General features: G+C 39.5%; 60 protein-coding genes, 1 tRNA gene and 1 other RNA gene (1 of these 62 running past the window's edge). 8 read left to right on the forward strand and 54 right to left on the reverse strand.

All coding sequences use genetic code 11. From position 1 onward, the window contains the following. Positions 1 to 30: 30 nt before the first annotated feature. The 7 genes from LT143_RS09045 to LT143_RS09075 form a co-directional block, all read right to left on the reverse strand. Positions 31 to 297, reverse strand: a complete 267-nt coding sequence (locus tag LT143_RS09045) for a phosphocarrier protein HPr (protein WP_246942516.1) — start codon at positions 295 to 297, stop codon at positions 31 to 33. A 38-nt stretch (positions 298 to 335) separates the two neighbouring features. After that, the gene (locus LT143_RS09050; protein WP_246942518.1) at positions 336 to 2,198 is read right to left on the reverse strand and encodes a PTS fructose transporter subunit IIABC; all 1,863 of its coding nucleotides are present in this window, start codon (positions 2,196 to 2,198) and stop codon (positions 336 to 338) included. A gap of 13 nt (positions 2,199 to 2,211) precedes the next feature. Beyond that, the gene (gene pfkB / locus LT143_RS09055) at positions 2,212 to 3,123 is read right to left on the reverse strand and encodes a 1-phosphofructokinase (protein WP_246942520.1); all 912 of its coding nucleotides are present in this window, start codon (positions 3,121 to 3,123) and stop codon (positions 2,212 to 2,214) included. 234 nt (positions 3,124 to 3,357) lie between these two features. Further along, positions 3,358 to 3,687: a DUF2680 domain-containing protein gene (locus LT143_RS09060; RefSeq protein ID WP_246942523.1), complete on the reverse strand. Its 330-nt coding sequence runs from the start codon at positions 3,685 to 3,687 to the stop codon at positions 3,358 to 3,360. 57 nt (positions 3,688 to 3,744) lie between these two features. Then, positions 3,745 to 4,380 carry a protein kinase family protein gene (locus LT143_RS09065; protein WP_246942524.1) on the reverse strand — a complete coding sequence of 212 codons (636 nt, stop codon included), beginning with the start codon at positions 4,378 to 4,380 and terminating at the stop codon, positions 3,745 to 3,747. A 302-nt stretch (positions 4,381 to 4,682) separates the two neighbouring features. Then, positions 4,683 to 5,849 (reverse strand): M20 family metallopeptidase, encoded by a 1,167-nt coding sequence (locus LT143_RS09070; protein ID WP_246942526.1) that lies wholly within the window; start codon positions 5,847 to 5,849, stop codon positions 4,683 to 4,685. Between the two features lie 101 nt (positions 5,850 to 5,950). Beyond that, a complete protein-coding gene (locus LT143_RS09075) occupies positions 5,951 to 6,229 on the reverse strand; it encodes a hypothetical protein (RefSeq protein WP_246942528.1) in 279 nt (92 codons plus the stop codon). A gap of 370 nt (positions 6,230 to 6,599) precedes the next feature. Between LT143_RS09075 and LT143_RS09080 the strand changes: the two genes are divergently transcribed. After that, positions 6,600 to 7,130: a YceI family protein gene (locus LT143_RS09080; RefSeq protein WP_246942530.1), complete on the forward strand. Its 531-nt coding sequence runs from the start codon at positions 6,600 to 6,602 to the stop codon at positions 7,128 to 7,130. Positions 7,131 to 7,188: 58 nt separating this feature from the next. Here the strand turns inward: LT143_RS09080 and LT143_RS09085 are convergent, their stop codons facing one another. Both LT143_RS09085 and LT143_RS09090 read right to left on the reverse strand, forming a co-directional pair. Then, positions 7,189 to 7,446 carry a YciI family protein gene (locus LT143_RS09085; RefSeq protein WP_246942532.1) on the reverse strand — a complete coding sequence of 86 codons (258 nt, stop codon included), beginning with the start codon at positions 7,444 to 7,446 and terminating at the stop codon, positions 7,189 to 7,191. A gap of 247 nt (positions 7,447 to 7,693) precedes the next feature. Then, on the reverse strand, positions 7,694 to 7,894 hold the full coding sequence (locus LT143_RS09090) for a cold-shock protein (protein ID WP_246942534.1): 201 nt from the start codon (positions 7,892 to 7,894) through the stop codon (positions 7,694 to 7,696). Between the two features lie 221 nt (positions 7,895 to 8,115). On the opposite strand from LT143_RS09090, the gene LT143_RS09095 reads away from it, so the two are divergent. Beyond that, a complete protein-coding gene (locus LT143_RS09095) occupies positions 8,116 to 8,634 on the forward strand; it encodes a DUF3231 family protein (RefSeq protein ID WP_246942536.1) in 519 nt (172 codons plus the stop codon). Between the two features lie 127 nt (positions 8,635 to 8,761). Here the strand turns inward: LT143_RS09095 and LT143_RS09100 are convergent, their stop codons facing one another. The 5 genes from LT143_RS09100 to LT143_RS09120 form a co-directional block, all read right to left on the reverse strand. Then, the gene (locus tag LT143_RS09100) at positions 8,762 to 8,965 is read right to left on the reverse strand and encodes a hypothetical protein (protein WP_246942538.1); all 204 of its coding nucleotides are present in this window, start codon (positions 8,963 to 8,965) and stop codon (positions 8,762 to 8,764) included. Positions 8,966 to 9,030: 65 nt separating this feature from the next. Continuing rightward, a complete protein-coding gene (locus tag LT143_RS09105) occupies positions 9,031 to 11,154 on the reverse strand; it encodes a heavy metal translocating P-type ATPase (protein WP_246942540.1) in 2,124 nt (707 codons plus the stop codon). Then, the gene (locus LT143_RS09110) at positions 11,147 to 11,524 is read right to left on the reverse strand and encodes an ArsR/SmtB family transcription factor (RefSeq protein ID WP_418909821.1); all 378 of its coding nucleotides are present in this window, start codon (positions 11,522 to 11,524) and stop codon (positions 11,147 to 11,149) included. Before LT143_RS09110 ends, LT143_RS09105 begins: the two co-directional genes overlap by 8 nt. A gap of 330 nt (positions 11,525 to 11,854) precedes the next feature. Continuing rightward, entirely contained in the window at positions 11,855 to 12,412 is a 558-nt protein-coding gene (locus LT143_RS09115) for a TVP38/TMEM64 family protein (RefSeq protein ID WP_246942544.1), read from the reverse strand. Between the two features lie 170 nt (positions 12,413 to 12,582). Next, positions 12,583 to 13,473 carry a haloalkane dehalogenase gene (locus LT143_RS09120; protein WP_246942546.1) on the reverse strand — a complete coding sequence of 297 codons (891 nt, stop codon included), beginning with the start codon at positions 13,471 to 13,473 and terminating at the stop codon, positions 12,583 to 12,585. 207 nt (positions 13,474 to 13,680) lie between these two features. Between LT143_RS09120 and LT143_RS09125 the strand changes: the two genes are divergently transcribed. Further along, positions 13,681 to 14,373 carry a DUF421 domain-containing protein gene (locus tag LT143_RS09125; protein ID WP_246942549.1) on the forward strand — a complete coding sequence of 231 codons (693 nt, stop codon included), beginning with the start codon at positions 13,681 to 13,683 and terminating at the stop codon, positions 14,371 to 14,373. 486 nt (positions 14,374 to 14,859) lie between these two features. Here the strand turns inward: LT143_RS09125 and ssrA are convergent. The 13 genes from ssrA to rpoN all read right to left on the reverse strand — a co-directional run bounded on the left by ssrA (position 14,860) and on the right by rpoN (position 28,794). Next, positions 14,860 to 15,198, reverse strand: a transfer-messenger RNA (tmRNA) gene (gene ssrA / locus LT143_RS09130). A 175-nt stretch (positions 15,199 to 15,373) separates the two neighbouring features. Beyond that, positions 15,374 to 15,841, reverse strand: a complete 468-nt coding sequence (gene smpB / locus LT143_RS09135; RefSeq protein WP_246942551.1) for an SsrA-binding protein SmpB — start codon at positions 15,839 to 15,841, stop codon at positions 15,374 to 15,376. Positions 15,842 to 15,973: 132 nt separating this feature from the next. Further along, on the reverse strand, positions 15,974 to 18,316 hold the full coding sequence (gene rnr, locus LT143_RS09140) for a ribonuclease R (RefSeq protein WP_246942554.1): 2,343 nt from the start codon (positions 18,314 to 18,316) through the stop codon (positions 15,974 to 15,976). A gap of 26 nt (positions 18,317 to 18,342) precedes the next feature. Continuing rightward, positions 18,343 to 19,083 (reverse strand): alpha/beta hydrolase, encoded by a 741-nt coding sequence (locus LT143_RS09145; protein WP_246942556.1) that lies wholly within the window; start codon positions 19,081 to 19,083, stop codon positions 18,343 to 18,345. 176 nt (positions 19,084 to 19,259) lie between these two features. Next, on the reverse strand, positions 19,260 to 19,493 hold the full coding sequence (gene secG, locus LT143_RS09150; protein ID WP_246942559.1) for a preprotein translocase subunit SecG: 234 nt from the start codon (positions 19,491 to 19,493) through the stop codon (positions 19,260 to 19,262). Positions 19,494 to 19,782: 289 nt separating this feature from the next. Continuing rightward, the gene (gene eno / locus LT143_RS09155; protein WP_246942561.1) at positions 19,783 to 21,075 is read right to left on the reverse strand and encodes a phosphopyruvate hydratase; all 1,293 of its coding nucleotides are present in this window, start codon (positions 21,073 to 21,075) and stop codon (positions 19,783 to 19,785) included. 21 nt (positions 21,076 to 21,096) lie between these two features. Then, entirely contained in the window at positions 21,097 to 22,629 is a 1,533-nt protein-coding gene (gene gpmI / locus LT143_RS09160) for a 2,3-bisphosphoglycerate-independent phosphoglycerate mutase (RefSeq protein ID WP_246942564.1), read from the reverse strand. Continuing rightward, positions 22,622 to 23,383 carry a triose-phosphate isomerase gene (gene tpiA, locus LT143_RS09165; protein WP_246942566.1) on the reverse strand — a complete coding sequence of 254 codons (762 nt, stop codon included), beginning with the start codon at positions 23,381 to 23,383 and terminating at the stop codon, positions 22,622 to 22,624. The genes gpmI and tpiA overlap by 8 nt, the downstream gene beginning before the upstream one ends. A gap of 46 nt (positions 23,384 to 23,429) precedes the next feature. Beyond that, positions 23,430 to 24,614, reverse strand: a complete 1,185-nt coding sequence (locus LT143_RS09170; RefSeq protein ID WP_246942568.1) for a phosphoglycerate kinase — start codon at positions 24,612 to 24,614, stop codon at positions 23,430 to 23,432. A gap of 362 nt (positions 24,615 to 24,976) precedes the next feature. Then, positions 24,977 to 25,984 carry a type I glyceraldehyde-3-phosphate dehydrogenase gene (gap, locus tag LT143_RS09175; RefSeq protein ID WP_246942570.1) on the reverse strand — a complete coding sequence of 336 codons (1,008 nt, stop codon included), beginning with the start codon at positions 25,982 to 25,984 and terminating at the stop codon, positions 24,977 to 24,979. Positions 25,985 to 26,029: 45 nt separating this feature from the next. Continuing rightward, positions 26,030 to 27,049: a sugar-binding transcriptional regulator gene (locus LT143_RS09180; protein WP_246942572.1), complete on the reverse strand. Its 1,020-nt coding sequence runs from the start codon at positions 27,047 to 27,049 to the stop codon at positions 26,030 to 26,032. A gap of 172 nt (positions 27,050 to 27,221) precedes the next feature. Further along, positions 27,222 to 27,476, reverse strand: a complete 255-nt coding sequence (locus tag LT143_RS09185) for a glutaredoxin family protein (RefSeq protein ID WP_246942575.1) — start codon at positions 27,474 to 27,476, stop codon at positions 27,222 to 27,224. A gap of 10 nt (positions 27,477 to 27,486) precedes the next feature. Then, the gene (gene rpoN, locus LT143_RS09190; protein WP_246942577.1) at positions 27,487 to 28,794 is read right to left on the reverse strand and encodes an RNA polymerase factor sigma-54; all 1,308 of its coding nucleotides are present in this window, start codon (positions 28,792 to 28,794) and stop codon (positions 27,487 to 27,489) included. 158 nt (positions 28,795 to 28,952) lie between these two features. Here rpoN and yvfG point away from each other — a divergent pair, with 158 nt between their 5' ends. Both yvfG and LT143_RS09200 read left to right on the forward strand, forming a co-directional pair. Then, complete coding sequence (yvfG, locus tag LT143_RS09195; RefSeq protein ID WP_246942579.1) at positions 28,953 to 29,171, forward strand: protein YvfG; 219 nt, start codon at positions 28,953 to 28,955, stop codon at positions 29,169 to 29,171. Positions 29,172 to 29,224: 53 nt separating this feature from the next. Continuing rightward, a complete protein-coding gene (locus LT143_RS09200; RefSeq protein ID WP_246942582.1) occupies positions 29,225 to 29,560 on the forward strand; it encodes a DUF3817 domain-containing protein in 336 nt (111 codons plus the stop codon). Positions 29,561 to 29,609: 49 nt separating this feature from the next. Here the strand turns inward: LT143_RS09200 and LT143_RS09205 are convergent. Continuing rightward, positions 29,610 to 29,685 (reverse strand) — tRNA-Arg (locus LT143_RS09205). 268 nt (positions 29,686 to 29,953) lie between these two features. Between LT143_RS09205 and clpP the strand changes: the two genes are divergently transcribed. Next, on the forward strand, positions 29,954 to 30,541 hold the full coding sequence (gene clpP / locus LT143_RS09210; RefSeq protein ID WP_246942584.1) for an ATP-dependent Clp endopeptidase proteolytic subunit ClpP: 588 nt from the start codon (positions 29,954 to 29,956) through the stop codon (positions 30,539 to 30,541). 97 nt (positions 30,542 to 30,638) lie between these two features. Here the strand turns inward: clpP and LT143_RS09215 are convergent, their stop codons facing one another. The 6 genes from LT143_RS09215 to trxB form a co-directional block, all read right to left on the reverse strand. Then, positions 30,639 to 30,896 (reverse strand): HPr family phosphocarrier protein, encoded by a 258-nt coding sequence (locus tag LT143_RS09215; RefSeq protein ID WP_246942586.1) that lies wholly within the window; start codon positions 30,894 to 30,896, stop codon positions 30,639 to 30,641. Positions 30,897 to 30,957: 61 nt separating this feature from the next. Further along, the gene (gene whiA / locus LT143_RS09220) at positions 30,958 to 31,905 is read right to left on the reverse strand and encodes a DNA-binding protein WhiA (RefSeq protein ID WP_246942589.1); all 948 of its coding nucleotides are present in this window, start codon (positions 31,903 to 31,905) and stop codon (positions 30,958 to 30,960) included. Between the two features lie 93 nt (positions 31,906 to 31,998). Next, the gene (locus LT143_RS09225) at positions 31,999 to 32,973 is read right to left on the reverse strand and encodes a gluconeogenesis factor YvcK family protein (protein ID WP_246942590.1); all 975 of its coding nucleotides are present in this window, start codon (positions 32,971 to 32,973) and stop codon (positions 31,999 to 32,001) included. Between the two features lies 1 nt (position 32,974). Next, complete coding sequence (rapZ, locus tag LT143_RS09230; protein ID WP_246942865.1) at positions 32,975 to 33,835, reverse strand: RNase adapter RapZ; 861 nt, start codon at positions 33,833 to 33,835, stop codon at positions 32,975 to 32,977. 90 nt (positions 33,836 to 33,925) lie between these two features. Beyond that, positions 33,926 to 34,384 (reverse strand): NUDIX hydrolase, encoded by a 459-nt coding sequence (locus LT143_RS09235; protein WP_246942592.1) that lies wholly within the window; start codon positions 34,382 to 34,384, stop codon positions 33,926 to 33,928. A gap of 772 nt (positions 34,385 to 35,156) precedes the next feature. Further along, on the reverse strand, positions 35,157 to 36,137 hold the full coding sequence (gene trxB, locus LT143_RS09240) for a thioredoxin-disulfide reductase (protein WP_272495752.1): 981 nt from the start codon (positions 36,135 to 36,137) through the stop codon (positions 35,157 to 35,159). A gap of 247 nt (positions 36,138 to 36,384) precedes the next feature. Between trxB and LT143_RS09245 the strand changes: the two genes are divergently transcribed. Beyond that, entirely contained in the window at positions 36,385 to 36,753 is a 369-nt protein-coding gene (locus LT143_RS09245) for a protein phosphatase 2C domain-containing protein (RefSeq protein ID WP_246942597.1), read from the forward strand. A gap of 55 nt (positions 36,754 to 36,808) precedes the next feature. On the opposite strand, the gene LT143_RS09250 is transcribed toward LT143_RS09245, so the two are convergent. The 18 genes from LT143_RS09250 to LT143_RS09335 all read right to left on the reverse strand — a co-directional run bounded on the left by LT143_RS09250 (position 36,809) and on the right by LT143_RS09335 (position 51,325). Continuing rightward, a complete protein-coding gene (locus LT143_RS09250; RefSeq protein ID WP_246942599.1) occupies positions 36,809 to 38,149 on the reverse strand; it encodes a tetratricopeptide repeat protein in 1,341 nt (446 codons plus the stop codon). A gap of 150 nt (positions 38,150 to 38,299) precedes the next feature. After that, positions 38,300 to 38,932 carry a bifunctional phosphoribosyl-AMP cyclohydrolase/phosphoribosyl-ATP diphosphatase HisIE gene (gene hisIE, locus LT143_RS09255; protein WP_246942601.1) on the reverse strand — a complete coding sequence of 211 codons (633 nt, stop codon included), beginning with the start codon at positions 38,930 to 38,932 and terminating at the stop codon, positions 38,300 to 38,302. Continuing rightward, on the reverse strand, positions 38,929 to 39,687 hold the full coding sequence (gene hisF, locus LT143_RS09260; RefSeq protein WP_246942604.1) for an imidazole glycerol phosphate synthase subunit HisF: 759 nt from the start codon (positions 39,685 to 39,687) through the stop codon (positions 38,929 to 38,931). The genes hisIE and hisF overlap by 4 nt, the downstream gene beginning before the upstream one ends. Beyond that, positions 39,677 to 40,420 carry a 1-(5-phosphoribosyl)-5-[(5-phosphoribosylamino)methylideneamino]imidazole-4-carboxamide isomerase gene (gene hisA, locus LT143_RS09265; protein ID WP_246942606.1) on the reverse strand — a complete coding sequence of 248 codons (744 nt, stop codon included), beginning with the start codon at positions 40,418 to 40,420 and terminating at the stop codon, positions 39,677 to 39,679. The genes hisF and hisA overlap by 11 nt, the downstream gene beginning before the upstream one ends. Before the next feature lies 1 nt (position 40,421). Continuing rightward, positions 40,422 to 41,051, reverse strand: coding sequence for an imidazole glycerol phosphate synthase subunit HisH (hisH, locus tag LT143_RS09270; protein ID WP_246942609.1), 630 nt, complete (start codon positions 41,049 to 41,051; stop codon positions 40,422 to 40,424). Further along, positions 41,052 to 41,645, reverse strand: a complete 594-nt coding sequence (gene hisB / locus LT143_RS09275; RefSeq protein ID WP_246942610.1) for an imidazoleglycerol-phosphate dehydratase HisB — start codon at positions 41,643 to 41,645, stop codon at positions 41,052 to 41,054. It abuts the gene before it with no gap. A 2-nt stretch (positions 41,646 to 41,647) separates the two neighbouring features. Further along, the gene (gene hisD / locus LT143_RS09280) at positions 41,648 to 42,916 is read right to left on the reverse strand and encodes a histidinol dehydrogenase (RefSeq protein ID WP_246942612.1); all 1,269 of its coding nucleotides are present in this window, start codon (positions 42,914 to 42,916) and stop codon (positions 41,648 to 41,650) included. Between the two features lie 9 nt (positions 42,917 to 42,925). Beyond that, on the reverse strand, positions 42,926 to 43,552 hold the full coding sequence (gene hisG / locus LT143_RS09285; protein ID WP_246942615.1) for an ATP phosphoribosyltransferase: 627 nt from the start codon (positions 43,550 to 43,552) through the stop codon (positions 42,926 to 42,928). Continuing rightward, positions 43,552 to 44,718, reverse strand: coding sequence for an ATP phosphoribosyltransferase regulatory subunit (locus LT143_RS09290; protein ID WP_246942866.1), 1,167 nt, complete (start codon positions 44,716 to 44,718; stop codon positions 43,552 to 43,554). The genes hisG and LT143_RS09290 overlap by 1 nt, the downstream gene beginning before the upstream one ends. 423 nt (positions 44,719 to 45,141) lie before the next feature. Then, complete coding sequence (locus LT143_RS09295; RefSeq protein WP_246942617.1) at positions 45,142 to 45,657, reverse strand: acyltransferase; 516 nt, start codon at positions 45,655 to 45,657, stop codon at positions 45,142 to 45,144. Position 45,658: 1 nt separating this feature from the next. Next, positions 45,659 to 46,300, reverse strand: a complete 642-nt coding sequence (ppaX, locus tag LT143_RS09300; protein ID WP_246942619.1) for a pyrophosphatase PpaX — start codon at positions 46,298 to 46,300, stop codon at positions 45,659 to 45,661. Next, positions 46,290 to 47,234: a nucleoside recognition domain-containing protein gene (locus tag LT143_RS09305; RefSeq protein WP_246942622.1), complete on the reverse strand. Its 945-nt coding sequence runs from the start codon at positions 47,232 to 47,234 to the stop codon at positions 46,290 to 46,292. Before LT143_RS09305 ends, ppaX begins: the two co-directional genes overlap by 11 nt. A 23-nt stretch (positions 47,235 to 47,257) precedes the next feature. Then, positions 47,258 to 48,070 carry a prolipoprotein diacylglyceryl transferase gene (lgt, locus tag LT143_RS09310; RefSeq protein WP_246942625.1) on the reverse strand — a complete coding sequence of 271 codons (813 nt, stop codon included), beginning with the start codon at positions 48,068 to 48,070 and terminating at the stop codon, positions 47,258 to 47,260. A gap of 107 nt (positions 48,071 to 48,177) precedes the next feature. Next, complete coding sequence (gene hprK, locus LT143_RS09315) at positions 48,178 to 49,113, reverse strand: HPr(Ser) kinase/phosphatase (RefSeq protein ID WP_246942627.1); 936 nt, start codon at positions 49,111 to 49,113, stop codon at positions 48,178 to 48,180. 190 nt (positions 49,114 to 49,303) lie between these two features. Next, complete coding sequence (locus tag LT143_RS09320) at positions 49,304 to 49,666, reverse strand: phage holin family protein (RefSeq protein ID WP_246942629.1); 363 nt, start codon at positions 49,664 to 49,666, stop codon at positions 49,304 to 49,306. After that, on the reverse strand, positions 49,666 to 49,863 hold the full coding sequence (locus LT143_RS09325; RefSeq protein ID WP_246942631.1) for a PspC domain-containing protein: 198 nt from the start codon (positions 49,861 to 49,863) through the stop codon (positions 49,666 to 49,668). Before LT143_RS09325 ends, LT143_RS09320 begins: the two co-directional genes overlap by 1 nt. Position 49,864: 1 nt before the next feature. Further along, entirely contained in the window at positions 49,865 to 50,986 is a 1,122-nt protein-coding gene (locus tag LT143_RS09330; RefSeq protein WP_246942633.1) for a DUF4097 family beta strand repeat-containing protein, read from the reverse strand. A gap of 21 nt (positions 50,987 to 51,007) precedes the next feature. Beyond that, on the reverse strand, positions 51,008 to 51,325 hold the full coding sequence (locus LT143_RS09335) for a magnetosome magnetite crystal formation protein family (RefSeq protein ID WP_246942634.1): 318 nt from the start codon (positions 51,323 to 51,325) through the stop codon (positions 51,008 to 51,010). A 241-nt stretch (positions 51,326 to 51,566) separates the two neighbouring features. On the opposite strand from LT143_RS09335, the gene LT143_RS09340 reads away from it, so the two are divergent. Then, positions 51,567 to 52,802, forward strand: coding sequence for a flagellin N-terminal helical domain-containing protein (locus tag LT143_RS09340; protein WP_246942636.1), 1,236 nt, complete (start codon positions 51,567 to 51,569; stop codon positions 52,800 to 52,802). 49 nt (positions 52,803 to 52,851) lie between these two features. On the opposite strand, the gene uvrA is transcribed toward LT143_RS09340, so the two are convergent. After that, positions 52,852 to 55,728 carry an excinuclease ABC subunit UvrA gene (uvrA, locus tag LT143_RS09345; RefSeq protein ID WP_246942637.1) on the reverse strand — a complete coding sequence of 959 codons (2,877 nt, stop codon included), beginning with the start codon at positions 55,726 to 55,728 and terminating at the stop codon, positions 52,852 to 52,854. Positions 55,729 to 55,731: 3 nt separating this feature from the next. Next, a protein-coding gene (uvrB, locus tag LT143_RS09350) for an excinuclease ABC subunit UvrB (RefSeq protein ID WP_246942640.1) crosses the window boundary here: on the reverse strand, positions 55,732 to 57,671 show its 3' portion. The gene runs 43 nt beyond the window's last position; 1,940 of the gene's 1,983 nt are visible here — the last part of the coding sequence; its start codon lies off the right edge, out of view — the gene reads right to left on this strand; the stop codon is at positions 55,732 to 55,734.

Consider the following 57,671-nt stretch of genomic DNA (forward strand, 5'->3'; position numbering starts at 1 on the left):
AAACGTACCCCATCCGGGATACGTTTTTCATTACTCGCCTAAGCCTTCTTTTATAATAGTCTCAGATAGTGCTTCAATAGCTGCATCTGCGTCGCTACCTTCTGCTGTAATGGTAATCTGACTGCCACTTGGAATACCTAAAGACATAACGCCCATAATAGACTTCAGGTTAACTGATCTGCCTTTATATTCTAAGTTAATATCACTGTCAAATTTACCTGCTGCTTGAACTAAAACTGTTGCAGGTCGTGCATGAAGACCTGAGTCACTCGTAATAGTAAATACTTTTTGTGCCATGATTCATTTCTCCTTTTTATCAACAATATGTCGAAAAACTATTCTTGTACTTCCTTCTTCCATAATCCTACCATTACTGCTGTAATAATTGCACCAATTAAGATCGCAAGCAAATATAATAATGGGTTTCCATCTACGACCGGAATGACGAAGAGTCCTCCGTGTGGTGCTCTTAAGCCAATTCCAAAGAACATCGTTAGCGCACCTGCTACTGCAGAACCAACTACAATCGACGGGATAACACGCCCTGGGTCAGCTGCTGCAAATGGAATCGCACCTTCTGTGATGAAGGATGCTCCCATAATATAGTTTGTCTTACCTGCTTCACGTTCAGACTTGGTAAACTTTCGCTTAAAAAATGTCGTTGCTAAAGCAAGCCCTAATGGCGGTACCATACCACCTGCCATAATGGCAGCATGTGGCGTGAAATTACCAGCGTCAATCATTGCTATACCGAATGTAAATGCTGCTTTATTAATAGGTCCACCCATGTCAACAGCCATCATACCACCAAGAAGTAATCCAAGTAAAATCGTTGCGCTCCCTAACCCTTCAAGCCATGATGTTAAGGCATTATTAAGTTGTACAACAGGGTCAATTACAACAAACATCATCAATACACCGGTAATTAGAATACCAAATAAAGGGAATAACAGAACTGGCTTAATTCCTTCTAATGATTGAGGAAGTCCTGAGAATAGTTTCTTTAGTAATACTACAATATATCCTGCTAAAAATCCTGCAATTAGTCCACCTAGGAATCCCGCTCCACCGGTTGCTGCCATGAATCCACCAACCATACCTGGTGCAAACCCTGGACGATCCGCAATACTCATCGCAATAAATCCGGCTAATACCGGAATCATTAGTCCGAATGCATTTCCTCCACCAATGGTCATTAGTGCTTCGGCAATTGGGTGGTAGGAAGGATGTTTAGGATCAAACGCTTCAATTCCGAATAGGAAAGATAACGCGATTAGGATCCCTCCCCCAACCACAAATGGTAGCATATTGGATACACCGTTCATTAAATGCTTATAAAATCCTGTGCGTTCAGAACGGCCACCAGCTGAATCTTCACGTTCCCCGCCACCTTGAAAAATAGGTGCTGAGCCATTTACAGCACGATCAATAAGTTCTCTAGGCTGTCTAATCGCTTGTGCTACAGGAACCTCAATAACGGGCTTTCCTTTAAACGGTCCCATGTCCACTTTTGTATCGGCAGCCACGATAATAGAATCTGCTTTTTCAATTTCTTCTCGTGTCAATTGATTTTTCACACCACTAGAACCATTCGTTTGGACTTTAATATTAATGCCCATTTCCTTCGCTTTAGCTTTCAGTGAATCTGCTGCCATATACGTATGAGCAATACCTGTTGGACATGCCGTTACGGCTAACACTAATTTTGAACCTGATGAAGTAGGTTGTTCATCCACAATTTCAGCTTGTTCTTTTTCATCTATGGCTTGGATAACTTCATCCTTTGTTTTAGCTATTTCAATCTTCTGTCTAAACACAGGATCCATTAGGTAAGAGGATAAGCGTGATAAAGTTTCAAGATGTTCGTTGTTTGCTCCTTCACTTGCAGCAATCATAAAGAATAAATGACTTGGCTGCCCATCTAATGCCTCATAATTAACACCTGACGTTGAACGGCCAAACGCAATCGCCGGTATTTTGACTGATTTTGTTTTGGCATGAGGAATGGCGATACCTTCTCCAATCCCAGTTGTACTCTGAGACTCTCTTGCTAGGATTGCTTCAATAAACTCACGACGATCATTTAATCTACCTGCTGTAGATAAAACATCAGCTAACTCGTGGATAACATCTTGTTTGGATATTGATTTTAGGTCTAATATAATGGTGTCTCTTTTTAATAAGTCAGTAATTCTCATTGCCTTTCCTCCTCTATACTATTTCTACTTTTACTTGAGGTAGAATACCTTGGACAGCCTCTTTCGTACAAAGATCTGTTGAAAAGGCGGTTGCCGTCCCAGAAGCTACTCCATATCGGAACGCTTCAATAAGATCCCCATTAATTTTATAAGATGCTAAAAACCCTGCCACTGTTGAGTCCCCCGCTCCAACAGAGTTTTTAACAACACCAATTGGAACCGATGCAGTTGCAGTGAAATCCTTATTCACCAATACTGCTCCCTCGCCACCCATCGAAATCATAATGTTCTCGGGACCATCTTCAAGTAGTTTTCTACCACACTTAATGGCTTCCTCTCTTGTTGTCACCTCTTGCCCGACTAGTTCGGCTAGTTCGTGTTGATTGGGCTTAATTAAGAAAGGTCTATACTTTAAGACCTCATGAAGTGGTGGACCTGATACATCAATGACAAAGGGAATGCCTTTTTTTTCACAAACTGCTGCAAGTGAAGTGTAATATTCTAATGAAATAGAAGGTGGATAGCTCCCTGCAAGGACAAAAACATCATCCGTTTTTAGCTTACTAATGCTCTCATATAACGCCTGTTTTTGTACCTCGTTAATTTTTGGACCACTTCCATTAATCTCGGTTTCCACTTGTTCTTTTAATTTTATGTTGATTCTAGTTGGTTCCTCATGCTCAATGAATTGATGAGTAACTCCCTCTTGATCTAAGAATTCCTTAATATAACTACCTGTAAAACCACCAATGAATCCTAACGCCTTATTTTCCACCCCTAGCCTTGTTAACACACGTGACACATTAATTCCTTTTCCACCTGGATAGAAGGAAGAAACTGATGTACGGTTAAGTCCCCCAAGTGAAAAACGGTCAAGTCTCACAAGATAATCTATGGAAGGGTTAAGGGTACACGTATAAATCATGCTGCAACAACCTCAATTCATGTTTTTATGTTTAGGTTCTACGGACCTTAATTTTTTTCACATTTGAATAATAGCTGTCTTATAAACTACTTCATTACAGTTTTTATCATAACGTAAGCCCTTTCAAATTTCAATCAATAACTTTCAATAACAATCAATATTATTCAAACTCAATCAAAAACACTCAAACAAAAAGAGCTACTCAGTAAACTTTGAGCAGCCCTTCAATAAGTGTTATTCTTTATGGTTGTGACGGTGGTGATGCTTGTCCCAATTTGGAACATAGCCATTTGCTTCTAGCTCTTTGAATCGGGATTCCATTTTTTCAATGATTTTTGTCCCTTTTTCTTCGGTAAGCACACCAAACTCTATGTATTTCTTTATTATTTCTTTCTTCTGTTCTAGCATGTCTTCATGTAAAGCTTGCATTTCTTTCTTTTGGTCTTCAGATAGTTCGATCTTAGGCTTATTATTCACTTCAGATTCTGTTTCGGCATTTACAGATCCTAAATTGAAACCACAAGTCACAAGGAATATAGTTGAAATTAGTAATAGTTTTTTCACCAATTTTTCCCTCCTTCAATTCATATACATTCTTATTCTTCTGATGAAAGGAGTGGATTATGCATATTTTTGGGAATTTGTAAGCCATTTTTGAATAGTAGGTCTTTTGTATACTAGAGATATCAAATTTAAGATGAGAGCTGGAATCCTCTTAGGAAAGACGTTTCTTCGGTAAAACGTATGATACGCCCACTTAATATCATCCCATTGGCTGCAGTTTTTTGTTTGTAGAAAACGCGCAACATCAATTAATTTAATGTCCCCTGAATTCGTAATGAGGATATTTTTCAAATGTACATCAGATGGGTTTAACCCACATGTTCGTGCCTGCTCTAATGCCTCATCAATAACCTTTATATGTTCTTCTGAAATTCTCAATCCATATTGTAGGCAATTAAATATAGTGATTCCTTCTATATAATCAATGACAATGTAGTTCTCTCCCGATCCATGAAGGGTAGGAAAATAGCTATTTCCTGCAAGCAGTCTATAGATGGAAGCTTCTTCAATTGCTGTTCTCTCCTGTCCTGGAAGAAACACCTTTAGAGCTAAATCAGTGGAATTAATTCGAAATACGACCGCACTTCTTCCTTCACCTATTAAGGTTAAACTTGTATCGTATTTATGTAAGGTTGGAACTCCCTTTGATACTGAAAACATAGTCCCAGCAGCTAGCTCTTCGAATGTTTTCATCGTTTCCCTCCTGATTTTTGTCTTTCACCTTTACCATATTATATGTCAGGAATAAAGAAAAAGGCACAAATGTGACTTTGCGACTGACAATATATTGTTTGCTATGGCTCTTTTCTAAAACTTTGTGCTTTTCAAGCTAATATTTCTAAAAACCTCCTTTTTGGTACGTAACCACTGGACACTGTACCACCGAGTAAAAATCCGGCTTTTGGAATTTTACGAAAGCAACAAAATCTTTACGAAAACAGCCTTTGCTAAAAAAACAAGAGAAGAATAGGTCAACCCATTCTTCTCTTTACCATTTATCTATTTTGTCTAAATTCAGCTTTTATTTTTTCTAATACTTCTGGCTTTGTTAAAATATCTAAACCTGTTAGTGCCATAGTCTTCGCACCTAGGATCATACCTTCTTTCCCCATGTCGCTCATTGCCGCTTGCTGAAATGCAGGTGTATGAGCAGGCGTGCGTTCCGTCGCAATTTGGACATAAGGATGGATAGCTGGGACGAATTGACTTACGTTACCCATATCAAGCGAACCAGAATCTCCTGTTTGTTCCATAATCTCTGCTGGGTTTACACCTAGAGATACAAGGTTTTCAGTAAAAACATCTGACAGTTGCTTATTTGTAATCATATCATCGTAAGAAAGCTCATAGTTGGAAATTTCCACACGAGCACCCGTTGCAAGAGCAGCTGCTTGCGCACAAGCTTTTACCTTCTCTGTCACCTCATTCACGTAACCACGACTAGATGCACGGACATAAAATTGAGCAACCGCATAATCAGGAACGATATTGGCTGCTTGACCACCTTCAGGGATGATGCCATGTATTCTTACATCAGATTTTACATGTTGTCTTAATGCATTGATTCCATTAAACGTCTGTATAACAGCATCTAAAGCATTAATCCCTTCATATGGAGCTGCAGCCGCATGAGCAGCACGACCATGGAATTCGAACTGAATCGCATCCATTGCTAATGAAGTTCCACTTTTTTGATAATGGTCACTAGGATGTACCATCATTGCGACATCTAGATGATTAAAGATTCCAGCCTCTGCCATTGTAACTTTTCCACCACGTGTTTCTTCTGCCGGAGTTCCGTATACATAAACTTTACCTCCAGTTTCAGCAAGAATGGAGCTTAGTCCGATTCCTGCCGCCACTCCCATCGTCCCAATTAAGTTATGCCCACAAGCATGACCAAGTCCAGGAAGTGCATCATATTCGGACATAAATCCAATCGAAGGCCCCGGCTTCCCGCTGTCAAAAACCGCTGTAAAAGCAGTTGGCAGGTCACATGTTCCTACTGAAACAGAAAATCCATGCTTTTCTAGCTTTTCAGTAAGAATCTTACACGCCTTAAACTCTTCGTGCCCCAATTCAGGATTATTCCCAATAAATTCACTAATCTCATAAAAATCTTGTTGTAGTTCATCAATAGCAGCCAACACTTTTTCTCTCAACCAAGTCTCCCCCTTACATACATCCAATAGCTTTATTAAAAGCATAAACGATTTTATTTTGGATGTCTTTATTTTTATATAGATGGTGTTCTTTCTCACTTCTACATGGAAGTCATGTTTACATAATGCTGCATAAAGCAATCAGGGATGCTTTCCACATAGTAAGGAAATACTCCTTGATTCGTATGTAAATATAAAAAGCCATATTCATCTGACATTTCTCTGTACGAAACATCATATACATCTCTTAGTTTAAAGGTTTTAGAGGCTGTGACAATCTTGTCCTCATATAGCTCCATGAACTCTGTTCTTTTTATCTGCTTTTGCTCTAGCCTTATGATTTGTCGTTCGATTTTTATATAAGGCTGGGAATAGATCATTTTCAAACCTCCCCTTTATTTTTCTCTATATCAATATATCCCAAATGAATTAATTTATCGAAATTAAAGGCTCTTTTCTAAAACTTTGTTACTTTTTAGATTACTTTATCTGAAGTTGAACATATTCTTAGCGCTAAAATGAGGTATATATTGTTAGAAAAGAGCGGCTTTCTAGATGAAAAGTAGTAGACATCATACTAGTAAGTAAAAATTCGGCTTTTGGGATTTTTACGAAAGCAACAATTTATTCTATAAGAGCCAAATTAAATGATTGACGTACGTTATTTTCTGTCTTATAATTTATCTCATATTCACATATCTCAAATTAGAGATATATTAATTAAAAATATTAAAAAGCGAGGGATTTTTTATGGCATTAACTAAATGGGCAGTAGATCCTGCACACAGTGGAGTAGATTTTTCAGTAAGACATATGGTGATTTCTTCAGTAAAGGGTTCTTTCGACAGCTATACAGCCGAAATCGAAGCAGATCTAGCAGACTTAACAACAGCATCCATTTCATTCTCTGTTGACTTAGCGAGTGTTAATACACGTAATGCTGATCGTGACAACCACTTACGCTCTGCAGACTTCTTTGATGTAGAACAATTCCCAACACTGACTTTCACATCTACTTCTATCGAAAAGACAGACGAAGATGAATATAATGTAACAGGCGATGTAACTCTTCACGGTGTAACTCGTCAAGAAACGTTTAAAGTGGTGTATGAAGGTTCTGGAAAAGATCCTTGGGGTAATGAAAAGGTAGGTTTCAGTGCAACTGGTAAGATCAACCGCGGTGACTATGGTTTAACATGGAATGCAGCACTTGAAACTGGTGGCGTACTAGTAGGTGACCAAATTAAAGTATCGTTAGAAATTCAAGCTTCAAAAGCTTAATACGTTCTAAATAAAAACTCTTCAAGCACATCGCCTGAAGAGTTTTTTTAATTTGTTTTTACGATTTATTCCACTCATGCAGTTCTAATCTTCGGACTCCTTCAGCTACATAAGGGTCCTTTTCTGCTAATTCTCTTGCTTCTACTAATGAGTCAGCTTCATAGATAACCATCCCACCAGCACCATCAAGAAAAGGACCTCTTGCAAATATTTTTCCTGCTTGCTCTTGGCTCTCTAAGTAAGCTAAATGTTGACTACGAAACTTATCGTTTAGTTCAGGCTTTTCCATATATAAAATGGCTGCAAAATAAGACATGTCCTTCACTCCTTTTTATCATATTTTAATATAGGGAGAGAGGAGATGGTAGTTTTACTTTTGTGCATAAAGCGTGATTTTGGTGCAGAAAGTTTTAAAAATGTGCAAAAAACGATATATATGTGCACAAATTTCCAAAATTGTGCACATGTCGAGTAATCCTGTGCATATAGCAGCAATCATCCTTCACCGGTTCAAGACCAAAAAAACAGACTCACAATGAGCCTGTTTTCCGTGTATGGGTTTATTATATTTTATGAACGTTTGTCGCTTGAGGTCCGCGTTGACCATTTTCAATTTCAAACTCAACTTCTTGGCCCTCATCTAACGACTTATACCCTTCACCTTGGATCGCTGAGAAGTGAACAAATACGTCCTCCCCACCGTCTCTTTCAATAAATCCAAAACCTTTTTCACTGTTAAACCATTTTACTTTGCCGCGTTCCATTTTTGTTGCCTCCTAAGTATCTTAAAAAATACAGATTATAATGTTGCATCTTTATTATGTCCGAAAAATTGGTTTCTAAACAAAAAAAGAAAATTAACCTTGGAAAATATTAATCCACCCTGGCTGAATTTGGTCAAGATAAAGAATGGCACGTTGGCAGATTATATAGGAGGGACATGGAACAAAGTGTCCTTAGGCTATTAAATAAGGGGGAATCGGCAATGGGAATCTTGAGTGGTAATCCTAAAAATGAACCTATGCATTATGGTGAAGTTTTTCATGTGTGGAGTTACTTATCTGGAACAAACCAGATGTTAGCTTGTTACCAAACCTATTTAAACCATAATGGTGATGATGACCTTGATGATATTCTTCGTGATATGATCCGCTCTATGAAAGAAGAAATTAATCAGCTTGAAGAGATACTAAAGCCTAATGGAATAGCCTTACCTCCTGCACCACCGGAAAAACCAATTGCAAATATTGAAGATATCCCAGCAGGAGCAAGATTCTCAGACCAAGAAATCGCAGCTAGTGTTTCAATGGAACTTGCACAGGGAATAGTGATGTGCAGTCAAATTATGGGACAATGTATTCGAGAGGACATTGCTGCCATGTTTGGTAAGTTCCATACCACCAAGGCTGCTTATGCTGCCCGCTTATTACGTATTAACAAAGAAAAAGGCTGGTTAATTCCTCCGCCACTACACTTAAAAACACCAGAGCTTGCAACAGTTTAGCAACAAAAAACAGCTATCTACTACAGATAGCTGTTTTATTCTTTAGATGATAATTATACAACAAAAAATTACTAATTTATTGTATTACCATAAACAAAAGGCACATCCAGTGCCTTCAATTTACTCGTCAACCGCCTTCGATACAAGTTGCTTCCGAACTACCTATTACTTTATTTATTTCAGTTATTATTGAAATAAGTTGGTCCTTTGGAAGATGTTCTTTTAGTGCTTTTTTAGACCCAATGGGGATGTTGTATTTTATAAACAATTCTTTAGTTTCCTCCCAACTACTTGCAATACCTGATACTGGCATGTCTTCTGTAATAACCATCTTATACACCTCTCTTTCTATACATTTTAACCACTTTTTGTTACTGCTTCGTTAGTTGAAATACCTTACTCATCCTTTACCCGCAATAAACGCAGTCCGTTTAACGTTACAAGCAGAGTCGCGCCCATGTCTGCAAAGATGGCAATCCATAGGGTTAACCACCCTGGTATGACTAAGAGAAGGGCAACTAGTTTAATTCCTAGTGAGAAGGTGATATTTTGTTTAATGATCGTTAAAGCTTTTCGACTTAGCTTAATCGTAAATGGCAATTTTCGAAGATCGTCTGCCATTAATGCTACATCGGCTGTCTCTAATGCTGTATCCGTTCCAGCACCACCCATGGCAATTCCGACTGTGGAAGCCGCCAAAGCCGGTGCATCGTTGACGCCATCTCCTACCATCGCCACTTTCTTATAATCATCTCGAAGTTGTTTAATAAAAGACAATTTGTCTTGTGGTAATAACTCTGATTTAATTTCAGTTACACCCACCTGTGAGCCAATTGCTTTTGCCGTCTCATGATTATCTCCAGTTAACATGATGGTTTTCTTTATTCCCATTTGATGAAGAGCGTGAACCACGTTCTTGCTTGTTTCTCTTACTTCATCAGCAATACCTATAATTGCAAAGACCTTCTTTTCTGTCGCTGCTACAACAACGGTCTTGCCAGACTGTTGAAGGTTCTCAATTAGTTCTTTTTCTGTAAACTCTGTAACTGTACGAATATACTCAGGTTTACCAACATAATATACGACTCCGTTAACCTTCCCTTTAATTCCTTTACCAGTAACAGACGTAAATTCTTCTATGTCAATGGATTGGTAATCTAGGTTGTGCTCTTCAGCTTTTTTCATTATTGCGGCAGCTAATGGATGCTGTGATTTATTTTCAAGGGCTGCAATAATTTTTAAATCCTGATCTAGCTTTTGCTCATCCATACTAATCATATCTGTTACAGTTGGGGTTCCTTTTGTTAACGTTCCCGTTTTATCAAAAGCAATTGCCTTAATGGCACCCATTTCCTCTAGATGGATCCCACCTTTAATGAGTACACCATTTTTAGCTGCATTTCCAATAGCTGTTACGATAGATACTGGCGTAGATATGACTAACGCACAAGGACAGCCTACAACTAAAGCGGCTAACCCTTGATAAATCCATGTGCTCCAGTCTCCATTAAAGAAGAATGGAGGTATCACCGCAATACCTATAGCAATTAGAATGATTACTGGCGTGTAATATTTCGCAAAAACACCCACAAAAGCTTGTGAAGGCGCTCTTTCTGCTTGTGCTTCTTCCACTAAGTGAATAATCTTGGCTATTGTTGTATCTTCTATTTTTTTGGTTACTTTTACTTCAAGAATGCCTTCTTCATTCAACGTACCAGCAAAAACCTCATCTTGAAATTCCTTTGTAACGGGAACCGATTCGCCCGTGATGGCTGCTTGATTGACCGCAGAAGTTCCTTTTACGACAATACCATCCATGGCAATCTTCTGACCTGGTTTCACAATGAGCACATCACCAATTAAAATCTCTTCAACAGGGACTTTCATTTCCTGAGACCCTCTGCGAATAAGAGCTACTTTCGGAGCAATATCCATTAACGAGCGAATGGATTGACGTGCTTTGTCCATAGAATAGGCTTCTAGTGCTTCACTAATGGCAAATAAAATGATAACAGTTGCTCCTTCTCCCCATTCACCGATAAATCCTGCTCCAATAATGGCGATTGTCATTAACGTCCTCATATCAAACTGAAAACGAACTAAGTTCTTTACTCCCGTGATGAACAGACGGTAGCCACCGACAACCATTGATGCAACGTAAGCCAGGATGGAAACGATACTACCTTCACCGTACATATACCCCGCTGTCCAGCCCATTGCTAACAAAACAGCCGATAGTATGACAGTTGCATGCCTTTTATAAAATGGTTCACTTACTTCAGTAAACCTTTCATTTTCTCGAATGATCCTTAAGTTTTCAAAAGCACCGGCCTGCTCAAGCTTTTCAATGGATGTCTCACCATAAACCGTCAGCTTAGAGGCCCCGAAATTAACACTTGCATCTACAACACCATCCAGGTGCTGAACGTTCTTTTCGAACTTTTGCGCACAGCCTGCTCAGGAAAAGCCTTGTACGCGGTATACGGTTTTATTCGCTTCTTGTTGTATGCTTTCAGCCACGTAACGCCACCTCCTTGGAATGTGCTAACGCAATCTGAACTAGCTGTTTGACATGGTCATCATCTAAGGAATAAAAAACAAGCTTTCCTTCTTTTCGGTATTTCGCCAGTCCCATATTACGTAATAAACGCAAATGATGAGAAGCAGTTGCTGTTGTACTGCCAATAATATTGGCCACATCACATACGCATAATTCTTCTTCCATACAGAGCGCATAGGCTACCTTAATACGTGTATCGTCAGCTAACGCTTTATAGATTTTAGCAACACCATTAGTATTTTGCTGATTTAACTCCATCTTTACTCGATTAACTTTATCGGAGTCGTAACAAGTAATTTCACATGTATCCTTTTCTGTCACGTCAACCATCTCCTCTACATTCAAACATTCATTTGAATATTAGTATATGCAACAGGTAGGAATGTTGTCAAAATATTATATACAATTTATCAGATAAAAAAAGGCTATTTTTTTATAGATTGTTGCTTTCGTAAAAATCCCAAAAGCCGGATTTTTACATGTTAAGACAAAGTCTTGCTTTAAATTTAGAGAGTTGCTCTTTTCTAAGCTTTAAAAATCAGTTTAATCATATTAAATACGGCGAAATTGCAGAAATATAAGATTGAAAAGCAACAAAGTTTTAGAAAAGAGCCTAAAAAAAAGACCATAAACACTTTCAACTGTATGGTTGATGAGTGTTTATGGTTTTACGGAAAACTTTCTCCAAACATAGTAGGCAACAAGTAAACACAATCCAGCCAATGTGAAATATAATTTCTCCTGACCTTCCCAGCTCATGTATTCACTAACCGCATAAGCCTCTATAAAAACAGCCGGAATCTTACCTAAAAGGGTAGCTAGACCGAATGTACCGATTGACACTTTACTAAAAGAGGCAGCTATATTAACGAGACCAGAAGGAACAAAAGGAAGCAGTCTGAGTGAAAGTATTAAAACAAATGCCTCTAATCCTGAGGACTTTTGTAACTTCCCTAAGTAAGGAAGAGTATGTAGTTTCTCCCCTACTACCAACTTAATTCCTTTTCTATATAGGGCAAAAGAGATAATGCTTCCCATGACTTCTCCGACTAAAGAAAGGACCATCCCTTCCCATAGACCAAACACATATATATTCGCAGCTGTGATAAAGAAGCTTGGAATGAAGGCGAAGATACTGATAAAGATATTTAACAATACACTGATAAAATAAGAAATACTCCTATATTCAGTCATGAGCTCTGTTGCAAATTCAGTCATTGATAAAATCCTGCTTTCTTTTGTTTGCTCTATTATAAATGCTATTGGCAACAATGATAAGTACTTTCTAAACTTATTCATATGGCTTTTATCTTATAAGCAACAAAGTACTATAGAAGAGTCTAAGTAAAAAAGAACATGAGAGGTCATGTTCTTTTTACAGTAACTTTCTATTGGTGGCGCTTAATAAAATCTAAAATATGTAAAGCAATTTCTTCTCCTTTTTCTTCTTGTAGAAAATGGCCTGCATCTTGTATTGTAATTTCTGGTTCGCTTTTAGCTGATGGTATTAATTTTCTAAAAAATCGATCTCCCCCTCTAGTGATTGGATCCTTATCCGAGAACATGACTAATGTCGGCTTTTTCCAAGAAGCGAAAACATCTCTGGCTGCTCTTAATTCCTTGGCACCTGGATCTTCTTCATTCATAGGTACCAGTAGCGGGAACATAGCTGCGCCTGCTTTAAAACTGGCGTCTGGAAAAGGTGCTTCATATGCAGACAGTTCTTCACTTGTGATTGCGTTAGGGCTTGACATGCTTTTTTGTATCAATGCACCTATAGGTAAATCCTCTGTACGCTCTGCATATGCTCTCCACGCTAGAAAGCCTTTCGTAGGTGGAAGATCACCTGTAGGAAGACCCGTATTCATAATCACTAATCTTGCCACACGTTCCTCCATTTCTGTAGCCGTCCTAAGACCTATTAATCCTCCCCAATCTTGAACAACAAAAGTGATCTCATTAAGATTAAGTTTTATGATAAATTCCTTTAATGTATCCACATGCATTTGGAAGCTATATGCCTCCTTATCCGTATATTTATCAGATTTCCCGAAGCCAATAAAATCCAAGGCAATTACTCTATTATTTTGTGAAAGAGTAGGAATCATCTTTCTATATAAGTAGGACCAAGTTGGTTCGCCATGCAAACAAAGAAGAATCTCCCCTTCTCCTTCGTCAATATAATGGACACGTACTCCATTAATGGTTATGTAATTTGGCTTAAAGGGATAATCAATCAGATTCTCAAAACGGTCTTCGGGTGTTCTTATAATAGACATATTGAAAGCACTCCTTTTATCTTTTACTATCAAGTATTCGATAGATTGCGCTTTCATTCCTTTTATGTAGCTTTATTCAAGAGATTTGATTCGCAACTCGTTTCAGGACCTTTCCAAGAACACTATGGATAGAACTCCTCATTAAAGTATAAATCATCGAATGAAGTCAATAATGGAGAAATACCATAAATAAGTAGGTGTTCGGCATTGACCCATTATCTTATGATCGGAACAGAATTACTAATCGGATTAATATTATTATTTATCATGACGAAGGTATTAGGGAAAACGCAATTCTCGCAAGTTACCCCATTTGATTTTATTTCTGCAGTCATATTAGGTGAACTCGTCGGAAATGCCATTTATGATCATGAAGTACGAGTTTGGGAAATTGTTTTTAGCACTGTTATCTGGGGAACAATGATTTACATCATTGAAACGGTGACACAGAAATATAGAAAAACTCGAAAGATTCTAGAAGGCGATCCTAATATCGTCATCCATAAGGGGAACTTACGGTACGATGCATTAAAAAAAGGAAAACTGGATTTAAACCAGCTTATGAGCTTAATTAGGCAACAAGGTTTTTTCTCCATAGAAGAAGTGGAATATGCCATACTTGAGCCAAACGGGATGGTGAGTGTTTTACCAAGTGCAAAGTATGACACACCTAAAATGAATGACTTAAACTTACCCTTTAAAGCAGTTGAATTACCTATTGCACTTATTATTGATGGTGAGGCGGTTCAAGAGAATCTAAAAGAAATAAACTTAGATCAAGCTTGGCTAAATGTGGAGTTATCAAAACAAAATGTAAAATCAATAAAAGAAGTACTCTATGCTGAATACAAACCCAATCAACCTTTATACATCATTACATATAAAAGTAAGTTAGGATAGAAAGAGGCAGAATACCTTAAGTAAGGATATTGTGCCTCTTCTTATGCTTGATAATTAAATGAATATGAGAAGTAACACCGAGGAATGGAAAATATACAAAAGTGCTTTTAGAAAAGAAACTATGGTTTGAAGAAGAATTCTTTAACATATAAAAAAGACCAACACCATGTGTTGATCTTGGATCCACCTATGTATGGTGGAGACGGTGGGACGTGCTTTTCCATGCTTTCGTCATGGCACTGACTATATCTTGAACCTTACTCAATAAGGTCCTCCAGCGTCTTATGCAAAACGTAGTTTTTACTCAATGTGAGTAGAGTTTTACATCCTAGTGCTACCTTATTAGGTAGCCTATGAGTCGATACACGGCTGTTGAATTACTTCACATACCGCTCGGCATTGCCTTATCACTTTGAAAAGTGACTTAGGTTTCACCGATAAAGCTGGATTTTCACTTATGTGTTACCACATAAGGCGACTAATGACTAATCGAACCCACGTCCAAAGACATCGCCACTTAAGCTTCTACGAGTGTAGTCGATATATTAGCATTTCGCCATTCCCTCGGCCTATCGACAGGCTTTGGAAAGACTAGTCTGGTTGTTCTCTTCCTTTGTCCTCAGACGGCGAACTCCGGCGTAGCCCACTTAGAGTGAGTCCCTGATCCTACCACATGGGCGATGGAGGGAGGAACCGCTATAGACTGTTATTAAGCAGCTAAAGCGAAGTTGTTGTTTGTTTTGCCAGTTATTGGCTTTGACGTTTTAACGAGGCCGATCCCCTCGACTCGCAACCCAAGCTCGAACTATCCCTGTCGAATCCGTAGCGTCCCCATTTATAAAGGATATAGAGAAAATTAATTCTCATATCAAATGGTAGTACGGGAAATTTATAAGCTTATTGCTTATTCATTTGTCAATGAACTGCCGTCTTCCCTGACGACAATTCTTATTATAACACATTGAACTATGAATACAATTGGTAGTTACTTCATGAATTACTACATTTTTTGGCGATCGCGGAATGCACGTTCAATATCACGTTTAGCTTCCTTCTTCTTTAAATCCTCACGCTTGTCATAATTCTTTTTACCCTTACCAAGCCCAATTAAAACTTTTGCAAACCCATTTTTTAGATATACTTTTAGCGGTACTAACGTCACACCCGCTTCTTTTGTTTCTCCAATCAGCTTCGCAATCTGCTTTTTATGAAGTAGAAGCTTTCTTGTACGAAGTGGTTCATGGTTAAAACGATTTCCTTGTTCATACGGGCTGACATGCGCATTATATAAGAACACTTCACCTTTTTGAATTCTAGCAAAAGAGTCTCGTAAATTTATTTTCCCAGCTCTAATGGATTTGATTTCTGTTCCTTGAAGGACAATTCCTGCCTCATATGTTTCTTCAATGAAGTAATCATGATTCGCTTTCTTATTTTGGGCGACCACCTTGCCTTCTCCCTTTGGCATATGTCCACCTCCCCTTTGTTATCTGAATAGTAGTTAAAATTTTAGCAAAAATTAACTTCATACTCAATCAATATATACATTCGACAAATTTCGGGTGGTGCCTGGCACCACCCGAATTTTATCTTTTATCTTTTATCTTTTCTTTTTAGGTTTACGCATTGCTTTTGGTGCATTCTCGAAGTGTTTCTTTTTCTTTCCTGGACGACCGTTGCCATTTCTTTGGTCGTTGCTGTCTCTTCTTGTTCGGCTTCTACGTCCTGCACCCGTTCCATTGCGCCCTTCTCGTTTTTCACTCTTAATGACCGTTGGGCGATCCTTGCGTTCAGGTCGCTTGTTGACCTTCATTCCAACAATTTCGAAGTCAATGGAGCGTTCGTCTTTGTTAACATTAATTACTCGAACCTGAATTTCATCACCGATTCTGAAGATATTACCCGTTCTTTCACCAATCATGGCATAGCTTGACTCGTCATAGCGGTAATAATCATCCGTTAAATAGCTAACGTGAACAAGGCCTTCAATGGTGTTAGGGAGTTCGACAAAGATACCGAAGTTCGTGACAGAGCTAATCATTCCATCATATTCTTCACCAATCTTATCTTCCATGAACTCTGCCTTTTTGAGCTCGTCTGTTTCACGTTCTGCTTCAACCGCTCTACGTTCCATGTTAGAAGAGTGGTCCGCAATATCAGGAAGTAGATGATCCCACTTTTCCTTTGTTTTCTCATCTACTTTTCCTTGAATGAGATAAGTCCGGATCAGACGATGAACGATAAGGTCTGGATAACGTCTAATTGGCGAAGTAAAATGAGTATAGAACTCCGTTGATAAACCAAAGTGGCCTAGACTTTCCGCATCGTAACGTGCCTGTTTCATGGAACGTAACAGAACCGTGGAAATGACAGTTTCTTCAGGTGTTCCTTGCACCGTTTCTAGTACCTGTTGCAGAGCACGTGGATGAATGGAATTTCCTGAACCTCTTACGACATAGCCGAAATTTGTGATGAACTCAAAGAAACGATTTAGTTTTTCTTCTTTTGGATCCTCATGGACACGGTACATAAACGGCAAGTTCATCCAGTGGAAGTGTTCAGCCACCGTTTCATTCGCTAGTAACATGAACTCTTCAATAAGTCTCTCTGCTACAGAACGTTCTCTTAACACGACATCTGTAGGCTTACTATCCTCATCTACCAGTACCTTTGCTTCTTTGAAATCAAAATCAATCGCGCCACGCTCGATACGCTTGTTACGTAGGATTTGCGCCAATTCGCCCATTAGTTCAAACATTGGTACTAGGCTATTATACTTTTCACGAACCTCTTCATCTTTATCTTCTAAAATGAGATTTACATCCTTATACGTCATTCGTTCTGTTGTCTTAATCACACTCTCGAAAATTTCATGACTGACAACCTCACCCTGCTGGTTTACCACCATTTCACATGATAAAGTAAATCGTGCTACCTTCGGATTTAACGAGCAAATACCATTCGATAAACGATGTGGAATCATCGGAATTACACGATCCACAAGATAAATACTTGTTCCGCGCTCCGCTGCTTCTACATCAATTGGAGAACCTTCTGTTACATAATGAGTAACATCCGCAATATGAACTCCTAACTTATAGTTTCCGTTATCAAGTCTTGTAACGGTAACCGCATCATCCAAATCCTTTGCGTCCGCACCATCAATCGTAACAATGGTTTCATTTCGTAAATCACGGCGTTTTCCGATTTGATTCTCTTCAATTGTATCGGGTACATCGTTTGCCTGCTGTAGAGCTTCTGCTGGGAACTCTTGAGGTAGTCCATGCTTATGAATGACAGAAAGGATATCAATACCTGGGTCATTTTTATGGCCAAGTATTTGAACGACTTCTCCTTCTGCACTCATGCGGCCTTCTGGATACGTGACAAGTCGAACAACCACCTTGTGTCCATCGACAGCACCTTTAGATGCTTCTTTAGGGATAAAAATATCGTTGGCAATTCGCTTATCATCCACGACAACAAAGCCAAAGTTTCTACTTTGTTCATATGTACCCACAACTTCGGTTATACCGCGTTCAATAATACGGACAACCTGCCCTTCTTCTCTCGTACCTGATGAAGTAGGATTTATACGGACGAGTACGGTATCACCGTGCATCGCATTTTTTAAGTCGGATGGTGGAATAAAAATGTCCTGACGATCCTTATCATCTGTTTCCACAAAGGCAAATCCTTTAGGATGACCGATTACTTTTCCGCGGATTAAATTCATTTTATCAGGTAATCCATAGCGATTACTTCTTGTCCGGACGATGAGTCCTTGATCTTCCATTGTTACTATTGCTTTGACAAAGTCTTTAAAGGCAGCCGAATCTTCAATTCCAAACGCTTCTTCCAATTCTTGTACCGTTAAAGGCTTATACGCTTCCTCCTTCATAAAGGAAAGCAAATGCTTTATATGCTCTTGAATGACATCCATTTGTTCGTCACTCCTTATCATTTAATTTACCAATCAATTGCTTCTAAAAATTGCAGAACATCTTCATGTAGCTGATCTCGCTCTTTATCAAGTGTAATGACGTGTCCTGACTCTTCATACCATTTAATTTGCTTATCAATGGATTCTACTTCATTGTAGATAATATTAGCACTATCTGTATTAATCATATGATCATGACGTGCTTGAACAACAAATGTAGGTGCATAGATTAAGTCTACTTGACTTCGTACTTCTGAAATTAATTCTTGAAGTGCCTTCAACGTCTGCATGGGCTTTTGCTTAAATTGCTCCATTTCCATTTCGATGACTTCTTCTGATTTGCCCTCTTGCATCTTATATTCCTTTGCATATTCAAGCACACCTTTATACATGACTTCCTCGCTTTTAATATACATAGGCGCACACATCGTTACAATTCCCTTTATTGGTACAGTATAACCCAACTTTAGGGAAAATACCCCACCAAGGGATAGACCCACTACTGCAATTTTCTCATAGCCTTTATCTTTAAGGAATTGATATGCTTCTTTTACATCCTCCCACCAATCAGCAGGTCCGTACTTCACTAATTCCTCTGGTGGAACACCATGCCCTCTATATTGTGGTCCATAGCAGGTATAGCCGTTTTTTTCTAAATATCTAGCTAACATTCGGCAATCTGCTGAGTTTCCTGTAAAACCGTGTAAACATAAAACAGCACGTTCCCCACCTTCAAAAAAGAAAGGCTTTGGTAGTACTCTTTTCATCTATTCTGTACCCCTTTCTGTTTTAAACAAACGTTTAATTAAATCTCCTCAACCCTAGACTGGGACTGCGTTTTCCTTAGTTTAAACAAACGTTTAATTAACTATGAATGATCTAGTAGAAGTAAACGTAAAAAAAGCGTTGGATAGTACCCAACGCTTTATACGAGCATTCATTTTTAAGCGCCAAAGAAGGCAACTGCAATGGTTAAAACAAAGAATAAAACGGATAATACAATCGTAATTCGATGTAAAACCGCATCAATACCGCGTGCTTTTTGCTTTCCAAAAAGCTGCTCAGCACCACCTGAAATAGCACCTGATAATCCTGCACTCTTACCTGATTGCAGAAGAACTACTACAATTAAGCTGATTGATACTAATACTAATAGTGTTACGAATAAAGCATGCACGAGACGACACCTCCTAAACGCACTTCACATTATTCTAAATGTACCACAAAATGTTAGGACAGACAAGAAAATATCGTATAGTTGCGCATTCTTCGCTTTAAACTGGATTTTGTTCTGCGAGATGGTATACCCCAGTGTGTATAATTGCACAGTAAATGACAAAAATTGCACAGAACTCGCGACTAATTGCACAGTAAATCACCGGAATCGCACAAAAATCATAATTAATTGCACAAAACCCTAAAAAAGAGCGCCCCCATTAGGTAAGGGGCACTCTCCGAACATATACTTACTTCTTTAAGTTATAGAATGAATCAAGACCACCGTAAATACCAGTGAAGCCTAGCTCGTCTTCAATGCGAAGAAGTTGGTTGTACTTCGCCACACGGTCTGTACGAGATGGTGCACCCGTCTTGATTTGACCAGCGTTAGTTGCAACTGCGATATCAGCAATTGTGCTATCTTCTGTTTCACCAGAACGGTGAGAGATAACAGCAGTGTAACCTGCACGCTTCGCCATTTCAATTGCTTCAAACGTTTCCGTTAATGTACCGATTTGGTTTACTTTGATTAGGATGGAATTACTTACACCCTTTTCAATTCCTTCTGAAAGCTTAGCCGTGTTTGTAACAAATAGATCGTCACCAACTAATTGAACTTTACCACCAAGGCGTTCAGTTAGAAGCTTATGACCTTCCCAGTCATTTTCGTCTAATCCATCTTCAATTGAGATGATTGGGTATTTTGCAACGAGTTGCTCATAGAATTCAACCATTTCAGCTGAAGTCTTTACTACACCTTCACCAGACAGGTGGTACTTACCATCTTCCTTGCTGTAAAGCTCAGAAGCAGCAACATCCATTGCAAGCTTCACTTCTTCACCTGGCTTGTAGCCCGCGCGCTCGATTGCTTCAATGATTGTTTGAAGAGCTTCTTCGTTAGAACCAAGGTTAGGAGCGAATCCACCTTCGTCACCTACAGCTGTATTATGGCCTTTTTCCTTAAGAACAGCTTTTAAGCTATGGAAAATTTCAGTACCTGTACGTAGAGCTTCTTTAAAGCTCTCAGCACCAACTGGCATAACCATGAATTCTTGAATATCAACAGAGTTGTCAGCATGTGCTCCACCGTTGATGATGTTCATCATTGGTACTGGTAGAGTTTTTGCGTTGAAACCACCTAAGTACTTGTAAAGAGGTAAATCTAAGTATTCAGCAGCAGCACGTGCAGCAGCCATAGATACACCTAGGATCGCATTAGCACCTAGCTTACCTTTGTTTTCAGTTCCATCAAGGTCAATTAATAACTCATCGATTGCTACTTGGTCTGTTACGTCTAGACCAATTAGTTCTGGAGCGATTACTTCATTTACGTTATCAACCGCTTTTTCTACACCTTTTCCAAGGTAACGGTTCTTGTCTCCGTCACGTAGTTCTACTGCTTCGTATTCACCTGTTGAAGCACCACTTGGTACTAGGGCACGACCCATTGCACCTGATTCTGTATAAACTTCAACTTCAATAGTAGGGTTACCACGAGAATCTAACACTTCACGTGCATAAACATCAATGATAAATGGCATTACATTCAGCTCCTCAAATGATTATTTTTTTATTAGTGATTGACCTGTCATTTCTTGTGGAAGTGATAGGTTTAATAAATCTAGTACAGTTGGTGATAAATCACCGAGAATTCCATCTTCTCTTAGCTCAACGCCTTCTTTTACAAGAATCACTGGTACTGGATTCGTTGTATGGGCTGTCATTGGATTACCTTCCAATGTCATGACCTCATCTGCATTACCATGATCCGCTGTAATAATGGAAACTCCGCCTTTTTCCTGAATGGCGCTAACAATTTTCCCTAAACACTCATCCACTACTTCAATGGCTTTAATAGTAGGTTCAAGCATACCAGAATGACCAACCATGTCCGGATTTGCAAAGTTTAGGATAATAACATCGTGCTTATCAGAAGCGATTTCATTTAATAATGCATCTGTAACCTCATAAGCACTCATTTCAGGCTGTAAATCATATGTAGCAACCTTTGGTGAATTAATTAAGATACGTTCTTCACCTGGGAATGGATTTTCCCGGCCACCATTAAAGAAGAAAGTAACATGCGGATACTTTTCAGTCTCTGCAATTCTTAGTTGCTTTAATCCATTTTGTGATAATACTTCACCTAATGTATTATCCAGGTTGGATGGCTTAAAGGCAACATATCCTTGTACGGTTTCACTAAAGTGAGTTAAACACACAAAGTGTAAGTTTTTCGGATGGCTCTCTCCACGTTCAAATGATCTAAAATCTTCATTCGTAAACGTGTTCGAGATTTGGATAGCTCGGTCTGGTCTAAAGTTATAGAAAATGACGGCATCTTCATCTTTAATCGTTTGAACCGGCGTTCCATCCTCTTTTGTGATGACAGATGGTAGAACGAACTCATCATAAATTCCATTTTGGTAAGAATCTTCTACACACTCTAACGGTGTTTTGTAAGAAGGTCCTTCACCATATACCATAGAGCGATACGACTTCTCGACACGTTCCCAGCGTTGGTCACGATCCATCGAGTAATATCGACCTGATAAAGTCGCAATCTCACCTACTCCAAGCTCCTTCATTTTCTCTTGAAGGTCATGAATATAAGTTTTAGCCGTTTGCGGACCAACATCACGTCCATCTAAAAAGCCGTGAATATATACATTCGAGACACCCTCGTCTTTTGCAAGCTTTAACAGAGCAAATAAATGTTGGATATGGGAGTGAATACCGCCATCAGACAGTAGTCCAAAAATATGTAGATTCGTTCCCTTTTCCTTTACATGATTCATCGCTTCCAAAAAGGTATCATTTCGTTCGAACTCACCTTCACGAATTGCAACATTCACTCTTGTTAAGCTTTGGTAGACAATACGTCCTGCTCCAATGTTTAAATGTCCTACTTCCGAGTTCCCCATTTGACCTTCTGGTAGTCCTACCGCTTCACCAGACGCTGTTAGCATTTGGTGAGGGTATTCATTCCACAGTCGATCAAAATTAGGTTTCTTTGCCTGTGCGACTGCGTTTCCTTTTTCTTCATCGCGCAAAGCAAACCCATCTAAAATAATTAAAGCAACTGGCTTAGTCATTTGCTACTGCCTCCAAAAGCTGTAGATAAGACGAAGCTTCTAAACTTGCACCACCAACTAATGCACCATCAATATCTGGCTGTGATAAGAATTCTTTAATGTTAGAAGGCTTTACACTTCCACCATACTGGATTCTTACTGCATCTGCAGCGGCTTCTGAAAATTGAGACGCAACCGTTTGACGAATATGCGCACAAACTTCATTTGCTTCTTCAGCAGAAGCTGTTTTACCTGTTCCGATTGCCCAAATTGGTTCATAGGCAATAACTGTTTCTTTTACTTGCTCTTCTGTTAGTCCTGCTAGAGCCTTCTGTATTTGACCACCAACAAACTCATTAGTTTGTCCTGCTTCACGTTGTTCCAACGTTTCACCGCAGCAAACAATTGGCACTAAACCATGTTGGAATGCAGCCAGCGTCTTTTTATTAACTGATTCGTCGGTCTCAGCAAAGAGTTCACGACGCTCGGAGTGGCCAATTATGCTATAGCTTACTCCTAAATCTTTAAGAGCGACTGGGCTGGTTTCACCCGTAAAAGCTCCCTGTTCCTCAAAGTGCATATTTTGAGCACCGATTTTCAGCGCTGATTCCTTTGTTGATTGAACAAGGCTGTCTAAGAATAATGCTGGTGCACAAACAACAGAGTCTACCTTTTCCGGAGCTGGAACAAGTCCTTTTACTTCTTCAATAAAGCCTTTTGCCTCGGAAAGTACTTTGTGCATTTTCCAGTTACCTGCAATAATAGGTTTACGCATATGACACCTTCCTTTTCTTATGTAAAATCAGTAGAGTTGAACTCTACTATTTATCATTTAATGCAACAACACCAGGAAGCTCTTTTCCTTCAATAAACTCTAGTGAAGCTCCCCCACCAGTTGAGATATGATCCATTTTATCTGCAAGCTCAAATTTCTCAACGGCTGCAGCAGAATCTCCCCCACCGATTACGGTATAAGCATCAATTGCTTCTGCTAATGCTTCTGCGACTGCCTTTGTACCTTTTTCAAATGATTCCATTTCAAATACACCCATTGGTCCATTCCACATGACTAGCTTAGATTCTGACACGACCTTCTTGTAGATCTCACTTGTTTCTGGTCCAATATCAAGAGCTTCCCAATCAGAAGGAATGGAATCGATTGCTACTACCTTTGTTTCAGCATCGTTCGAGAAATCATCTGCAACGATTGCATCCACTGGCATATAGAAATTAACACCCTTTTCCTTTGCTTTAGTCATGAATGAAAGGGCTAAATCAATCTTATCTTCTTCAAGTAATGATTTACCGACATCATGTCCTTGAGCTTTTACGAAAGTATAAGCTAAGCCGCCACCGATAATTAAGTTATCAACCTTATCTAGTAGGTTATCAATGACACCAATCTTATCTTTTACCTTGGCACCACCAATAATCGCCGTAAATGGTCGATCTGGGTTAGACAATGCTTTCCCAAGAACTTCAAGCTCTTTTTCCATTAAAAAGCCCGCAACTGCTGGTAAGTGTTCTGCAATACCTGCAGTAGAAGCATGGGCACGGTGAGCTGCACCGAAAGCGTCATTTACATAGACATCCGCCAGTTTAGCAAATTCCTTCGACAACTCCGCATCATTCTTTTCCTCACCAGGATAGAAGCGAACATTTTCTAATAATAGAACGTCCCCTTCACTTAGCTTAGAAATGCCTAGTTCAGCCTCTTCTCCGTATGCTTCATCAACTTTTACCACGGTCTTCCCAGACAACTCACTAAGACGTGTAGCTACAGCGTCTAGACGAAGCTCTTCCACGACTTGTCCCTTTGGTCGTCCAAGGTGAGAAGCAAGAATAACCTTAGCACCCTGCTCTGTTAAATACTGAATAGTAGGTAGTGCTGCTCGGATACGAGTGTCATCCGTTACTTCACCGTCACGCATTGGTACGTTAAAGTCAACACGACAGAAAACTCGTTTACCTTTCAAATCAACATCACGAATCGTTTTTTTGTTCATTTTACAGGATCCTCCCTCATCATCAGAGACTAACTCATAGTTTGTACTACCTATTGGCCATTTATCCTCGTTTGGTTGTGTGTAAATGGTTAGACATTATGTATTTTGTAGTGGTGATCAACGCTAGGTTTGGTTTTATCAACGAAAATTGTGAACCTATCAACGAAAGTCATTGTTTTATCGACGAATTAAGCATGTTTATCAACGAAATTCTGCTTTTATCCACGAAACCAGCGTAAAACCACCATCACACATGAGAATAAAAAACCTAACAACATCTTGAAGGGGAGAAGGCATGTGCCCCACTCCCCAAAAGATTCCAATCTTATTATAGACGTTGTTCTGGAGTTAATCCACAACTATTATAGACCCTTTTGTACCATGTACTCAGCAAGGTCTACAACACGGTGAGAATAACCTGACTCGTTATCATACCAAGATACAACCTTCACTAGGTTACCTTCTAGTACCATTGTTGAAAGCCCGTCAATTGTAGATGAATGTGGGTCACCATTGTAATCGCTAGATACTAATGGCTCTTCACTGAATGCAAGAATTCCTTTTAAGTTTCCTTCTGCTGCTTCTTTAAGCGCTGCATTGATTTCTTCAGCTGTAACTTCTTTTTCAAGCTCAGCTACTAAATCAACTAATGATACGTTAGGTGTTGGTACACGCATTGCCATACCATTTAATTTTCCTTTTAGTTCAGGTAGAACAAGTGATACTGCCTTTGCAGCACCAGTTGAAGTTGGAATGATGTTCTCAGCTGCTGCACGAGCACGACGATAGTCCTTGTGTGGAAGGTCTAAAATTTGTTGGTCATTCGTGTAGGCATGAACGGTTGTCATCATACCCTTCTTGATTCCAAACTTGTCGTTAAGAACTTTAGCAAAAGGAGCTAAACAGTTTGTCGTACAAGAAGCGTTAGAAAGAACATGGTGATTTGCTGCATCATATTGATCTTCGTTAACACCCATTACCACAGTAATGTCTTCGTTACTTGCAGGAGCAGAAATGATAACCTTCTTTGCACCAGCTTCTAAATGCTTTGCAGCGTCAGCACGGTCAGTAAAGCGACCAGTAGATTCAACAACGATATCAACACCAAGATTACCCCAGCCTAATTGTGCAGGATCACGTTCTGCTAGAACCTTGATTTCCTTACCACCTACAACAAGTGAGCTACCGTTTACAGTAACCTCTTCGTTTAATCTTCCATGCACAGTATCATATTTTAAAAGATGCGCAAGCATGTTTGCATCTGTTAAGTCGTTAACTGCTACTACTTCTACGTTAGGATTCTTTAATGCTGCACGAAACACATTACGTCCGATACGTCCAAACCCGTTAATACCTAATTTTACTGTCATTTTGTTTCCTCCTCGAGAAAAATAGTGATTTATTATTGGTAAGGGTTAACCCTTTACTAACTGTTTTGCTACACCTTCATCAGTCACGATAATCGTGTCTTGCCCTTGCTTCATAAAAGCTCGTATTGCTTCAGCTTTTGAAGCGCCACCCGCGACCGCAATCACACATTTAGCATTCTTTAGATCATCGAGTTGTATGCCGATTGTTTTCACTTTATGTACTACGTGTCCTTCTCGATTAAAGTAATAGCCAAATGCTTCTGCAACTGCCTCTTCTTCTTTAATAGATGTAATCTCTTGGGCCGATGTTTTTCGGCGCTCCGCCATGGTAATAGCATCTCCAATACCATGAATGACCATGCGGGCAGATTTAATTTGGTGTAGTACTTCCTTAACAGAAGGTTCTTCTATTAAAGATTGGTAGGCTTCATTACTGAGTTGTCCTGGAACATGAAGGAGACGATAATGTCCCATTGCCTTTTCTGCCATTTTGGCACAAATCGTATTAGCCTGATTTTCTACCTGCTCACCGAGACCGCCTCTTGCTGGTACAAATAAGATATCCCTATGCTTAGGATCTGGGCTCATTCTTTCAGCTACAGCTGCTAGAGTGGTTCCACCAGTGACTGCGATAATCGACTGTTCTTCCATGTACTCCTTCATACAAGCGACTGTCGCTCTTCCCATTTCTTGTTTCACGAATGGTGAGACATCGCTATCTCCTGCTACGACTATTACCCTTTTTACATTCAGGAGCTTTTGTAATTCACTTTCTAGCGATTTAAGTCCGGTTACTTCTTTCATCATTTCCTCTAGCTCATGAAGTACCGTTTGCCCTTCATCTGTCAAACTCATGCCGGCCGTCGCCATGGAAAGAAGACCTTGTTCTTTCAGAAAGTCTACTTCAGCACGAAGAACTCTTTCGGTTATGTCCAGTGCCCCCGCTAACGCCCTTCTACCGATCGGCTCAGTCAAGCGAATGTACTGAAGAATTCGGTACCGTTTTTGCATAATGGAAAGAAGATCAGGTAATAATTTCTTTTGAACTTCTAATAAGGATTTCATCTTTCCAACTCCTAATAGGAATACTTTTCTAAACGGGACTCATAACGTCCCTCATAGACTTAATATGTCCCACTTAGCGCAAAAAAATTTATCCCTGCTACATTTTTCATTGTAACAGGAATAAAAGCATGATTCAACTGGCAGTTAGCCCATTTTAAAAATAGTAATAGCTTTAATGAGAAATAAGTCTAGTCAACTCACTTCTTACTTCATCTTTTCGGATTAAACCGTACCCAATCTGCTCTCCGTTAAGCTCAAGCACTGGAATCATCAGTTGATAAAGTTCGAGTAATTGATCATCTTTATAAATGTCTTTCTCAATCATTTTCAACGGGAATTCTTCTGAAAGCTCTTCTATTACTGCCTTTGCTTTTTCGCATAAAGGGCAATTCTCTTTAGTGTAAAATGTTAAAACGTATTCTTTCATGGATGACTCCTTACATATGTTTTCGACTTGAGGAAGATGGAATATTTAGTTGCTCACGGTATTTTGCCACTGTTCTTCTCGATACTTTTAGCTGGTGGTCCCTCTTTAACATCTCCGAGATTTTTTGATCTGATAACGGCTGCTGTTTATTTTCCTTTTTAATGATATCAGATAGTAACTCCTTTACTCTGACAGATGAGATCTCCTGCTCATTTGTTGATCTCACTTTAGATTGAAAGAAATATTTAAGCTCATACACACCAGAAGGAGTTTGTAAGAACTTTCCCCTTACTGTCCGACTAATCGTTGACTCATGCATATCGACCTCTTCAGCAATATCTCTTAATGTCAGTGGCTGTAGATAAGATACACCCTTATCAAAAAATTGCCTTTGCCTCGTAACAATTGCTTCCGTTACTTTTACCATCGTTCGTTTCCGTTGTTCAACACTTTGTTTCACCCAACTAGCTTCCTGATATTTTAATTTCAAGTAATTAGCAGAATCTTGGTCGATCCTTTCATTTTTCAAAGAAAGATAGTCTTTATTAATAGAAAAAGATGCATAGGATCGTTCATTCATGAAGATTTTATACTGACCATGATGTTTTTCTAGAAACAAATCGGGCACAATATAACTGATTTCTGCCTTTTTATACTCTGAAGCAGGTCGTGGATTAAGCGTTTGAATAAGTTCGAGAGCTGTTTTTATGTCAGCCGTTGATACTTTAAGTGCTTTACTAATAAGATCCCATTTCCGTTCTGCCAATTGTGTGAAGTATTGCTCCACAATCTTTTGTGCCACGATGGCTTTAGGATATTTCCTTCTCAGCTGAATGAGTAAAGACTCTTGAAGACTACCCGCTCCAATGCCGACTGGTTCTAATTCTGATTGTATATAATATAGAGCTTGAACGAGCTCTTCCGTAGAATAGGAGGATGAAAAACATAACTCCTCTATGGGGTATCGTAAATACCCTTGCTCATCAAAGTTTTGTATGAGAAAAAGAATGGTTTGTTGAAACCCTATAGGAATCGGATGCAGTATTAGTTGTGATTGAATATACTCTTCCAGAGTTGGCGCATCCGGTGCTGCGATATCATAATCGATCTGTTGATCACTTGATCTTACTTTTTTGCGATGATGTTGAGTAGGTGAATAAGTAGGCTCATGAAGATCAATGAAAGGGTTTTCTAAAGAAAGATCATTCAAATAGGTTGTCAGCTCAAAAGAAGTATATTGAAGCAAAGTAATAGCCTGTCTTAATTCTTTCGTTAACGATAACTTCGTCGTTTGTTGCTGAACTAATCCTGTCTTCATGTCTTATCACCTCATCTCTATTTTACAATACATAGGCACATAATAGAATGATATTCCGGTTATTAGCTAAAATGTAAGCGAAACGAACACAATATTGATCATTACCCTTCGTAAGAACAACTAACCCTAGGAAGATTTATAAATGAAGGAGGTTTATCATGACTGATATTTTTTCTGTTGACTATTTTACGGAGCATTTACGAAAACATGTAGAATTACATGCTGAGTTCAATGAACGTGTGGATGCAATGAACAGCTACTATCGCTCTATTGTATCCACACTAGTGACTGAAAAATTAACAGCAACGTCTGAAACACTTCAACGAATTCGAAATCTAGACGAAGCCTACACCACGATAAAATCTCAAGAATTCTAACTATAGTTTGTCTTTCTATCATATAATAAGGTATATCACTTTTGGAGGTTATTATGACACTAACAAACCCAATCGGACGTCTTCGCCTCATTGGTTTCATTGAGGGTCTTTCTTATTTAATTCTACTTGGGATTGCCATGCCATTAAAATATATGGCTGATTTTCCACTTGCCGTGACGATCACCGGTGGCATTCACGGACTATTCTTTGTCTTATTTCTGTTTGCTCTTGCTCATGTATTCTTTGCATACCGACAGTCATTTTGGTTCGGAGTTGGTGCAGTCATTGCCTCACTCGTTCCTTTTGGTACGTTCATTTTAGACAAGCGTTTACAAACGATTGATGAGCCGATTATGATTGTAAAGAATAAGAACCATAAAGAAATGTAAGCCAATGTAAAAAATGCTCAGAGTATACTCTGAGCATTTTTCTATTAGACGCGCTCGGAGGGATTCGAACCCCCGGCAGACGTGGTACCGGAAACCACCGCTCTATCCGACTGAGCTACGAGCGCATATTTAAATAGTGAGACTTACTTATTATATGAAAGAATATATGACATTTCAAGTAGGTTTATACTGGCAAGGATTCTTCTATGTTAATTATTTCTAGTTTTATGTTAGAAATGGATACAATTTGGTTATGCTGAATATGGTAGCGAAGGCATGATTGATTGTCATGATGAATACATATAATGCAAAGGGCTTTTGTTTGACCTTCATTGACCTTAGCTGTATGATAAATACATAGACTATTGATTACTTTTTAAGGAGGATTTCACGATGAATTTAATTCCAACGGTTATTGAACAAACAAATCGCGGTGAAAGAGCATACGATATCTATTCCCGTCTTTTAAAAGACAGAATTATTATGTTAGGTTCTGCTATTGATGATAATGTGGCAAACTCAATTGTATCTCAGTTATTATTTTTAGCTGCAGAAGATCCAGATAAGGATATCTCATTATACATTAACAGCCCAGGTGGTTCTATTACAGCTGGTATGGCTATTTATGACACGATGCAATTTATCAAGCCTAAGGTTTCGACTATTTGTATCGGTATGGCTGCATCCATGGGAGCATTCCTTCTAGCTGCTGGTGAAAAAGGAAAGCGTTATGCCCTACCAAACAGTGAAGTAATGATTCACCAACCACTAGGTGGAGCACAAGGTCAAGCAACAGAAATCGAAATCGCTGCAAAGCGTATCCTTTTCTTACGCTCTAAACTTAACGAAATTCTAGCAGAACGTACTGGTCAACCAATTGAAGTGATTGAGCGTGATACAGAGCGTGACAACTTCATGACAGCTGAAAAAGCATTAGAATATGGATTAGTTGATCAAGTTTTAGCAAAAGATAATAAGTAATGATGAAGTGAGGAGTGTAGCTCCTCACTTTTTTGATTGGTGAACCGCTCCGGGGTAAAAATAAAAAAAATAGAATGGCTTCATGGCCATTCTACTTTTAGATCGATTGATTGACGAATTTCTCTAATGCCTCAAGTGCTGCTTGCTCATCATTACCTACAGCAGAAAGTACGACTTCTGCACCTGATCCAACCGCTAAACTCATCAGACCCATAATACTCTTTGCGTTTACCTTTTTGCCATCCTTCTCTAAGAAAATATCAGCAGCAAAACGATTTGCCTCTTGTACAAACATAGCAGCTGGACGTGCTTGTAAGCCTGATTTTAATTTAACTTCTACTTTTTTCTCAACCATTGTTCTTTTCCTCCTTATTTATTCCCTCTAAGTGTATTACTTATCATCTACCGGAACAGACTTAAGTAGTTGCCTCTCCTGCACGAATTTTATCTGCTATTTCATCTATTTTTCGAAGACGATGATTAATCCCTGATTTACTTATTGTGCCACCCGATACCATTTCACCAAGTTCCTTCAACGTTACATCTTGATAGGCGACCCGGAGTTGAGCAATTTCTCGTAGCTTATCTGGCAGAACTTGAAGGCCGACAGTTCGATCAATAAACTTTATATTCTCCACCTGTCTAATCGCTGCACCGATTGTTTTGTTTAAGTTAGCGGTTTCACAGTTAACAAGACGGTTAACCGAATTCCTCATGTCGCGTACAATTCGAACATCTTCAAAACGAAGCAAAGCTTGATGAGCACCAATGATATTCAGAAATTCTGTAATTTTCTCCGCTTCCTTTAAGTACGTAATGTACCCTTTCTTACGCTCTAATGTCTTACTATTCAGATTAAACACGTTCATTAATTCACAAAGTGATTCATTATGAATTTGATAAAGTGAAAAAATCTCTAAATGGTAAGAGGAAGTCTCTGGATTATTAACAGACCCTCCTGCAAGAAAGGCACCTCGTAAGTACGAACGTTTACAACATTTCTTCTTAACGATGACAGGGGAAATTTCTCTAATGAACTCAAAGCCTTCATTTAGAATATCTAAGTCCTCTAAGATTCCCCTAGCGTTCTTTACTAGACGAACAATGTAAACATTGTTCTTTTTCAAACGCATTTTCTTACGGACAAGAAGTTCGACGACTACATCATCATAGTATTTTTTTAATAATGTGTAGATTCGCCTCGCAATGGCTGCATTTTCGGTCTGAACATCTAGCGATAATTGTTTATTTGAAAAGGAAATTGATCCATTCATTCTAATCAGGGCAGCCAACTCAGCTTTCCCGCAACAATCCTTCACCTGAAGATTTGTCAGTTCCTTCTTTGTTTCTGATGCGAATGACAACTCTTCACCCCCTTAACCCAATGAACCATCCCATTCATTAGCATATGAATAAGGCTGCTTTCTAACACTTTTGCCTTTAGTTAGGTGAAAGTACTATTCATTTATGGTCTCATACTGATTTAATAATTTATATAATAAAGAGGCTACTTTATTCGTATCATGTCTAATGACCTCTTCGTTATAATTTATTATTTTATCATGAATAATGTCTAAACCTAAAGAAGTTAATTTCATTGTGTCATAAATTACCGGTTTGGCTAACTCTTTTGCATACAGGGCTTGTATGGACTCAGGAATTTCTTCATCATTCACGAGGATGGTATCAATACAAGAAGGACCTATATGATTATAAAGTGCTGCGACATGGTCGCTTGCTGTATAATCCAAGGTTTCACCGGCTTGAGTCATTACATTGCAGACGTAAACCTTTTTTGCTTTTGAACGGGAAACTTCTTCTCCAATTCGTGGCACGAGTAAATTAGGAAGGATACTTGTATAGAGACTTCCTGGGCCAATGACAAGCATATCTGCTTTTCTAATTTCACGAACTGTTTCGTCTAATGGCTCAATATTTTCAGGCGTTAAAAATACCTTTTTTATTCGTTTACCGGAATAAGGAATTTTGGACTCTCCTGAAACAATCGTTCCATCTTCCATTTCAGCGTGAAGAACGATGCTGCGATTGGCTGCCGGTAGTACTTTACCCTTTACATTCATAACCTTACCCATTTCACGAATAGCATGCATAAAATCACCCGTGATATCGGTCAGCGCTGCGAGCAACAGATTTCCAAGAGCATGTCCCGACAAACCTCCTCCATTTTGGAATCGGTGTTGAAACAACTCTACAATCAGTGGCTCAACTTCAGAAAGTGCAGCAAGCACATTTCGCACATCGCCCGGAGGAGGAATATGGAGTTCATCTCTTAATCGTCCGGAACTCCCTCCATCGTCGGCGACTGTCACGATGGCTGTGAGATGGACCGGGTATTCCTTTAATCCACGTAAAAGGACTGGTAACCCTGTTCCGCCTCCTATGATGACAATTCGTGGTTGTCTATTTTTCATGTCATCGACTTTCCTTTCTCCTCTCGATGTCACGATGGCTAACATGTGTCCGGTAATCTGAGCCAAAGTGCTGGGAAATTTTTTCAGCTAATGCAACGGAACGGTGTTGACCACCTGTACAACCAATCGCTATAACGAGCTGACTTTTTCCTTCTCTCTTATATTGCGGTAGCATAAAGGCTAATAAATCAATAACCTTCTCTAAAAATTTATTGGTTTCGTTCCACTTAAATACATAGGTAGACACTTCTTCATCCAACCCTGTTTGTGGTCGCATATGATCAATATAATGGGGATTTGGTAGGAAACGGACATCAAATACAAGGTCTGCATCAATGGGAATTCCATACTTAAAACCAAACGATAACACATTAACGGTAAACACTTGTTTACTATGAGCGGCAAACTGCTTAATAATCTTTTCTCGAAGTTCTCTAGGCTTTAACTCGGATGTATCAAAAATGAGCTGGGCTCTTCCCTTCAATTCTTCAAGTAATTCTCTCTCAAGTCCAATGCCCTCAAGTGGTAAACCAGATGGAGCCAGTGGGTGGGAACGTCTTGTTTCTTTGTAACGCGTAACGAGAGCAGCATCTTTTGCATCTAAGAATAGTATTTGTGGAGTAATCCATGATTTTTCAACGATATCATCAAGTGCTTCAAATAAACTATCGAAAAATTCACGCCCTCTTAAATCCATCACAAGAGCAACTTTATTCATTTTATTACCCGATTCTTTCATTAACTCTAAAAACTTGGGTAAAAGTGTCGGAGGTAGGTTATCGACACAGAAATATCCTAAATCCTCAAAGCTTTGAATGGCAACTGTCTTCCCAGCACCTGACATTCCAGTTATTATGACCATTTGAACATCTTGAACGGACCCTGTACTCAACTGAACATCCCCCTTTATGTATTTGTCTCTTTTCTAGGATACGAAAAGAACTATGTATATTTAACTTGGGTCTAAACGATACGCTAATAGTTCGAAATCAGGTGTATAGGTGAAAGTCCCATATATAACACCTGCTCCTTTTGCAACATAATCAATAATATGATAATCACCTGGTGCCATTGGGAGCGAAGCAACGGAATCAATAGTATGCCAAGATAGCTTCCCTTCCTCAGATTCATCCACATTTATACCGTCAAACTCTGTCGCGAGGAAAGTAAACATCATCCATTCGGATATGACTTCTCCCTTGTCTTGAATCACAATCGTAAATACACCCTTTAACGCAGGGTTTTTAATAAATATTCCGGTCTCTTCACGGAATTCACGAGTAACCGTATCTCGTACCGATTCCCCTTGCTCCATCTTCCCGCCCGGTGCTACAAACCAGCCCCGACTCGGTTTTTGTAACAGGAGGATTTCGTCACCTTTTAACAACACACAGTTCGTTACTCTTTGCATATGAATCACCTCATGATCTTCGGTGCAAATATATTATTTATACCCTAATATTCTTCTTTTCATTATACTATTATTCAAAATATGGAACAATGAACGGAATAGTAAATATTGAGATCATTCATTAATTATTATGTAAGCTACTATTGAGATAAATATAAAAAAATAGCACGGGATATCCCGTGCCAAAGAGTATATCTATAAAAGGGGGTCAATTACTTACTATTATCATACCCCATTAATATTTCACCTGTGTTACAGTGGGGTTAAAACATGATTACTGATTTATTAAGGAAGTTTTCTTAAACTAAGTTAAAATGAATTTTCACATTTTTTTTCTAACATTATTACGTTTAGTGAGTTTAGATTAAGTTAACCTGTCGTTCCATTGCGCTACAGACACAAGATTCCCCGGGGAGAAAGTCGAGCCTCCTCATTGAAAAGCGGAAGTGCCCTGGTTAGCTCCGAAAAGCAAATGTTCCTGCATTAAGAAAAGGGTGGTCTTTCCCTTTACTTAATGTAGGGTTATTTGACTCTTCGGAGTTGGGCACTGCAGCTCGACATCGGCTTCGCCTGCGGGGTCTCGACCTTTTCTCTTTTTCCCGCAGGACTTTGAACTTGCTTCTTTGAATGGGCCCACGCACGAAGGAAATGCGGATGCATTTTCAAGGAGTCAAGTGTCTTTCGCTCCATTTCACTAGCATAAACACATAGCAACAATATTTATGAAAAGAACCTTTGTAAAAAACTATCTATATGCGTGTAACTGTTAAGTTTACTCTGTCACTTTTTGCTTAAGAGACTCTACCAGCTCTTCTACATAGTGCTGTGCACTTTGTGCTGCGATACTACCGTCTCCTGTTGCTGTTACGATTTGACGAAGTGTCTTTTCACGAACATCTCCTGCCGCAAAAATACCTTCCACTCTTGTTTCCATTCGGTCGTTCGTTTCAATATAACCATTTTCATTCGTAATACCTAGTTTTTCAAATGGTTTTGAAAGAGGTAGCATCCCAATGTAGATGAATACTCCATCAGCTGTGAAGTTTTGTTCTTCACCAGATTCTGTATTCACTAGTGTCACACTTCCGACTTTACCGTCTTTTTCATTGATTTCTTTAACCGTATGATTCCAAATAAAATCAATTTTCTCATTGTCAAATGCACGATCTTGAAGGATCTTCTGCGCTCTTAACGTGTCACGACGGTGAACGATTGTTACTTTTGAAGCAAAGCGTGTTAAATACACACCTTCTTCTACTGCAGAATCTCCACCACCTACTACAACAAGCTCTTTTCCTTTAAAGAATGCTCCGTCACAAACGGCACAATAAGAAACGCCACGTCCGCCAAGTTCTTTTTCACCAGGGACACCGATTTTCTTATATTCTGCACCTGTTGTGATAATAACCGCTCTTGCTTTGAATTCCTTTTTCCCTGCAATGACTGTCTTATATTCTTTACCGTCGATCACTTCTTTAATATCTCCGTATGCATATTCTGCACCGAATTTTTTAGCGTGATCAAACATCTTGGTTGATAATTCTGGCCCAAGAATGTGATCGAAACCAGGGTAGTTTTCTACTTCTTCTGTGTTAGCCATTTGACCACCTGGCACTCCACGCTCAAGCATTAACGTACTTAAGTTAGCACGAGATGTATATACAGCCGCTGTCATTCCAGCAGGCCCCGCTCCAATAATAATGACATCATAAATTTTTTCTTCAGACATTTTACTCACTCCTCTTCCTGTCATAAAGGTTTCCTACTCATAATATGAACGTTCTGTTCTACTATTATCCTATAAAACCCTGTCTGAAACGTCCATATATTTGCTCAAATTAGGGCGAGAAGCAACAGAAATAGACGAATCGAACGTGCCATGGTAAGAAGTAATTTACTTGCAACATGTAGAAAATTTATACAATTATTACAATTTTTATATTATAATGCTAGAAATGCAAAAAAGGGGAGATATATAGTGGTTCTCTGTCGGAGACTGTATGGTGTATTTATTTCATCCGGAACTAGCTGCACTAGGTCAGTACCAGGTAAATCAAAGACACTTCTATGAGTGGATAGGGCAAGTGAATACTTTTGAGCGAGAGATCCCTTGCTATAGCTTAGGGATAAAGGAGTTAAGAAGAGGGAAAAATCGTTTGTTTTTAACCACCGATGGGTTGATTGAATGCCCGAATACTCCCTATGCACATCCTAAAGACATTTATCAAACATTCAATCACTCAAATGACGATGAGAGTATTCATGCACTTTTACATAAAATTCAAGACAATCAAGTAAAAGATAGCACTACCATCGTTTCATGGACGGTTCATGTTTCAGAGGAAGCAACTAAAGCAAGTAATCAATAACCGAATATTGCTGGAATAAACGACAAAAGAGGTGCGCAGTGCACCTCTTTTTTTCTTAGTAAGATCGTAACAACGAAATATACTTCTTCGCTGTTGCAGACGATATATTATATGCACGAGAAACAGCAGCCTGGGTAGTAGACTTGCCTACTTTCTCAAAATGTAAGTATTCTAAAGCAGCTGCAAGTGCTGCTGAATTATTTAATTGCTTCTCTCCTATTTGCGGCAATAGGTTAAACCATTGCGATAAGATTGAAGAAAGGATTTGCTGATCATGTTCAAATCGACTATATAACAGATCAGCTACAAGTAGACCTTGTTGATGAAGTGAAGACTTTGCCATGATTTCTTGGTTTCTTTGTTTGGATTGAAGGTATTGATTAAAAATATCGTCATCAGGATTTGGCTGGTTCTGTTCCCATGGTGCATGACCTTTTTTATCAGGTGAAAGAGTTAGAACCTTTTTCCAGCTATAATGGGCTATTTGATCGTGCTTCATATGATGAGCGGAGTAAGCTAACCAGTAGAAATACGTAGCATCTCCTTCATACCCTGCCTTCTTTAAGGAAAGAAGCCACTGAAAAGCTAAGTCAAATCTGCCAACCATCCCAAACGTCGCACCAAGCTTATAACGATGCTCCATCAAGATAGGATGAACTACCTTCAAATGATTGACAAGCTCACTTACTACCTCATCGTTTCGCAAGTAAAAATGTATAACCACCTTATTACACATCGCATGCAGATTACCTGGGTTCTTTTTCAAAATATCCTCTAGAATAAGAAGAGCTTCTTCCGAATTCCCCATATAGAAATGAGATAAAGCTAAGTTATTATACGCTGACCAAAACTGCGGATGCCCATCAATCAGCTCATGAAGAATGTCAATCGCCTCAGCATATTTACCTGCGTCCATTAGCTCTCTTGCATGGTCCTGCAGGAAAATCAAGTCATCCTCATCATCTTCCGTATCACTATCTAAGTATAATAGTTCTAATAAATCTTCCGTTTCTTCAACAAACTCACCGTTATTATTGCATAATTCTAGATACCTTAAAGCATTGCGTTTCGCCTCTTGGAATAATCCAAGATGAGCAAAATTATTGGCAATAAAGTAATAGCATTCGACCATTTCCGGATCTAGTTCAACAATAACAATGCGTAAGTATTCTGTTGATAACTGATATTCCCCAACTTCAGATAGAACAGCTGCAAGCTGGCATAGAATAATAGGCTCTTCCGGCTCCATTTCATGAGCACGTTTTAAGAGTTGAATGGCCCGCTCAAAATCGCCATTTCGATAGGCACGCAAGCCCTTCTTGTAAAAAAAATCTCCATCTAAGTGGAAGGGAATAACTACTGCTCTCTCCCTCGTTGCTCCAACTAGTTTACTCATGCCTTCCTCCATTCCACAAAACCAAAACGTACATTTTTATCGAATCCTAAGTATAACACATCCGACAAGTGCCAGTCACCACCCGATTTTTGTCAAAGAATGTCGATGCTGAAACAAAAGAAAAACCAAATAGCGACTGTGGCCATTTGGTTATTTTTGTTGATGTCTTTGTTCTAGCGCTTGTAGAACTCGGTCAAGCGGAAGCTCTTGTTCACGAAGGAGGACGAGAAGGTGATAAAGTAAATCAGCCACTTCCCAGGTTAGCTCTTCGTGGTCACGGTTTTTTGCCGCGATAATAACTTCGCCCGCTTCTTCACCAATCTTTTTGAGGATCTTATCGACTCCCTTTTCGAATAGGTAGGTCGTATAGGCTCCTTCTGGGCGTTCTTTTTCACGTGCCGCAATGACGCGTTCGAGTTCATTGATAATGGCGAATCTGTCACTGCCTGGTGATTCCTTTTGCTCGCTTAACAGTGTTTCATTAAAGCATGAATAGGCACCGGTGTGACATGCTGGTCCAGCTGGGTTCACCATGACAAGGATGGCATCTTGATCACAATCATATTTCATGGAAGCAATTTTTTGGGTGTTTCCGGATGTTGCCCCTTTATGCCAAAGCTCTTGTCGGGAACGACTGTAAAACCAGGTTTCACCCGTCTCTACAGATTTTTGTAGCGACTCTTCATTCATATAAGCTAACGTTAATACCTCTTTACTAACCGCATCCTGTACAATGGCTGGGACTAACCCTTTTTCGTCAAATCTGACTTGATCTACATTCATCGAACCGTCACCCCTTTCTCACGTAAATATTGCTTTACTTCTTTCACAGACGTTTCTTTGTAATGAAAAATAGAGGCAGCTAAAGCCGCATCTGCTAAGCCCTCTTCAAACGCATCCACAAAATGCTCGGCATTACCTGCACCACCAGAAGCAATGACTGGGACTGTTACTGCTGAACTAACTGCCTTTGTTAATGCAAGGTTAAAGCCTGACTTTTCTCCGTCCTTATCCATGCTTGTTAACAAGATTTCACCAGCACCGCGTCGAACGGCTTCCTTTGCCCATTCTACAACTTCCCATTCGGTTGGCTTGCGACCACCGTGTGTGTACACTCTCCAAGAACCTAGCTCTTCATCATAACGAGCATCAATGGCACAAACTATACACTGAGAACCAAAGAAGTCTGCACCTTCATTGATTAGATCAGGATTTACTAGAGCAGCAGTGTTCACAGAAACCTTATCGGCACCAGCACGTAAAATCCGCTTCATATCTTCAAGCGAGTTAATTCCACCACCAACGGTAAAAGGAATCGCGAGCTGTGCTGCTACTTGCTCAACCACTTCAACCATTGTTTTACGACCTTCATGAGACGCTGAAATATCTAAGAAAACTAATTCGTCTGCGCCTTCTTCATCATAAAATTTGGCTAATTCAACAGGATCTCCTGCATCTCGCAACTCAACAAATTGCACACCTTTTACAACTCGACCTTCTTTTACGTCTAAGCATGGGATAATCCGTTTAGCGAGCATTCTCTTCCACCTCTTTAACAGCCTCTTCCACTGTAAATTGGTTCGTGTAAAGAGCCTTCCCAACGATCGCTCCACCAACTCCAGCTGTTGCAAACTCTTTTAGTTTTACTAAGTCTGCTAAAGAACTAACTCCACCAGAAGCAATCACATTTTTACCCGTGATTCTAGCAAGTTCACTAACGGCCTCCACGTTGGGACCAGACAGCATTCCATCTGTTGCGATATCTGTAAAAATAAACGTTTCCGCTCCGTGCTCGATTAGTTCAAGTGCAAGGTCAGTCGCTTTCACATTGGATGTTTCTAGCCAGCCTTCTGTCGCCACATAGCCATCTTTTGCATCAAGGCCAATCGCAATTTTTGCTCCATATGTACGAAGCATCTCTTTTACAAACTCAGGGTCTTTAATCGCGGCACTTCCTAAAATGACACGATCTACACCATTCTCAAGATAATAAGCAACATCTTCTTTCGTCCGGATTCCACCACCGATTTGCACCTTGGATGGCAACTCCTTCGCCACTTGAAGAACATACTGATCATTCACTCTCTTCCCAACCTTGGCTCCATCCAAATCCACCATGTGAATCCAGCTAGCTCCCTGCTTTGAAAATAAAGAAGCCATATCAAACGGTGAATCCCCGTACACCGTTTCTTGATCATAATCCCCTTGTACTAAGCGGACACACTTTCCACCGCGCATATCAATCGCTGGATAGACTGTAAATTGGCTCATTCTATAATCCTCCTCTCTCTACAATGGCTGCATAATTCCTTAACATCGCAACACCAAGATCTCCGCTTTTTTCCGGATGAAATTGTGTGCCAAGGACATTTTTTTGACCTACAACCGCCGGTACTTGCACATCGTACTCACTACTTGCTAATAACACATCTTTTGTAGTATCTACATAATAAGAGTGAACAAAATAGACATGTCCCTCTTCAAGTTCTGCTAATAACGGATTCTCTTGATGAAACGTTAAACGATTCCAGCCCATATGAGGCACCTTGTACGTTTCGCCTGTTGAAGTTACACCTGGGAATCTAGTCACACGACCTTTTAACAATCCAAGGCCATCGGTTACCCCATTCTCTTCACTTTCTTCAAATAGAAGCTGCATCCCTAGGCAAATACCAAGTAGCGGCTTTCCGTTGCCAACTTGTTCTTTGATAAAATCAGCTAGTCCCGTTTCGTTTAAAATTCCCATCGCATCTCGAAATGACCCGACACCCGGGAGGATCAGTCCCTTTGCACGAGCAAGCTCATTTACATCACTAGACAGCACATACTCATATTGAAGACGTTCTAGCGCCTTACTAACGCTATATAAATTCCCCATTCCATAATCGATAATGCCAATCATCTATAACATTCCCTTCGTGGACGGAACTCCTTTAACACGTGGATCAACCGTTGTTGCCTCATCTAATGCACGCGCTAATGCTTTGAAAATAGCTTCAATAATGTGATGCGTATTTTGACCATAGTGAACAATAACATGTAAATTCATTCTTGCTTCTAATGCAAGCTTCCATAGAAACTCGTGAACAAGCTCGGTATCGAATGTCCCTACCTTCTGACTTGGAAACTCTGCTCTGAATTCAAGATGTGGACGATTACTTAAATCCACCACTACTTGTGCCAGCGCCTCATCCATTGGAACAAAAGCATTACCGTAACGCTTAATTCCACGCTTATCACCAAGAGCTTCCTTTAACGCAATTCCTAAACAAATGCCAATATCCTCTGTTGTATGGTGATCATCCACCTCTATATCACCCTTAGCGTCTACCGTCAGATTAAACTGGCCATGCTTCGTAAATAAATCAAGCATATGTGACATAAATGGAACGCCTGTCTCTAGATTTGATTGACCTTCCCCATCTATTGTAAATTCAAGTGAGATCTGAGTTTCATTCGTATTTCGTTCAATAAGAGCTTTACGTAATTCTGACATCATTAATCCTCCAGTCGATATTCAACAGCACGAGCGTGTGCTTCTAATCCTTCTAATCTTGCAAAAGCAGCAATCTTTCGTCCGTTTTTCTGCATCGCTTTTTTACTATAAGAAATGATACTAGATTTTTTAATAAAATCATCTACATTTAGTGGGCTTGAAAACCTTGCTGTTCCGTTTGTTGGCAGTACATGATTCGGGCCTGCAAAATAGTCACCAACTGGTTCCGAGCTGTATCTTCCAAGAAAAATCGCGCCAGCATGTTGAATTTGACCGAGCAAATCCATCGGGTTTTCTGTTATGACCTCTAAATGCTCTGGTGCCAACTCATTGACAAGGTTCACTGCATTCTCTAATGTATCGGTTACATAAATCGCTCCGTAATTCTCAATCGATGCTCTAGCAATCTTTTGACGTGGAAGGGTTTCTAGTTGTTTTTCAACCTCTTCCTTTACCTCATTAGCTAGTTTTTCTGAAGTCGTAACAAGCACACTCGAGGCACGCTCATCATGCTCGGCTTGAGATAATAAATCAGCAGCTACTTCAGCAGCAATGGCTGTTTCATCCGCTAACACCACAATTTCACTTGGTCCTGCAATCATATCAATCGAGACATGTCCAAACACTTCACGTTTGGCAAGCGCGACATAGATATTACCTGGTCCTACTATTTTATCTACTTTTGAAATACTCTCTGTTCCAAAAGCAAGTGCAGCAATAGCCTGCGCTCCACCAACCTTGTAAATTTCCTCGACACCGAGTTCATTCGCAGCGACTAGCACCCCAGCTGGCAATGTTCCATCTTCCTGTGGAGGTGACATCATCACAATGCGCTTCACACCAGCTACTAATGCAGGCGTAACGTTCATTAGTACGGAAGAAGGATATGCCGCTAAGCCTCCTGGTACGTAAACGCCAACAGAGTCTAAAGGAGTGATTTTTTGACCTAGTATCGTTCCATTTTCTTCGGTTTTAATCCAAGACTCACGCTTTTGACGTTCATGGTAATCTTTAATATTTGCAGCTGCCTCGCGAATGATTGATAATAGCTCCGGATCTAACTCGTCGTATGCTTGGGTGATTTCTTCTCTCGTCACCTTTACCGAATCCAAGCTGACACGATCAAACTTCTCCGTAAAGCTTTTTAATGCCGCATCGCCATTTTTTCTAACTTCTGTAATAATATCTAGCACAGCCAATCGCTGTTCATTTGTACCTTGTTCAATGGTTCTTTTTAATGAAGCTGTATTTGAATTTTTAATAATGTTCATAAAGCACCTCTACTCAATGACCTTGGACAGCTTTTCAACAAGCTCATCAATAATTTGATCTTTTACTCGGTAGCTTACTGGATTGACGATTAACCTCGATGTGATATCGGCGATTCTTTCAAGCTCGACTAGTCCGTTTTCTTTTAGGGTTTGACCAGTAGACACAATATCAACGATTCGGTCAGCTAATCCAATTAACGGAGCAAGTTCAATTGATCCATTCAATTTAATAATTTCGACCTGCTCACCCTGTTCCCTGAAATAACTAGAAGCCACATTGGGATACTTTGTCGCGACCTTAGGAGCCACATCTCGTATCACCGTATTTGGTAAGCCCGCTACCGCTAAGTAACAATGACTGATTTTCAAATCAAGAACTTCGTAGACGTCACGCGCTTCCTCCATCATGACATCCTTTCCTGCAATTCCGATGTCGGCTACACCATGTTCCACATAAGTCACGACATCCATCGGTTTTGCCAAGATAAATCTCATGTTTGCTTCTTCTATATCTAAAATAAGTTTTCTAGACTCATCAAATTCTTCTGGTAAAGGAAAGCCAGCCTCTCTCATAAGGTGAACCGCTTCTTCAAAAATACGGCCTTTTGGCATGGCGATCGTTAGGAAAGTGCTCATTACTGCTTCTCCTTTCCTGCAGTGCCTATGAAATAGGTCACTTCACTAAATTTCGTTGTAAAGGAATCAATATCCAAGACTCCGGTTATATCTTGCAACACGACTTGTTTTCCTTGTTGACGTCGTTCTGTTGCGTATTGAATGGCTTCTACTCTACGCTCCTGGCTAAAAACTACACATTCTACTTCTTTGGTGGTACTTGTTTCGCTTAGAGCTTCTAAGAGGTAATCAAGACGAATCGCAAAACCTGTCGCATCTGCTTGTCGTTCAAACCTTTCTAGCAACTGATCATAACGGCCTCCACTACAAATTGGATAACCAACTTTAGAAGAATAGCCTTCAAATAGGATGCCTGTATAGTAGCTCATATGCGGCACTAGGTTTACATCAAGCTTTACATAAGATGTGACACCGTGCGCATCTAGTGCATTCCAGAGTTGCTGTAGCTGATTGACTGCAAGCTGTGCCTGCTCATTTTGAACAAGTTGACTTGCTTTTTGTAAAATATCGCCCTTTCCACGAAGTTGCAGAATGGAAAGGAGTCGATCCTTATCTATGGATGATAATGGCAGGCTTTTTACATGCTCACGATACCCAACATAGTTCTTTTCATATAAGAAGCGTTTAATTTCGCTCACTCTAGTTTGATTCCCAAGTACATCCGTAAAGAGTGCATCTATAAAGCCAATATGGCCAATCGCCACAGTAAATTCAGTGAGTCCTGCTTTTAATAAAGAGTGAATCATCAGTGTGATGACTTCTGCATCCGCGCTTGAAGAACGGTCACCAATTAATTCTACCCCAACTTGTTCAAATTCTGCTGGTCTTCCACCCTCACGTTGCTGAGCGCGAAATACATTGGTGTCATATGCAAGACGAAGTGGATAACCACCGGTGTATAATCTTGACGCTGCTAGTCTTGCAATAGGAGCCGTCATGTCTGGGCGAAGGACTAACGTATGCCCTTGTTGATCCATTAATTTAAATAATTGCTGATCTAAAATAGCAGATGATTCCCCAACTGTTTCATAGTACTCTAACGTAGGCGTTTCTAAAAATTCGTATCCGTAGCCTTCTATAACACTACTAATTTGATTTCGGGCCTGTTTTTTTAATGTGTATAAATGAGGTAATGTGTCTCTCATTCCAACCGGCTTCTCAAACATCTTTCGCTTTGACAAAAGATTACACATCCTTTCTGGTGGTGTTCTATATTTTAAGGTGTTTGCGCGTCAAACACTTTAGTTCGCTAATATGGTAGAGAAATGAAGTTATATGTAGTTTACATGTTCTTTGAAGGGTCGTCAACCGTTTTGATTGCTTGTTTTTTGCTAGATGTGGCTGGCGCATATATTTGGAAAACGACGCATAAAGGGAATTTTCGGTGCAAGGCTGCCACGAATGTGCATATTCTGAAAAAATTGTGCAGAACCTGGATAAAAACGTGCAGAAATTCCTATTTTGGTGCAGAAACCTTGCCAAATGGTGCAAAAAACAAAAAAATTGAGCAATACATGATATCGGAGAGCTACATCACCCTGTCATAGACCTAGTATCTCCATTTCTACCTAAGCTAAAAAGCTGCAAACTCACTTGTTTGCAGCTTCTCTTGCTTCTACTTCTTCTTTTGTATAAATCACACGCATCGGATTGCCACCGACCATTGAACCGGGAGGGACATCACGGTTCACGAGGGTCGCTGCTGAAACCGTTGCACCGTCACCGATTTTGACGCCTGGAAGAATAGTGGAGTTAGCACCGATCATCACTTCATCTCCAATTTCCACGTCACCAAGCCGATATTCGTTTATCAAGTATTCATGGGCAAGAATCGTCGTATTAAATCCTATGACTGAATTTTTGCCCACACTTATTTTTTCAGGAAACATAATATCTGGAACGACCATCAATGCAAAGGCTGTTTGGTCGCCCACCTTCATGCCAAGAAACGTACGATACAACCAATTTTTCACAGGTAAAAAAGGAGTGTATCGCGCGACTTGGATGACAATAAAGTTTTTAACAACCTTCCAAAAAGAAACCGTCTTATAAATCTGCCAAAGAGAATTAGCTCCTTTTACCGGATACCGTGTCGTTCTTCTCACATTAGTTCTCCTCTAAGATTGATAGGACATCTCTCATGTTCTCAAGCATGTAGTCAGGTTTATACGATTGAAGGAACTCTACACCCTTCAAAGACCAAGCTACACCCGCTGTTTTCGTGCCCGCATTTTGACCTGCTACGATATCATGGTAATTGTCTCCTACCATAATCGTTTCCTCAGGCTTTGCATCTAACTGGGCAAGTGCTTTTACAATCGGTTCTGGATCTGGCTTTGCATTCTCTACATCATCTAACGTAACGACCACATCAAAAAACTGGTCTAACTTCGTCAGCTTAAGTCCCATGTTCACCGTATGACGAAGCTTTGTCGTGACAATACCTAGCTTATAACCCTTTTTATGTAAGTGCTCAATCGTTTCGTACACACCTTCAAACTCCGTAACAAGCTGATCATGGTGAGATAAATTATGCTCACGATACGTTGTGATCATTTCTTCCACACGCTTCTCATCAATTTTCACAAACGTGTCATATAACGGAGGACCGATAAATTGAATCGCATCCTCACGCTTATACTGACCAGGATAATATTGTTCTAATGTGTGTAAAAAAGAAGTAATAATCAGTTCATTTGTATCAATTAACGTACCGTCTAAATCAAATAATAAAGTATTAACCTTCATAGGTCGCTTCCTTTCTATCCACTGGCTGTACCCTATTCCAAACCACTGCGACAACCACTGTTAATAATATGGCAACAACTAAACGAATCAATAATAATGGTAAAACCGGAATGCCAAGTGGGATAAAGATTAACGTATCCTCTACCACCGCGTGACAAGAAACGAGGAAAATGAATGCCAACGTTAAATCCTTTTTACTGACGCCATCCTCTTTTGCCGCTTGAATCATAACTCCTGCCCCGTAAGCAAGACCGAATAATAATCCAGCTGCTAAGGTCGTTGATGTATTTTCCTTCATGCCTAACGCTCTTGTAAAAGGAGACATCCATCGTGAAAAGGTATCTAACCACTTTAAATCTTTTAAAATCTGGATCACGACCATAAGCGGTATGACAATAAGCGCTAATTGAAGAATTCCTAGTAACGCTTTTGAGACTGCATCCATTAGAATGGGAAGCCAGCCCGTAATGACTTCTTCTTGCTTTGAAATGAAGCCATACTTGGCTAACTCACTTCCACCCTTCCATACCAAGTTGATAAAAAAGCCTGATAGTAATGCTAATCCAACCCTGACCGCAACCGTAAGTGTTATGCTTACTCCGACACGTTTGGCAACTGTCGATTCAATAAACATATTATGTGAAAATGATAACATGACCGCTAAAATAAATACTTCTTTTACGGTTAAATCTAATGTTAGGATTGCGCCAATAGCTGCATATAAATTCAAAAAGTTTCCTAAAACAAGTGGAATTGCAGCATCTCCCGATAATCCAAGCCAGCCCATAAAGGGTTCGATACCTTTTATTACCCATTGCAAAATGGGAGTATACTGCAAAATAGCGACGATAATCGTAATCGGAAAGATTACTTTCCCCAGAGTCCAAGTCGTCGATAACCCTACAAAAAATCCCCGTTTCATACTCCCTAACATGGCTCTCTCTCCCCTATATATCTCTAGTTGTTGTCAAGATATCGTTGATTGGAGTGACCTTTTACTCTTCGGTATATTAATAGACCTATAGCCAATAAAATTAACCCAATCGAGATGACTTGCGCGATTCGAAGAGATTCCGTAAGCATTAAACTATCTGTTCTTAATCCTTCTATAAAGAAGCGTCCTAATGAATAATACATCACATACGTGAGGAACATTTCTCCTCGACGAAGATTTGCTTTTCGAAGAAGCATTAAGATGATAAAACCAGCAAAGCTCCATAAAGATTCATATAAAAAAGTTGGATGATTGTATGTACCGTTAATGTACATTTGGTTGACAATAAAATCTGGTAAATACATACTTTCTAAAAACTCACGAGTAACTTCTCCACCATGAGCCTCCTGATTCATAAAGTTACCCCAACGCCCGATGGCCTGACCTAAAATGATGCTTGGCGCCGCAATATCCGCCAACTTCCAAAACGAGATCCCCCGTTTTTTGGCAAATACAATCCCCGTAATTATGGCCCCAATTAAACCACCATGAATTGCTAACCCACCGTTCCAAATCATTAAAATTTCTGATGGATGGGCTAAATAATAATCTAGTTTAAATAAAACATAATATAATCTCGCTGAAAGAATCGCAATCGGAATGGCCCAAAGGACAAGATCGACGAACACTTCTTTTTCAAGACCTCTTCTTTGTGATTCTCTTACAGCTAACCATAAGCCAAGCATAGCTCCAGTGCCAATTATGACTCCATACCAGTAGATCGTAAATGGTCCTAAATCTAAGAAGACCCGATCTAATTGTGGAACAGTCTCCATTTTCTCCACTCCCTATCTTGTCACCTATCTATTTTTCATGAGGGTGCTTTCGTAATATAAAATTTGTAATAATATAACTGATCCTAAAAAAGGCTGTGTTTCATAGTTTACATATCATCATGATCGCCGTCTTCAATAACGTCCGTTAAGCGAGCAGAGAACTGTTCTGCTGCATTCATTCCCATTTTCTTTAATCGGTAGTTCATTGCGGCCACTTCAATGATTACGGACAAGTTTCGTCCAGGTCGAACCGGTACTGTAATTTTCGTAACTTCTGTATCAATAATTTTCATCTTTTCATCATCTAATCCAAGACGATCATATTGTTTCGCTTGATCCCATAACTCTAGATTAACGACTAGCGTTACTTTTTTATAAGGACGTACGGCACCAGCTCCAAATAAGGTCATAACGTTAATAATACCTAGACCACGAATTTCAAGAAGATGCTGAATTAACTCTGGAGCTGTCCCCACTAGGTTTCCTTGCTCCTCTTGTCGGATTTCCACACAGTCATCAGCAACAAGACGATGTCCACGTTTGACTAGATCAAGCGCCGTCTCACTTTTACCGACTCCACTTTTACCAATAATCAAAACACCAATACCGTAAATATCAACGAGCACTCCATGAATAGCCGTTGTTGGTGCCAGCATACTCTCTAAATAGTTAGTAAGTCTACTTGATAATCTTGTAGTTTTCATCGAAGAGCGCATAATCGGAACAGCTTCTCGTTCAGAAGCATCTAACAGTTCCTGTGGTACTTCCATATCCCTCGATAAAATAATTCCCGGTGTAATATCGGTACAAAGCTGATTCATTCGATCCTTTCTTTCTTCTAAAGAAAGCTGATGATAAAAAGACATCTCTGTCTTACCCAGTAGTTGAATACGCTCAGCCGGGTAATAGGTAAAAAAACCTGCCATCTCTATACCTGGACGAGATAAATCGCTCGTTGTAATAGGGCGGTTAATCCCCTCATGTCCACTTAGTAATTCAAGACCAAACTTCTCTATTAAATCCTTCGTCCGGACCTTTACCATACTTCATCCTCCTGCAAGCTCTATTTACAAAACACTAATTACCTTTCTCTATGTACAGAGCTATTGTATCATTATTCTAGAGGATGATAAAAGTCTATCAACTTGTAAGCTTAACAGGACCTTATAACGAGCAAATTTTATTGCAAAATAAAAAAATATGCACCTCAATATAAGATGCATACTTTTCAACCTAATTTTTTCTCTCAGCAAAGCGGTCAATGACAAACTTCTGTATGAGTAGATTAAGCAATGAAATAATGATAGATGCAACAATCGCCATACCAAAGCCTTCTATGACAAAGGAGTCACCCATTATTCCTTGTGCTAACCAAAGCGTGATGGCGTTAATAACAAATAAGAAAAGCCCTAAAGATAAAACGGTCACCGGTAGGGTTAACAAAATAAGAATGGGTTTGACCAATACATTCAAAACAGATAGAAGGATGCTGGCTAATATGGCAGCCCCTACTCCTTCAATGTAGAATGATTCAAAATAGCCCGCTACTACAATGAGCACAAGACTATTAACGAGGATGGAAGTAACCCATTTCATTAGGAAATCACGTCCTGGTCATTCGGAACAACAATCATCCAGATTAAATAAACCAAAGCAAATGTTCCAAAGCTCATAATGAGCCCGATGATAAAAATCACTCTTAATAATGATGCGTCTATACCCGTATAGTTAGCTAGCCCACCTATGACTCCGGCAAGCTTTCGATTTGATCTCGAGCGAGTCAACTTCTTCATTTTACAATGCTCCCTTCTCCTGTATTAATACTGAGCCTGTCTTTGTATCAACATCAACAAGTAATGGATCTGTTCCTTCTACTGGAAGCGTAGAAAACTTTAAATATTTCTGAACAACATCCTGTTTTTCTTCTTTCTTCAATACATCTCGGATTTCACACAGTATGTTTCCGATATTGGTCTTCACTTCACCTTGCATACTAATACGCTTTGGCACCATCATATCGATATTTCCAGTCGTTGATTTAATAAATAGTGTCTCACAACGAGCGTCATTTACCGTACAGATAATATTTCCATTAAAACTTTGTAGATCTGCCTTTTTATAAGAGCCATCGACTTTGATGGTTCCATTAATCGTTTCAGCCTCAATTTTTTGAGTATCCAGCTTCGTTAGGGTAATATGGCCATTTGCTGTCTCCACTTCAAGCTTCTCAGTCTGGAAGTTAGTCAGCGTAATTTTTCCATTCGCTGTTTTAGCCTTAAAATCCTTCACACTTATCTGTTCCCCATCAATCTTCCCATTAAACAAGCGTACAGAAATAGCATGATAGTGCTCCTTAGGCAGGTACATCACAGCGTTTACTTTCATTTTTTTCTTTTGGACAGAGTATCGAAGTTTACCACCTTCGATAGAAAATAGTACATCCTGTAAAAAGACTTTTCGTGCTTCATCCTGAGATTCTGTTTGATACACCTTTGCTTCGCATTCCACACGAACATCTCTTTCAGTCCAAGGAACCAGTCTTACACTACCATTTGCCACATCAATATCCACGTCCGTTAAATAAACATCAGAATGCTGAAAGATATGCTTTACCGATGTAGCTGGCCCAAAGTTGAAATCAAGATCAAAATCTTTAATTTTCTTATACGCCTTATCCATAAAATCTAAAACAGTCTTCTTTAGTGATGCTGCTTTGGCAGCCTTGGACTGGAAGGAAGACTCTCCTTCATTCCAGTTAACTTGCGTTGAAAGCTCCGTCACAAACGACTCCTGCTTTTCTTCCATTTCTTTATGGTCCTTCTCAAGTTGCTCTAATAAAGCCATTGCCTCTTCAGCTGAAAGCTTTCCTTCTTCAATCATCTTTAATATTCGTTTCCGTTCTTCTACGATTGGCATATGCTAACACCTCAATATTTATTAATATGTTTTTAACACTTGAATACCTTTAATGACATTCCAAATAACGACTACAATATTTATTAAAATGGCAAGTAAAAAGCCAAGAATAATGGAGATTCCAAAAGTCCCCATCGTTTCTACCATAATGGCAAACATTATAATAACGGGTATGGTAATGACCGGAATGATGTGAGAAAATAATGCCCTTTTCGCATGATGCTTCACTTCCCGATCATCGACAATAAAATAAACGGCAATCGGTAAAATAAACCCTGCAAAGAAAATACTAAAATAACACAACGATGAAATAATCTTGTTTGTATTGTTACCCTCCATGTTATCACTTCTCCTTTCTAGTATTTACGAATAAATGGAGTATGAAGTTTCAATTTTTTTTAAAAGTTTATGAATAGAAACGAGAGCTCTGGGCTTGAAATGATTTTAAAAGGGTAGGTTTTAATAAAATAAGAGCCTTCTTCATACTTATGTACTAGTCAATTATACTTAAATCGCATTGAACTATATCTTGACAACAGGTATAATTATTAATTATTCAGTAAATTAGGAAACGAGTGATATGATGCATTTAAACCCATACTCCTCATTAAATAATTACCGTCATAACCAGATTAATATGCTAAAAGTTTCCACAATTACAGAACAATTATCAAGCGGGCAACGAATACCACGCGCTAATCTTGATCCTGCTTCAAGCAGTATATCCGTAAACATGAGAGCTCAGCTAAGAGGATTAGAGCAAGCAAGTCGTAATGTTCAAGATGGGCTCTCACTAGTTCAAACTGCTGAGCAAGCTGTAAGTGATGTTCAATCTTCTCTTCAACGGATGCGGGAACTGGCTGTACAAGCTAGCAATGAAACGTTAACCCTATCAGACCGGCAATCCCTTCAAACCGAAATTAATTCTCTCATAGAAGGTATAGAAAAAGTAGCAACCAATACAACATTTAATAATCATAAATTATTCAGTATTGAGCTTGAAAATGAGGTTGTTCAAGTCCCTGTAAAACCGGGACAAGTTGTGTTAGCAGCTTCTTTCAAAGTACCTGAAGGGGAAAAAGATACACTAATTGTACATGGTTTCTTTGATAATATTTCAGGTGTTGAGTTTCCTGATATTAACGTGTTAAGCCCAACCGGAGAATTATTTGGCTGGTGGCCTGGCAGTTATAATGGACAGTCAAAGATGAACGACTATTTAACAACAAATGATGGGAAATCCATGGTAGATGACAACAATAATTCCTCTAACAGAGCTGAATACAGTGGATGGGCCGGCAATCCTGAGAGCATGCGATTTGAAAATCCTGTTAGTGGAACGTGGAGATTGTATGCACAGAGCATAGGTGGACAAGAAGATTCAAATTACAATGTTGGATATGATTACTTTAGTACACCCAAACAGTATAATATTCAAACCGGTGCCAACTCTGGGGATGTTTATACAGTAGAAATGAGTAATATTACTCCCGTATTCCTCGGAATAAATAACACCTCCGTATTAAATGCAAAAGACAGTCAGACCGCCTTAGAAAATATAGACAAAGCAATAGACTATACTCTTTCCGAGATAGGAAAATATGGTGCCTATTCGACTCACCTAGAACATACGTCAAACTCATTAAGTACATATACAGCGGAACTAACAGGCGTAGAATCTAGAATTTCAGACCTAGATTATGCAAAAGGGATTATGGACCTAACGAAATACAAGCTCCTTCAACAGGTTCAACCCCAACTTTCAAAAAATCACGACTTACAACCAACTCAAGTATTACAATTACTTCAAGCATAAAACCCTTACTCGCCTTCTAATGCGAGTAAGGGTTAGTTTTTTATAAGACTTAGGAATGGGAAGCCTCAAATTCCTTTATGAGGTCTTCAGTTCGTTTTCGATCTCGTTCTAAAACTGGTTTTAAATAACGACCCGTATAGGATGCCTCCACTTTTACAATATCCTCTGGTGTTCCGGTCGCCACAATGGTACCACCTTTATCTCCACCTTCAGGACCCAAGTCTACGATATAATCAGATGCTTTAATGACGTCCAGGTTATGCTCGATGACTAAAACGGTATCTCCATTTTCCACTAAACGTTGAAGAACAACGAGTAGACGAGCGATGTCATCGACGTGAAGGCCAGTTGTCGGCTCGTCGAGTATATACATAGAACGACCTGTTGAACGGCGATGAAGCTCAGAAGCCAGTTTTACACGTTGCGCTTCTCCACCAGATAGTGTTGTCGCCGGCTGTCCCAATTTCACATAGCCTAAACCTACATCAACAATGGTCTGCAGCTTTCGGCTTATTTTAGGAATATTGGTGAAAAATTCTAATGCATCCTCTACTGTCATTTCAAGAACGTCAGATATATTCTTGTCTTTATATTTAACCTCTAGGGTTTCACGGTTATACCGTTTACCGTGACATACTTCACATGGAACATACACATCTGGTAAGAAGTGCATTTCTATTTTAATGATTCCGTCTCCACGACAAGCTTCACATCGACCACCTTTAACATTGAAGCTAAATCGACCTTTTTTATAGCCGCGAACCTTAGCTTCATTCGTTGAAGCAAATACATCACGAATATCATCGAACACTCCTGTATAAGTAGCCGGATTGGATCTTGGTGTTCTACCAATTGGAGACTGGTCAATATCAATGACCTTATCAAGCTGCTCCATTCCCTTTACTTCTTTATGCTCACCAGGTCTAACCTTGGATTTATTTAGCTTTTGCGCTAATGATTTATAAAGAATTTCATTAATTAATGTACTTTTTCCAGATCCTGATACACCGGTAACTGCCATAAAGGTACCGAGTGGGAATTTAACTTTTACATTTTTCAAGTTATTTTCCTTTGCTCCGACAATCTCTATATAACGACCATCTGGCTTTTTACGCTCAACTGGGATAGGAATAAACTTTTTACCTGATAAATACTGTCCAGTTAAGGAGTTAGGGTCAGCCATTACCTCTTCAGGTGTCCCGGCTGAGATAATCTGTCCACCATGAACGCCAGCACCTGGTCCAATATCAATTAAGTAATCGGCTGCCATCATCGTATCTTCATCATGCTCAACGACAATAAGCGTATTACCGATATCACGCATATTTTGTAGCGTATGAATGAGTCGATCATTATCACGCTGATGTAGCCCGATTGAAGGCTCGTCTAGGATATAGAGGACGCCCGTTAGTCGAGAACCAATTTGTGTCGCCAAACGAATACGCTGCGCTTCTCCACCAGACAAGGTCCCTGCTGCTCGACTCATTGTTAAGTAGTCCAAGCCAACATTGATAAGAAAACCTAATCTCTCCTGAATTTCTCTAATAATCATATGAGCAATTTTGGCTTCCTTTTCAGAAAGGTTCAACCCTGTCACATAATTATACGCTTCTGTAATGGAGTAATTCGTCACATGCCCAATATGGTTATCACCCACAAACACGGCTAAGCTTTCCTTTTTTAATCGGTGCCCTTCACAGGTTGGACAAGGTAGCTGTGCCATGTACTTTTCCATTTGCTCACGGATATAATCTGAGCTTGTGTCACGATATCTTCGCTCCACATTCGCTAAGATTCCTTCAAAGGGAACGTAATTTTCACGCACTTGTCCAAAATCATTCTCATAGCGGAAGTAAATTTCGTCACCATCGCTTCCATATAGCACCCTATCCATAAGATGCTTGGGAATGTCTTTGGTCGGAATGTCCATATCAATGCCATAATGATTACATACTGATTCCAAGAGCTGAGGATAATATTGAGAACTTGAAGGCTCCCATGGTGCAATTGCATGACCACGTAACGTTTTGTCCCAATCTGGTATAACAAGCTCCAAGTCTACTTCAAGCTTCGTACCCAATCCATCACAACTTTGGCAAGCCCCAAATGGACTGTTAAAAGAGAACATTCTTGGTTCTAGCTCACCAATTGAAAAACCACAGTGCGGACATGCATGATGTTCACTAAAAAGGAGCTCCTCTTCTACATCCATTACATCGACCATGACTTTTCCATCACCTAATCGAAGAGCTGTTTCTAAGGAATCTGATAATCGAGCTGAAATCCCATCTTTAACAACAATTCGGTCGACAACAACTTCAATCGAGTGTTTTTTATTTTTTTCTAATTCAATGTCCTCTGAAATCTCCATCATTTCACCGTTTACACGAACACGAACAAAACCTTGTTTCTTAATGTCCTCTAAAACTTTGACATGCGTCCCTTTTCGACCACTGACCATCGGCGCTAGGATCTGAAGCTTCGTACGTTCTGGATATTCAAGGATACGGTCCACCATTTGTTCAATCGTTTGGGAACTAATCTCAACACCGTGGATGGGACAAATCGGTCGACCAACACGGGCAAATAGTAAACGTAAATAATCATAAATCTCTGTTACGGTACCAACAGTTGAACGTGGATTACGGCTTGTTGTTTTTTGGTCAATTGAGATGGCCGGAGACAACCCTTCTATGGCATCAACATCAGGCTTGTCCATTTGTCCTAAGAACTGTCTAGCATAGGCAGAAAGTGACTCTACATATCGTCTTTGTCCTTCGGCATAGATCGTATCAAATGCAAGTGATGATTTTCCTGATCCTGATAAGCCAGTTAACACAACTAGCTTATCTCGAGGGATCGTAACATCTATATTTTTTAAGTTATGGGCACGCGCCCCTTTTACAACTATTTTATCCATTGCCATTTCTTATTTTCCTTCCGCTTTCAGTTCTAATAGCAAATCACGAAGCTCTGCTGCTCGCTCGAAGTTTAGCGCTTTTGCCGCTTCCTTCATTTCCAGTTCTAAGCTAGCCATCAGTTTTTCACGTTCTGGCTTTGTCATCTTTGCAAAAGAAGGTGCTGCCTCATACTGCTCTTCTGTCTCTGCCGCAACTGTCGCCCGGATAACATCTCGAATTTTCTTCTGAATGGTTTGAGGTGTAATTCCATGCTCGCGATTATAGTCTTCCTGCATCTCTCGACGACGCTTCGTTTCATTAATTGCAATTTCCATTGAGTTTGTGATCTTGTCCGCATACATAATGACATGACCATTTGCATTACGAGCTGCACGACCAATGGTTTGGATTAATGAACGCTCTGAACGTAAGAATCCTTCTTTATCTGCGTCTAAAATAGCGACAAGTGAGACCTCTGGTATATCCAAGCCCTCTCTTAAAAGATTGATCCCTACTAGAACATCATATTTACCTAAACGTAAGTCACGAATGATTTCAATCCGCTCAAGCGTTTTAATTTCAGAATGCAGGTAATTTACTTTAATACCTACTTCCTTCAAGTAATTCGTTAAATCCTCTGACATTTTTTTCGTTAACGTAGTGATTAACACACGTTCATTACGCTCAATTCTTGTATGTAATTCACCTAATAAATCATCAATCTGCCCTTTAATTGGACGGACATCTATCGTCGGATCCAATAATCCAGTTGGTCGAATAATTTGCTCAATCATCTGAGGAGTATGTTCGATCTCAAAAGGTCCCGGTGTAGCTGATACATATACAATTTGGTTAATATGCTTTTCAAACTCATCAAACATTAACGGACGGTTATCCAAAGCAGATGGTAATCTGAAGCCGTGATCGACCAGAACCGATTTACGCGCTTTATCTCCGTTAAACATTCCCCTAATTTGTGGCAAGGTAACATGCGACTCATCAATGACGATTAAGAAGTCTTTTGGAAAGAAGTCTAATAAAGTATAAGGAGTAGATCCAGGTGGACGTAACGTTAAATGCCTTGAGTAATTCTCAATTCCTGAACAGAAACCCATTTCCCTCATCATTTCGAGATCATAACGAGTTCGCTGTTCGAGTCTCTGCGCTTCAAGCAGTTTACCATTTTCACGCATTTCCGCTAGTCTTTCCTCTAGCTCAGCTTCAATATTTTCAATCGCTACTTTCATTTTTTCCTCACGGGTAACGAAGTGGGATGCAGGGAATATGGCCACATGCTCGCGCTCTCCCATTATCTCTCCCGTTAACGCATCAACCTCTCGAATTCGGTCAATTTCATCACCGAAAAACTCGACTCGAATACAGTGTTCGTCGCGTGATGCTGGGAAAATCTCAACCACATCTCCACGTACTCGAAACGTCCCACGCTGGAAATCTATATCATTACGAGCATATTGAATATCTACTAAGTCGCGTAGTAGTTGATTTCGTTCCTTTTCCATCCCAGTACGTAGGGACACCACAAGCTCTCGGTATTCTTCTGGAGAACCTAATCCATATATACAAGACACACTTGCAATGATAATAACATCGTTCCGTTCAATGAGGGCAGATGTGGCAGAGTGTCGCAGCTTATCAATCTCATCATTAATGGATGCATCTTTTTCAATAAATGTATCTGTCTGTGGAACATAGGCTTCCGGCTGATAATAATCATAATAACTGACAAAGTACTCAACCGCGTTATTTGGAAAGAACTCTTTAAACTCACTATAAAGCTGACCCGCTAACGTTTTGTTATGGGCAATGACTAATGTTGGTTTATTAACCTCTTTAATTACGTTGGAGATCGTAAATGTTTTCCCTGTTCCTGTTGCTCCTAATAGCGTCTGATGTTTTTGGTTATTTCGAATTCCATCTACAATCTTTTGTATAGCCAGTGGTTGATCTC

The organism is Bacillus pinisoli (assembly GCF_023036475.1).
In the GTDB taxonomy this organism is placed as follows: Bacteria; Bacillota; Bacilli; order Bacillales; family SA4; genus Bacillus_BS; species Bacillus_BS pinisoli.

Bases quoted from the DNA above. Each gene is read 5' to 3' on its own strand.
- hisB (WP_246942610.1), bottom strand. From the start codon at position 41,645: ATGTCAGAATTACGTAAAGCTCTTATTGAACGAAATACGAATGAAACT.
- rpoN (WP_246942577.1), bottom strand. From the start codon at position 28,794: ATGAAGACAGGATTAGTTCAGCAACAAACGACGAAGTTATCGTTAACG.
- LT143_RS09145 (WP_246942556.1), bottom strand. From the start codon at position 19,083: ATGAAAAGAGTACTACCAAAGCCTTTCTTTTTTGAAGGTGGGGAACGT.
- LT143_RS09115 (WP_246942544.1), bottom strand. From the start codon at position 12,412: ATGACTGAATTTGCAACAGAGCTCATGACTGAATATAGGAGTATTTCT.
- hisG (WP_246942615.1), bottom strand. From the start codon at position 43,552: ATGAGCACTTTCCTAACGATCGCCATGCCAAAAGGCCGTATTTTTGAA.
- LT143_RS09325 (WP_246942631.1), bottom strand. From the start codon at position 49,863: ATGAAGAAGTTGACTCGCTCGAGATCAAATCGAAAGCTTGCCGGAGTC.
- LT143_RS09340 (WP_246942636.1), top strand. From the start codon at position 51,567: ATGATGCATTTAAACCCATACTCCTCATTAAATAATTACCGTCATAAC.
- LT143_RS09245 (WP_246942597.1), top strand. From the start codon at position 36,385: ATGGTGTATTTATTTCATCCGGAACTAGCTGCACTAGGTCAGTACCAG.
- LT143_RS09215 (WP_246942586.1), bottom strand. From the start codon at position 30,896: ATGGTTGAGAAAAAAGTAGAAGTTAAATTAAAATCAGGCTTACAAGCA.
- hisH (WP_246942609.1), bottom strand. From the start codon at position 41,051: ATGATTGGCATTATCGATTATGGAATGGGGAATTTATATAGCGTTAGT.
- LT143_RS09120 (WP_246942546.1), bottom strand. From the start codon at position 13,473: ATGTCTATTATAAGAACACCCGAAGACCGTTTTGAGAATCTGATTGAT.
- LT143_RS09045 (WP_246942516.1), bottom strand. From the start codon at position 297: ATGGCACAAAAAGTATTTACTATTACGAGTGACTCAGGTCTTCATGCA.
- hisA (WP_246942606.1), bottom strand. From the start codon at position 40,420: ATGAGCCAATTTACAGTCTATCCAGCGATTGATATGCGCGGTGGAAAG.
- smpB (WP_246942551.1), bottom strand. From the start codon at position 15,841: ATGCCAAAGGGAGAAGGCAAGGTGGTCGCCCAAAATAAGAAAGCGAAT.
- LT143_RS09065 (WP_246942524.1), bottom strand. From the start codon at position 4,380: ATGAAAACATTCGAAGAGCTAGCTGCTGGGACTATGTTTTCAGTATCA.
- lgt (WP_246942625.1), bottom strand. From the start codon at position 48,070: ATGGAGACTGTTCCACAATTAGATCGGGTCTTCTTAGATTTAGGACCA.
- LT143_RS09075 (WP_246942528.1), bottom strand. From the start codon at position 6,229: ATGATCTATTCCCAGCCTTATATAAAAATCGAACGACAAATCATAAGG.
- hisD (WP_246942612.1), bottom strand. From the start codon at position 42,916: ATGAACATTATTAAAAATTCAAATACAGCTTCATTAAAAAGAACCATT.
- LT143_RS09080 (WP_246942530.1), top strand. From the start codon at position 6,600: ATGGCATTAACTAAATGGGCAGTAGATCCTGCACACAGTGGAGTAGAT.
- LT143_RS09200 (WP_246942582.1), top strand. From the start codon at position 29,225: ATGACACTAACAAACCCAATCGGACGTCTTCGCCTCATTGGTTTCATT.
- tpiA (WP_246942566.1), bottom strand. From the start codon at position 23,383: ATGCGTAAACCTATTATTGCAGGTAACTGGAAAATGCACAAAGTACTT.
- LT143_RS09095 (WP_246942536.1), top strand. From the start codon at position 8,116: ATGGGAATCTTGAGTGGTAATCCTAAAAATGAACCTATGCATTATGGT.
- hisIE (WP_246942601.1), bottom strand. From the start codon at position 38,932: ATGAATGTAGATCAAGTCAGATTTGACGAAAAAGGGTTAGTCCCAGCC.
- LT143_RS09100 (WP_246942538.1), bottom strand. From the start codon at position 8,965: ATGGTTATTACAGAAGACATGCCAGTATCAGGTATTGCAAGTAGTTGG.
- LT143_RS09320 (WP_246942629.1), bottom strand. From the start codon at position 49,666: ATGAAATGGGTTACTTCCATCCTCGTTAATAGTCTTGTGCTCATTGTA.
- LT143_RS09330 (WP_246942633.1), bottom strand. From the start codon at position 50,986: ATGCCAATCGTAGAAGAACGGAAACGAATATTAAAGATGATTGAAGAA.
- LT143_RS09335 (WP_246942634.1), bottom strand. From the start codon at position 51,325: ATGGAGGGTAACAATACAAACAAGATTATTTCATCGTTGTGTTATTTT.
- LT143_RS09050 (WP_246942518.1), bottom strand. From the start codon at position 2,198: ATGAGAATTACTGACTTATTAAAAAGAGACACCATTATATTAGACCTA.
- LT143_RS09180 (WP_246942572.1), bottom strand. From the start codon at position 27,049: ATGAAATCCTTATTAGAAGTTCAAAAGAAATTATTACCTGATCTTCTT.
- rnr (WP_246942554.1), bottom strand. From the start codon at position 18,316: ATGGATGTCATTCAAGAGCATATAAAGCATTTGCTTTCCTTTATGAAG.
- eno (WP_246942561.1), bottom strand. From the start codon at position 21,075: ATGCCATTTATCATTGATGTTTATGCACGTGAAGTGTTAGATTCTCGT.
- rapZ (WP_246942865.1), bottom strand. From the start codon at position 33,835: ATGGTCATAATAACTGGAATGTCAGGTGCTGGGAAGACAGTTGCCATT.
- LT143_RS09110 (WP_418909821.1), bottom strand. From the start codon at position 11,524: ATGGTTGACGTGACAGAAAAGGATACATGTGAAATTACTTGTTACGAC.
- hisF (WP_246942604.1), bottom strand. From the start codon at position 39,687: ATGCTCGCTAAACGGATTATCCCATGCTTAGACGTAAAAGAAGGTCGA.
- LT143_RS09170 (WP_246942568.1), bottom strand. From the start codon at position 24,614: ATGAACAAAAAAACGATTCGTGATGTTGATTTGAAAGGTAAACGAGTT.
- hprK (WP_246942627.1), bottom strand. From the start codon at position 49,113: ATGGTAAAGGTCCGGACGAAGGATTTAATAGAGAAGTTTGGTCTTGAA.
- pfkB (WP_246942520.1), bottom strand. From the start codon at position 3,123: ATGATTTATACGTGTACCCTTAACCCTTCCATAGATTATCTTGTGAGA.
- clpP (WP_246942584.1), top strand. From the start codon at position 29,954: ATGAATTTAATTCCAACGGTTATTGAACAAACAAATCGCGGTGAAAGA.
- uvrA (WP_246942637.1), bottom strand. From the start codon at position 55,728: ATGGCAATGGATAAAATAGTTGTAAAAGGGGCGCGTGCCCATAACTTA.
- LT143_RS09225 (WP_246942590.1), bottom strand. From the start codon at position 32,973: ATGAAAAATAGACAACCACGAATTGTCATCATAGGAGGCGGAACAGGG.
- LT143_RS09290 (WP_246942866.1), bottom strand. From the start codon at position 44,718: ATGTTTGAGAAGCCGGTTGGAATGAGAGACACATTACCTCATTTATAC.
- LT143_RS09085 (WP_246942532.1), bottom strand. From the start codon at position 7,446: ATGTCTTATTTTGCAGCCATTTTATATATGGAAAAGCCTGAACTAAAC.
- gap (WP_246942570.1), bottom strand. From the start codon at position 25,984: ATGACAGTAAAATTAGGTATTAACGGGTTTGGACGTATCGGACGTAAT.
- LT143_RS09305 (WP_246942622.1), bottom strand. From the start codon at position 47,234: ATGTTAGGGAGTATGAAACGGGGATTTTTTGTAGGGTTATCGACGACT.
- LT143_RS09185 (WP_246942575.1), bottom strand. From the start codon at position 27,476: ATGAAAGAATACGTTTTAACATTTTACACTAAAGAGAATTGCCCTTTA.
- trxB (WP_272495752.1), bottom strand. From the start codon at position 36,137: ATGACAGGAAGAGGAGTGAGTAAAATGTCTGAAGAAAAAATTTATGAT.
- ppaX (WP_246942619.1), bottom strand. From the start codon at position 46,300: ATGAAGGTTAATACTTTATTATTTGATTTAGACGGTACGTTAATTGAT.
- yvfG (WP_246942579.1), top strand. From the start codon at position 28,953: ATGACTGATATTTTTTCTGTTGACTATTTTACGGAGCATTTACGAAAA.
- LT143_RS09250 (WP_246942599.1), bottom strand. From the start codon at position 38,149: ATGAGTAAACTAGTTGGAGCAACGAGGGAGAGAGCAGTAGTTATTCCC.
- gpmI (WP_246942564.1), bottom strand. From the start codon at position 22,629: ATGACTAAGCCAGTTGCTTTAATTATTTTAGATGGGTTTGCTTTGCGC.
- LT143_RS09235 (WP_246942592.1), bottom strand. From the start codon at position 34,384: ATGCAAAGAGTAACGAACTGTGTGTTGTTAAAAGGTGACGAAATCCTC.
- LT143_RS09090 (WP_246942534.1), bottom strand. From the start codon at position 7,894: ATGGAACGCGGCAAAGTAAAATGGTTTAACAGTGAAAAAGGTTTTGGA.